Genomic DNA, 55,966 nt, shown 5'->3' on the forward strand with positions numbered 1-55,966 from the left:
GCCACGGGTGCGGCGATCGTGCGCAAGGCTCTGGAGGAGCCGCTGAAGCAGATCGCGGTCAACGCCGGCCTCGAGGGCGGCGTCGTGGTGGAGCGCGTTCGCAACCTCACCCCGGGTGAGGGCCTGAACGCCGCTTCCGGCGAGTACGTCAACATGTTCGAGGCGGGCATCCTCGACCCGGCCAAGGTGACGCGCTCGGCGCTGCAGAACGCCGCCTCCATCGCGGCGCTCTTCCTCACCACCGAGGCCGTCATCGCCGAGAAGCCCGAGAAGAACGCTGCTGCTCCGGCCATGCCGGGCGGCGGCGACATGGACTTCTAGGTCTTTTCTTCGCTGTTCATAACAAGGGCGGCCCGGTTTTCCGGGTCGCTCTTGTTTTCGTTTATCAGCCATTACGTTTCATAATTGATCCGCTACTCCGAGTGAGGAAAGGTGGTGATCACACACCTCAACGAAGGAGTAGAGGATGCTTTCCCGCAGCAAGCGTATTTTCGGCATCGCCATTCTGAGCGCGGCCGCCGCGGCCGCCTTCGCCGTCCCTGCCCATGCGTCCAGCACCCCGGTCATCACCGGTGCGCTCATGAAGGTGGTGCAGGCGCCGCTCTGCCTGACCACGGGGACGCTGGCCGGCGACTCCAAGCTGGGAGTCCCGCTCGTCGAGGAGCTGCTGCCGCAGCTCGGGGCCTCTTGCGCAGTGTTCGCCTGACGCCTGCCGCGCTCTCGGTCTCTCGGACGCCCTGCCCTTCGCGGTGGGGCGTCTCCCTTTTTCCGGCCCGCGGGCCGTCTCCCTCTTTCGCGCCTGCCGCACCGCCCTCCGGAGGGCGGTGCGGCCGTGGGCGCGGTCAGGTGCTGTAGGTCGGGACGACGTGGCCGCGGGCCAGGGTGTTGGCGGTGATGTTGAAGCCCACCACCGCCGGGCTGGCGTCGCCGTCCACGCCCAGCTTGTCGACCCCGAGGGCGTGCACCGTGAAGACGTAGCGGTGCGGGGTGCCGGGGGGCGGGGCCGCGCCGCCGAACTCCTTGGTGCCGTAGTCGTTGCGGGCGTGGACCGCCCCCGCGGGCAGGCCCTTGAACTCCGGGCCGGTGCCCGCGCCCGCCGGCAGCTCCGTCACCGAGGCCGGGAGGTCGAACAGCACCCAGTGCCAGAAGCCGCTGCCCGTGGGGGCGTCGGGGTCATAGCAGGTGACGGCGTAGCTGCGGGTCCCGGCGGGCGCGCCGGACCAGCGGAGGTGCGGCGACTGGTTACCGCCCTTCATGCCCCAGTCGTTGAAGACGTGGAGGTCGTTCAGCCGCTCGCCGTCCTGGATGTCGTCGCTCTCGACCACGAGCGCGGGAACCGACGGCAGGTGTTCATGTGGAAGCGGTGCTGGCACGGCATCCTCCTAGGTTGAGAGCTCCTTGCCCAGCCATCCTAGAAGCGGCCGTGCCCGCCGACGATCAGCCCGTCAGCTCGGCCGGCAGCGGCTTGTCGTGCAGGACCGTCAGGGACGTCACCGCACGGGTCAGCACCACGTACAGCCTGGCCAGGCCCCTGGGTTCGGCCGCGACGATGTCCGCGGGCTCCACGACGATGACGTGGTCGTACTCCAGACCCTTGGCCAGGGTCGCGGGCACGATCAGGAGGCGGTGCTCCTCGTCCGAGTCGGGGCCGAGCACGGCGTGGGAGAGGTCGGCCAGCGCGCGGGAGACGTCGGCGACCAGGGCGTCCGGGACGATGACGCCGATGGAGCCCTCCCTGGTGAGGACCTCCGCGGCGGCCTCCGCGAGCGAGCCGCCGGGGCGTACCGCGAGCGAGCCGAGGCCGGGGCGCAGCGACCGCGGCGCGGCCAGGTCGGGGGCGATGGAGGGGAGCAGCCGGGCGGCGTAGTCGAGGACCTCCCGCGGCACGCGGAAGCCGAGCGTCAGCTCCGTCACCTCGCCTTCGCGCTGGCCCAGGTGCTGGAGCACCGACTCCCACGAGCTGGTCGACCACGGGGTCGTGCCCTGGGCCAGGTCGCCGAGGACGGTGGCCGAGCCGTTGCGGCAGCGGCGGCCGAGCGCTCGCAGCTGCATCTCGGAGAGGTCCTGGGCCTCATCCACCACGAGGTGGCCCAGGGACGGGGTGCGCTCCATGAAGTCGCGCAGCTCGTCCAGGAGCGCGGCGTCCGCGGCGGACCATTTCGCGGACTTCCAGCTCCGGTACGGCTTCCGCCATATAAGCATTTCCAGCTCATCCGGCGACAAATCGGATTTAGCGGCCTTTGTCAGGAATTCTGGGTCGGAGAGGAGGCGATAAAGGACTTGCTCCGGCGTTAGTTTGGGCCAGACCGTATCAACGAGCTGTTTCACCGGTTTCGACCTGGCGACGGCGTCCTGCACCCGGTCGTCGGGCGATTCGCCGCGCTGCTCCATTCGTACGAGCACCATGTGGGCCAGTCGCTGCGCGAGTGCCGCCCGGCCGGGGTTGTAGCGCGTGGTGCCGCGCAAGGAGGCCACGATCTCGCGTACCTCGTAGTCCGCCACCCGGTAGCGGTAGGCGCCCTTGGAGAAGACCACGCCGTCCTCGGGCTTGACGATGTGCAGCCAGAGCGCGCGTTCGAGCACCGCCGCCATCCTGGCGTCGCCCTTCAGCGCCGCCACCATCGGGTCCTCTTCGGCGGCGTACTCGCCGAGCAGCCCGCCCACCGTGGTCTGGTCGACCTTGACCTCGCCGAGCGCGGGGAGCACCGAGGAGATGTACGACAGGAAGGCGCGGTTCGGGCCGACGATCATCACGCCCGCCCTGGCGAGCCGCTCGCGGTGCGTGTACAGGAGATACGCGGCCCGGTGCAGGCCCACGGCGGTCTTCCCGGTGCCGGGGGCACCCTGGACGCACACCGTCTGGGCCAGGGTGGATCGGACGATCTCGTCCTGGTCCGGCTGGATGGTGGCGACGATGTCACGCATCGGGCCGGTGCGCGGGCGCTCGATCTCGTCGGTGAGGATCTGCGACGGGCCGATCTCGCCGCCCTCGCCCAGCGGCTCGTCCTCGAACGCGGTCAGCGCGCCGCCGTGGTATCCGAAGCGGCGCCTCCGTACGACTCCCATGGGGTCGGCGGGGCTGGCCTGGTAGAACGCCTGGGACACCGGCGCGCGCCAGTCGATGACCAGGGGCTTGCTGCCGCCGTCGTGCACGTGGCGGCGGCCCACGTAGATCGTGCCGGGGAGGTCGTCACCCGCCTGCCGGTCGAGGCGGCCGAAGAACAACGGGGTGTCGGGGTGGTCGGCCAGCGCGGCCACGCGCTGGTCGAGGAGGGACTGGAGGATCTGCTGCGACACCCAGTCACCCGCCGCGTCCGCGGACAGCGACTGGGCGTGGGCGCGCATCGCCTTGAGCGCGGCCCTGGACTCGGCCAGGTGAGCCTGCTCGGAGGCCAGTACGTCGGAGGGTATGTCGGGGGCCAATTGGTGTCCGGGCATGCGAAAGCGCCTCCCTGGGTCGGAAACGAAGGTGGTAAGGCAGCGAATCGGCCAGTCTAATGGCGACGCGGGGCGGCCTCCAAAGCATTTACCCCGCCGACCACCTACGCGCCGCCCCCGCCCACCGGCTCCACCCAGCCACCCACCGTCCTCGTCGGTCGCCCGCCGTCCCCGCGCGGTCGGCTTGTCGTCCCCGTCGGTCGCCCGCCGCTGCTCTCAGCCTCGGCGTCCACCCGCCGTCGTCGGCGCGGCCCCTCGGGGGTCGGCGCGGCGGCGGGTCGGGCGGGCGGTCATGAGGGTGAGGGGCGGGGCCGATGAGCGTCGCGTCTGCTCACCCGGCCCGGGTCGGCAACCGGCGCGGCGGGGGAGGGATGCCCGGTGGGGCGGAACGGCGTCGCGCTGCGCCGGGCAAGCGCAGCGGTGGGGTGATGATCGGAGGGTGACGGCGGCAGTGGGGTGATGATCGGGGCGAGTAGCGGTCTGCGGGGAGGGGTAGGGACAGGTGATGGCGCGGATTCAGCTGCGTTTTTCGCCGATCATTCCCACGATCGCCAGTTTCCTGCTCGCCGCCCTCTGGGCGTTGTCCGTCTTCGCGGGCTGGGGGTCGGAGGCGTTCTGCCAAGGCGGCGAGTCCGCTTCGACCTGCTCCCAGCGTCTTGGTACGGTCTCCACGGTGTCTGGGCTGTTCGCCGCGCTCGCCGCCTGCTGCACGGCGGCCGCCTGGCTCATCCCGTGGTCCAGGCAGGACCCGCGCACGTTCGGGCGGGTCATGGGCGCGGGAGTGGGCGCCTGGGTCGTCGCGGAGGGTGTGTTGTTCCTCGGCGGCCTGATGGCGCGGTAGGACGCCCCCGCCGCCTCGAAGCTTCTTATCGGTAACAACCGGGAAATACCGAAAAATTCGGGCATATCAGGTGCGTTTGTCGGATCATGGGGGTATGTCGGAGGCGGCGTGATAGTACGCAGGTGAGGGGGGTGGTTCGATTGTCTTCGGCCCGCGGAGTTTCGTGGACGTGACAGCACGCTGAACATGCCTGGCCGCTCGAGACGAGCGGCCGGGCGTCACACCTCGCCGTGCACGTCGTCGGCGTCGATGATCTGGTACGCGTACCCCTGCTCGGCCAGGAACCGCTGCCGGTGCGCGGCGAACTCCTGGTCCACCGTGTCCCTGCTGACCACCGTGTAGAACCGGGCGCCCCCGCCGTCGGCCTTGGGCCGCAGCACCCGGCCGAGCCGCTGGGCCTCCTCCTGGCGTGAGCCGAACGTGCCCGACACCTGGATCGCGATCGCGGCCTCCGGCAGGTCGATGGAGAAGTTCGCCACCTTGGACACCACCAGCACCTGGATCTCCTTGTCGCGGAAGGCCTGGTAGAGCCGCTCCCGCTCCTTGACCCTGGTCTCGCCCTTGATGACCGGCGCGTTGAGGTGCTCGCCGAGCTCGTCGAGCTGGTCGATGTACTGGCCGATGACCAGCACCTGCTCGCCCAGATGGCGGCGGACCAGCGCCTCGGTGACGTGGGTCTTGGACGGCGTGGTGGCGCAGAAGCGGTAGCGCTCCTCGGACTCGGCCATCGCGTACGCCAGCCGCTCCTCGTCCGTCAGCGTGACGCGTACCTCCACGCAGTCGGCGGGGGCGATCCAGCCCTGGTTCTCCATCTCCTTCCAGGGCGCGTCGTACCGCTTGGGACCGATCAGCGAGAACACGTCGCCCTCGCGCCCGTCCTCGCGCACCAGCGTCGCGGTCAGCCCCACCCGCCGGCGGGCCTGGAGGTCGGCGGTCATCCGGAAGATCGGCGCGGGCAGCAGGTGCACCTCGTCGTAGACGATCAGGCCCCAGTCGCGGGCGTCGAACAGCTCCAGGTGCGAGTAGACGCCCTTCCGCCTGGTGGTCATCACCTGGTACGTGGCGATGGTGACCGGGCGGATCTCCTTCTTCGAGCCGGAGTATTCGCCGATCTCGTCCTCGGTCAGCGACGTGCGCTTGATCAGCTCGGTCTTCCACTGGTGGGCCGAGACCGTGTTCGTGACGAGGATGAGCGTGGTGGCCTGCGCGTGGGCCATGGCGGCCGCGCCGACGATGGTCTTGCCCGCGCCACACGGCAGCACGACCACACCGGAGCCGCCGTGCCAGAACGCGTCCGCCGCCTCCTGCTGGTACGGCCGCAGCGCCCAGCCCTCCTGCAGCAGCTCGATCGGGTGGTGCTCGCCGTCCACGTAGCCGGCCAGGTCCTCCGCCGGCCAGCCCAGCTTGAGCAGGGCCTGCTTGACGTTGCCGCGGTCGCTCGGGTGGACGATGACCGAGTCGGCGCCGAGCCGCTCGCCCAGCATCGGCTGGATCTTCTTGGAGCGCAGCACCTCCTCCAGCACCGCCCGGTCGGTGGAGGTCAGGACCAGGCCGTTGACCGGGTCCTTCTCCAGCCGCAGCCGGCCGTACCTGGCCATCGTCTCGGCGATGTCCACGAGCAGGGCGTGCGGCACGGGGTAGCGGCTGAAGCCGATCAGCGCGTCGATGACCTGCTCGGCGTCGTGTCCGGCGGCGCGGGCGTTCCACAGGGCCAGGGGGGTGACGCGGTAGGTGTGCACGTGTTCGGGAGCTCGTTCGAGCTCGGCGAACGGCGCGATCGCCTTACGGCAGTCGTTCGCTCGTTCGTGGTCGACCTCGAGCAGCAGTGTCTTGTCCGACTGGACGATCAGCGGTCCATCGCTCACTGGCTTTTCTCCGTGGGGTTCCGTACGGGGCCTCGCGCAACAGGACCATCGTCTCCCGATCCTGGCTCTCCCGCTCCGAGACTCCAACAACCCGCGCGCCCGGATTAGTCCTCGGGCGGGCCAAGAGCCGCGGCGGTCAGTCGTCGAGATAGCCGGACAGGCCCAGGAAAAGGATGATGCCGGCGCTGAGCACGAAGCCGAGCCCGAACATGATCCAGCTCCAGATCACCATCGTGCGGGCGGTCTGCGGCTCCGTGCGGCCCTTGCCGAGCGCCAGGCCGGCCAGGATCGCGCCGGGCAGGCCGAGGAGGTTGCAGCACCCGACGAGCGCGAGGAGGTTGAGCACGAGGGAGACGATCGCGTTGGCGCTGGGCCCGTCGTCGCGCCGCGGCGGGGGATAACCGTAGCCGTACGGCGGCGGCTGCTGCTCGCCGTAGGGGGCGCCATAAGGCTGGTACGGGTAGCCCGACGGATCTTCCTGGCTCATGTTCACCTCCAGACACGTCAACACTTATCACGGAAAGGAGGCGCGTCTGACCGCGCTGTGAGATCCCACCATGGATCGCCGGGCCGAAGGCGGTCAGTCGAGGCGGGCCCGCAGTGCCTTGCGATCGAGCTTGAGCACGCTCGTCACCGGCACCGAGTCCACGAACCTCACCTCGCGCGGGTACTTCACCCGCCCCACGCGCTCGCGGGCCCACTCGATCAGCTCCTCGGCCGTCACCGTCGCGTCCTGCCTGAGCTGGACGAACGCCACGACCTCCTCGCCGATCCGCGGCTCCGGGCGGCCCACGACGCCCGAGACCACCACGTCGGGGTGGCGGTTGAGGGCGTCCTCGACGTCGCGGGGGAACACGTTGAAGCCGCCCCGGATGATCAGGTCCTTCTTCCTGTCCACGACGTAGAGGTAGCCGTCGTCGTCCACGCAGCCGATGTCGCCGGTGCACAGTTCCCTTCCGATCAGCGCGGTGCCCTCGGGGTCGGGCTCGTGCTCGCCCCAGTAGCCGAGCATCAGCGCCTCGCCCGAGACGCAGATCTCGCCGACGTCCCCGGCCTCCAGCTCCTCGCCCTCGCCGTCGCGGATGGCGATCGTGTAGCCGGGCAGCGGGAGGCCGACGCTGCCGGCCTTGCGCCTGCCCGGCGGGTTGAACGTGGTGACCGCGCTGGTCTCGGTCAGTCCGTACCCCTCGAGGATCTGCACGCCCGGCACCCTGCGCTCGAACTCCTCCAGCACGTCCCTGCCGAGCGGCGCCGCGCCGCAGGTGAGGAAGGACAGGTCGGGCAGCGGGTGCGACTCCAGCGGTTCGGCGAGGAGCAGCTGGATCATGGAGGGTACGACGGTGCCGTACTGGACGTGCTGCTCGGCGGCCAGCGCGAGGAACGTCTTCGGCTCGAACCAGCGCATCAGCACCGCCTGCTGCGGCTCCGTCGCGTGCATCGAGGCGATCGAGATGATCAGCCCGTACGCGTGCGAGAGCGGCACCGGCACCAAAGCACGATTTTTCCCTTCTTGGTGGGACATGTCCCAGACGTCCTTGGCCACCCGCCAGAGGCCGCCGTGGCTCAGCATGACGCCCTTGGCCCGGCCCGTGGTGCCGCCGGTGTACATCAGAGCGGCCAGATCGCCGGGGTCCCTGGTCACCGGGCCGCGTTCGGGAGCCCGTTCCAGCTCGGCCGTGTCCACAAAAATAGGGATATCGACGGCGGTGCCCGTACGGTATCCACCAGTTCGGGCGAGGTGACGATCGCGGACGCGCCGCTGTCGAGCAGGATGTGCCGCAGCTCGTCGGCGCCCACCAGGAACACGGCCGGAGTGACCACCGCGCCCGCCGCCCACAGCGCCTGGTAGATCAGCGGCACCTCGGGGGAGTTCGCCATCATCACGACCACCCGGTCGCCGGGCCCGATCCCGCCCTCGGCGAACCCGCCGCACATCCGGCGCGCCCGTTCGGCGAGCGTGTGGCTGCGGTGCCAGACGCCCTCGTAGAACGTCGCGTCGTGATCGTCGAAGCGGCCCCAGGACTCCTCGGCCAACTGGCCCAGCGTTTGCTCGGTCACATGCCCAACCTGATGCGATCGTGGTCACGCCGTCAACCCTTGACTAGTCATGGTGGGCGGGGCCGAGTTGACCGGTAAATGACAACATATCTCCCTCTATAGTCGTTCGTGTTTTCTTGTGGGCCTAGATCGTGTAATGGTGGAAGATCTAGGGGCCATGGGGCCTGCCGAGGCAAGGGAAGTCATGATCGACATGTCCACGTCAAGCGGCCCCGAACGCGAACGTCACGCGAAAGGCCAGGTCAGGGTGGCTTTGGTGACGCTCTGCGAGCTCTTCGTAGTAAAAGAAGAAACTTGTTAGGCGTAGTTATTTTCTGTAGAAAACTTTCCAGTCAACCCTGAGGTGAATTCGTGACCGAAACGCCTGAATCGGGCGAGATCGACCTCGATGACATAACGCTCGGCCAGAGCTTCTTAACGGTGTACGAGCACCTGCGGCCGTTCGCCGCGCCGGTCACCAGGGACCTGAAGCGACGGGACGCCGACGCGCTCCTGCGCTCCTACCTGGAGCCCGGCTGCTTCCCCGAGGCCGTACGCCGGCTCAGCGTCCGCCACCTGCTCGTCCTCGTGGGCGAGGAGGAGACGGGCAAGCGACTGGGCGCCATCGCCCTGCTCTCCCGGATGTCCCTGGCCGAGAGCACGATCACCGTGCTGTCGCCCGCCGGCAGTGCCGCCGACCTGCTGTCCAGGACCGAGTACGAGCCGGGGCGGGCGTACCTGCTGCACGACTGGATCGCCGAGAGCACCGACAGGATCGAGCTGCTCAACCTGGCGCGCAAGCTGGCCGAGCTGGGCTCGTACCTGGTCATCACCCGGAACGGCGTCCCCTCCCAGGCGGCCGAGGTGGAGCAGCCGTGGGGCGTGCCGGAGCCGGGGGAGCTGTTCGACCTGTGCCTCAGGGCGTACGGACTGCGCGCGGGCCACAGCCCCGAGGAGCTCACCCGGGCCCGTGACCTGGCGCTGACCCTGCCGACGCCGGCCGAGGTCGTGCGCCTGGCCGGGCGGCTGGTGGGGGACGACGAGCCCTCGGGGGAGGACGTGGCGGCCTGGTTCGACACCAAGCCGCTGCTGCACGAGGTGCGGGAGGTGGCCGCGCTCGCGTTCCTGCATGGGGTGGGCGGGCCGGTGTTCGAGCGGCAGTTCGCCAGGCTTGAGAGGATCTGCCAGGCGCAGGAGCGGCGGGTGCCGCGCGTGTCCCATCCGCTGGTCGCCCATGAGGAGGGCCGCGTCGAGTTCCGGGTGCCGCACCACCGTGGGCAGGTGCTCGCGGAGCTGGTCGGGCGGTATGGGTTCTGGCTGTGGCAGCCGCTGCGCGAGTGGGTGCGGTCGCTGGCCTGGGAGGGGGCCGACGTCCGGACGCGGGCCGCGGAGGGGGTGGCGTTGCTGGCGGCGTACTCGCTGAAGGACGCGCAGCTGGAGTTCCTGGACGTGTGGGCGCGGGGCGGGAACGCGGAGCGGCTGGCGGCGGGGGACGCGCTGTCGTACATGTGCGCCGACGACACGCTCGCCACCGAGGCGCTCAGGATCGCGCTCGCCTGGACGGCCGATCCGCTGGACCCGCGGGCCACGGCGGCGGCCGTGGCGCTGGGCGGCGGGCTGTCCATGCGGTATCCGGCCGACGCGGTGCGGCGGTTGCGGCGGCTGGAATCCGGCGGCGGGCCCTCGGCGGGTGTGGCGGGACGGGCGTCGGCGCTGCTGGCCGAGCACGCGGGCCGGTGCCACGACGCCCGGGCCCGGACGGTCACCGCGCTGTCCGCGCCCCTCGCCACGGACGCCTGACCCCGCCCCGATGACGCTCGCCGGGGCCGCGGGACCCCGGCGAGCCCCCGCACACCGGAACCCCGCGCATCGAGACCTCAACGCTCCGGAGACCCCCGCGCGCCGGGACCTCGGCGCGCGGCGGAGGGTGGGGGTCAGAGGCCGGCGACGCCGGTGATGCGGTGGAGGGCGAAGCGGTGGACGGCGGCCCGGGTCTCGTCGTAGGCGGTCAGGTAGCCGCCCTCCATCCGAGCCGGCTCCAGGATGCGCGAGGTCGCGTTCCCCTGCGAGTCGAGGTACCCGATCCACACGCGTACCCCCTGCTTGATCGCCTCCTGCAGGGCCGAGATCGTGGCCGTCGCGGGCCCGCGCGGCACCTGCCCGCCCGGCGCGTCCACGGGCTCGCGCCGCGCCAGGTGCGCCGCGTCACCGGCCCGCAGCGCGCGCACGGCCGCCGTCGCCACCCCCGGGTCCAGGCCGTTGGGCGACGCCACGGCGCGGACGGGGGCCAGCCCCTCGGTACGGCGGCTGTCGAGCTGCGAGATGATCACGTCGCCGTCGAGCGACTCGGCGACGGGCGCGTACCCCATGGCACGCAGCGAGTCGACCAGCGCCGCCCTGGACGAGCGGGAGGCGATCACGGTGGGGGCCAGCCTGCGCAGCCGCAGCGCGGTGGAGCGCCGGTCGGCGGTGATCTGGTCGAGCAGCGCCGGGTCGTCGCACCGGATGTACGCGCTGGCCGTGCCCACCCGGATGCGCCCGTGGCGCCTGGCCACGTCGGTCACCAGGTACGACAGCGCCTGCGGCACCGGCGTGGCCGAGTGGCGGGTCAACATCGACACCAGCTCCTCGCCCCCGTGCCCCGCGTCGAGCGCCCGCCGGATCGAGCTCTCGCTGAACCGGTAGACGGTGGCCCCACCCTTCGACTCCACGTCGGCGGTGAGCGTCATCCAGCGGTTGAGCTCGCTCGTCAGCGGCCCCGGCGCGACGGCGGTGAGGTCGGCCTGGAGCAGCACGTGATCGACGGGCTCCGGCAGCAGCGGCGCGAGCACCTCCGCGGGCTCGCCGCCTTCGAGCAGCGCCCGCCCATGGGCCGACAGCGCGCCCAGTCCCGTCACGCCGACCTGCTCGGCCTCCCGCAGCGCGAACTCGGTGAGCTGCTCGCGCAGCGGCCCCCGGCGGCGCGGCTGCTCCCACGCCAGGCGTTCGAGGACCGAGTCGCGCGAAGGTGCGAGGCCGGGCGCGGCCGCGAGCACGCCCAGCGTGGCCGCCCTGACCCCGGGCGCGGAGGAGCGGCGCAGGTCGGTGTGCAGGGCGTTGAACGGCCTGTCCCGATCGTCCCGGTCACCGACCAGGCCGGGCACGCGGTCCATGTGCAGCCAGGTGAGCGCGAGGGTGACCCACCGGTCGGCGGTCGCCCTGACCCGCCAGAGGTCGTAGCCGGAGGTCGGCAGCCACTCGCCGTCCACGCCGCCGCCCGCCGCGATCAGCCCGGCCGCGTGCGCCACCTCGATGACCAGCGCCGCAGCCCACTCGGGCAGGTCCAGCTCGCTCGTGGCGCGCTTGAGGTCGCGCACGCCCAGGCCGCCGGTACGCAGCACGCCGGGCGGCTCGACGCTCCACCGCTCGCACAGCTCCTCGACCGACCTGACGAACGCGAACGCCTGCCCGGCCGCCGTACGATCGGCCAGCTTCCGGTCGCGCGCCGTCCCTTCGAGCGGCGGCGGGAGGGCCAGCAGGCCGCGGTGCACCCGTCCGCCACGCAGGTAGAGGCCGACCTCGCGGGGCAGGGTCACGCTCTCCTCGCCGGTGGCCGCCAGCAGCCCTCTGGCCAGCAGCTCCTCGATGGGCGAACGGGCGGAGGCCACGCTCACCTCACGCCTGGCGTTGGGCACGCGCCCGGTCGGCGGCCCCCAGGCGAGCTGGTCGAGCGCGCCCCTGGCCTCGGGTGAGACGGACCCGACCAGGGCGGCGGGCTCCGCCAGCGCGGCCGCCAGCCGTTCCTTGCCCGAGCCCTCGGTGCCCGGCGCGACCTCGTCGGCCATCTCGTCGAGCTGTTCGGGCGCGTGATGCCGGAACGCGTCGACCGCCTTCGGTCCGAGCCCGGCCGGGTCCTCGAGCACCTTGCGCACGCCGGGCCCCAGGTCGAGCGCGTCGTCGGGCCCGTAGACCAGCGCCAGCTCGAACAGCCGGTCCAGCGCGGCCGACAGCGCGGGCTCGGCGCCGCGCGCCCCGCTCCCCGTGCCGCGCGCCCCGCTCCCCGTGCCGCGCGCCCCGCTCTTGGCGTCGCGCGCCCCGCTCTCCGCCGCATCGCCCGCCAGGGCCGCGGCCACGAGCTCGCGCAGCCGCTCCCTGGGCATCGGCCCGTCCCGTACGGCCAGCGTCTCGACGACGGCCAGCGTGAAACGGTCGAGCCGGTCGAGCACCCTGGCGATCGCCGACGGGCTGCCCGCCCGCGACGCCAGGCCTTCCAGATGCGCGGGCACCGGAGTGATCAGCTCGGGCCGCGCGGAGACGAGCGCCCGCAGCTGTTCGTCGGTGCGCCCCCTGATCCACTCCGTGAACTCCATCGTTGCCATGGTATGTCCCACCTGATTGGGGCAGCATTGCTTGACGTGATAGAGCGCGCGGACCAGCTCGTCCTGAACTACGTCTCCAAGGCGGCCGATGCCGCCCACGGCGTGCTCAGGGCCGACCAGCGGCTCGACTTCGCCAAACGACTGCGCGCCAGGATCGAGGAGGAGCGGCGCGGCAGCCAGAACGCGCGCGAGGTGTCGAAGGTGCTGGCCAGGTTCGGCGACCCGGTGGCGCTGGTGGAGCGCGAGGCGCGCCGGCTCGCCGAGGCGGGCGTCCCCACCATGCGCGCCGAGGCGGGCGTTCCCGCCATGCGCGCCGCCGAGGAAGGTCCGCCGGCGCAGCCCTCCGGGGCCCAAAGCACCGGGGATCAGGGCTCCACGCGGCGCTTCCCCACGATCGTGGACGACGCCGACGCGCCCCCTGGCGTCCAGACGTACCGGAGGATCGCCAGGGAGAGCCTCGACAGGGGCCGGGGCCTGCCGTTCGCCGGGCTGCGCAGGATGGCCATGTCCAGCGCGAACCCCATGACGACCGGCGGCAGGGACGCCAGGACCCTGGTCAAGGAGCATCCGCGCGACGCCGGCGCGATGGTCGTCCTCGTGGTGGCCGCGCTGCTGCTGCCGTTCGACCTGCCGCCGCTGGCGATCTTCGAGATCCCCGTGCTGGTGTGGGCGGCCGGGGCGGTGCTCGTGCTGTTCAGCGAGAGCTGGAGCCTGCGCGACAAGCTGCTCGGGATCGGGGCGCCGCTGCTCGGCTACTCGGCGGGCGGCGTGCTCGTCGGTGGCCTGCGGGTGGGGAGCGAGCCGGGGTTGCAGGCGTTCTTCGCGCAGTTCTACAGCGTCAGCGGCACCATGTTCATGATCGGTACGGGGCTGGGCGTGGTGTGGCTGGCCTACCGGCTGCTCGACGTCAGCTGACCGGCGCGGGGCTGGGCAGCAGGCCGACCGCCAGGCGCACCCACCCGGCGACGAACTGGTCCTTGTCCGCGTAGCCCGGCAGCTCGCCCACCGTCTCCTGGAACAGCCGGTAGTGCACCACCGAGCCGCCCAGCACCACGGAGATGCCGGCCCAGTCGACCTCGACGTCCTTGTACTCGGGCTGCGCCCTGAACCAGGTGACGATCGCGTCGAACATGGGCTGCAGCAGCCCTTCCCTGACCACGGCGACCAGCTCGGGGAACTGGCTCAGGTCGCGGAAGAACACCCGCGTCAGCTCGGACTCCTCGCGGACCTTGGCCAGCCCGGCGCGGCACAGGTGGGACAGGCGATCCTCCAGCGCCGCCGACGCCTCCATGCTGCTCAGCTCGGCCAGGCTCTCCGCCACCTGGCTCCTGGTGCGGGTGGCGTGCTCGTTGATCGCCGCGGCGAGCACTTCGTACTTGGACTTGAAGTGCCGGTAGAGTCCGCCGGCTCCGGGCGAGAGCCCTGAGGCGGCCTCGATCTCCGCCACGGAGGTGGCGGAGTAGCCCCGCTCCGCGAACAGCCGCAGGGCCTCATCGATGATCCGCGCACGGGTCGATCTGGTCATATCTATCCTGTTACCTCCGCCTTGAGAGTAGTCGCAGTGTGTGGCGGGGACCGCACTTACGGAGCGGCGCGCCGGATCAGGCCCGCCAGCGCCGAGCCGATGATCAGCCAGACGATCGCGGCCAGGCCGTAGTTGACCAGCGCGGTCCAGCGCGGGTCGGCGAGCTGGAACAGGTTGGCCAGGCCCAGCGACAGCCAGGCGGCGAGCGACTCGACGAACTGGTACCAGACGTTGGCCGGGTTGGCCTTGAACACCGTGAAGACCGCGTACAGGATCACGACCAGCGCCGCCATCCGCGAGGCGACCTTGACCAGATAGGCCAGGGCCGACACGGTCCGGCTCCAGACCGTCACGGTCGGGCCGCCGGGCCGGGCGGGTCTGTGCGGGCGCGGCGGGTCGGAGGAGGCGACGAGCCGGTCTCCGGCGTGCGGCGGTTGGGGGGCGTTGGTCACGGCCGCTCCTCTCCGATAAGTAATTCCTTTCTTCCCATTCCCACGGTCCCACAACAAGAGGCCGTTACGGGTCGTTGGACGGCGTTTGGCATCCTGCACATGTGACGACTTCCGTTGGATTCGACCTTGACATGACATTGGCGGACACGCGAGAGGGCATCGCGGCCGTTTACGACGAGCTGTCCGTGCGTTTGGGCGTGCCCATTGACTCGGCCGCGGTGGTGACCCGGCTGGGGCCGCCGCTGGAGGTGGAGCTGGCCAACTGGCTGCCCGCCGAGGAGGTCGCCGCGGCCGCCGACCTTTATAGGGAGATATATCCGCAAATAGGGGTGCCGGTGCACACGGCCATGGCAGGCGCGTACGACGCCATCGAGGCCGTACGCGCAGGCGGCGGCCGGGTGATCGTGGTGACCGGCAAGAACCTGCGTGACGCCATCGGCACGGTCAAGGTGCTCGGTCTCGCCGTGGACGAAGTGGTCGGTTCCGTTTTCGGAGCCGCGAAGGGATCGGCACTCGCGCGGTTCGGCGCGGCGGCTTATGTTGGTGACCATGTCGCGGACATCGAGGCGGCGCGCGCGGGCGGCGCCGTGAGCGTGGCGGTCGCGACCGGTCCATACACGGCAGGAGAGCTGCGTGAACACGGAGCCGATGTGGCGCTGGCCAACCTGACCGAATTCGCCACCTGGTTCGCAGGTTGGCGCAAGCATGATGAACTCCGGTAATTGCCCGGGATTTACCCGGTCGCCCTGGCGCGCTCCGGGGCATAACCTACATCCATCCATCTTTTCGACTGTTTGAACGAGGTCCTCCTGTGCCGAGTGGCAAGGTCAAGTGGTACGACGCCGACAAGGGTTTCGGCTTCCTCACCCGCGACGACGGCGGTGAGGTCTTCGTGCATTCCTCCGCGCTTCCCACAGGTGCGGCCCCGCTCAAGCCCGGCCAGAAGGTCGAGTTCGGCGTGGCCGAAGGGCGCCGCGGCCAGCAGGCGCTTTCGGTGCGGATTCTCGAGCAGCCGCCGACGCTGGCTAAGCCCAAGCCCAAGGCCAAGCGGAAGAAGCCGGATGAGATGGTCGTCATCGTCGAGGACCTGATCAAGCTGCTCGACGACGTCTCGACGTCCTACCAGCGGGGCAAGCACCCGGAGGCGGCCCACGCCAAGAAGATCGCGCAGGTGCTCAGGGCCGTCGCCGACGACCTCGACGCCTGAGACCCCCGGCGTCAGGTGTTCGGATTGGTGAGGGGTTTGGTCGGGTCGAGCGTGTCGGTCAGCTGGAGCTCCTGACCGCCCGCCTCGGCCCGCTGCCTGCGCAGCTTGTCGTCGGTCGCCCGCACGCGCCGACGCCTGGCGATCAGCAGCCAGCCGAGCGTGGCCGTCAGCGCGACGGCCAGCGTGACCAGCCCGGCCACGCTGCTCTCCGACAGCGACAGCACCAGCCCGACCAGGCCGCCGAACACCCAGGCGAGCTGGAGCATCGCCTCGACCACGCCGAACGTGGACGAGCGCACCTCCTCGCCGATCTCCCGCTGCACGATCGCGTCGAGCGCGAGCTTGCCCAGCTCCTGCGCGAAGGCCGTGACCAGCGAGATGGCCAGCGCGGTCCACAGGCCGAAGAAGATCGCGGTCGCGATGCTGGTCACGACGGTCACGGCCAGCGTGACCAGCACGATCAGCTGCGGCGAGTGATTACGCGTCCAGTTGGCCACGGCGGCGCCGGCCAGGCCCCCCAGCCCGGCCGCGGCCGCCAGCAGCGCGATCGTCTTGGGGATGTCGAAGAACGGATCCTGCAACTGCCCGGCCGCGAGCCAGGGCACCGCCTTGTCCTGCACCAGGAACAGCAGGAAGAACAGCAGGAACCCGGAGAAGACGCGCAGCGCCACGTTGGCCCAGACGGCCTCGGCCACCGCGGGGCCCACCTTGAGCAGGGTGCGCCAGCGCGGCGCGGCTCCCTCCTCCTCCAGGTCGGGCGAGTCGATGTGGCGCGGCAGGCGTACGGCGGCGACTCCCAGCAGCAGGAAGGCCACCATCGCGACGCGCAGCACCAGCGCGCTGCCCAGCCAGGCGGTCAGCCCGGCGCCGAGCGGCACCGCGACCCCCGCGGAGACTAACGTGAACAGCGCCACCCGCGCATTAGCCGACACCAGCGTGATGTCCGCGGGCAGCACGCTCGGCATGATCGCGGCCCGCGACACGTTGTACGCCTTCGACAGCACCAGCACGCCCAGCGCCCCGATGAACAGCGTGGGCAGGTCGCCGGGGCCCACCGCGGCCGCCATCGCGAAGCAGAGCAGCCCCCGCCCGAACAGCGTGCCCGCCATCACGTAGCGCCGCCCCGACCTGAACCGGTCGAGGATCGGCCCCACGAACGGCGCCAGCAGCCCGAACGGCAGCATCGTGATGACCAGGTAGAGGGCCACCGAGCCGCGGGCCTCGCCCACGGGCACGCCGAAGAACACCGTGCTCGCCAGTGCCACCGTGACCAGCGCGTCACTTGCGCTGTTGCCCGCCGACAGCTCGATCAGGCGGCCGAGCCCGGTGCGGCCGGCGCCGTTGGCGTACGTGAGGCGCCGGGTGGCCTTTCCGACTTTTCGCGCGCCTTTTGCCGTGGCTTTGCCCGCCCTGGCCGTGCCGCCGGCCGTGGCCCTGCCCGCGCGCACGGTGGCGCGTCCCGCGTCGGCGGCCCCGCGTGCCACCCGCCGCGAGATGTCGCGTGCCCGGCCCCAGCCTCCCTCCACGCATACCAGTCTTACCTGATTCGTCCGCGATCTCGGTGCGGGATCCCCCGTTGTGGGACTCTCAGGTCCGCCCATGGGTGAGAATGAAGTGTGAGCGAACAGCACCTTTCGGCGGAGGGCCCCCGATGAGCCGCACCAGGGCCCGCGTCTCCGCTCCTGACCAGGCCTGTGTCGCCGCGGTCGATCTGGCGCGCAGCGCGGCCGAGGAGCTCGCGCGGCCGGGCGAGCCCGGCGAGCACCTCGGGTTCGAGGGCGAGGGCGACCGGATCGTCACCCACTACTTCGCCTGCCTCGACCGGGCATACCGCGGCTGGCGCTGGGCCGTCACCGTCACGCGTGCCTCGCGGGCCAAGAAGGTCACGGTCAGCGAGGCCGTCCTGCTGCCCGGCGCGGGCGCGCTGCTCGCGCCCGAGTGGCTGCCGTGGAGCGAGCGCCTGCGCCCCGGCGACCTCGGCGTGGGCGACCTGCTGCCGACCTCTGAAGACGACGACAGGCTCGCGCCGGGCTTCACCGAGACCGACGACGACAGCGGCGACCATCAGGCGGTTTTCGAGTACGGCCTGGGCCGGGCACGTGTGCTCTCGGCCATCGGCAAGGACCTGGCGGCCAGACGCTGGCACTCGGGCGAGCACGGGCCGCACACGCCGATCGCACACGCCGCTCCCGCGCAATGCTCCACCTGCGGCTTCTACTGGCCGCTGGCGGGTGGCTTGCGGCAGACGTTCGGGGTCTGCGCCAATGAGTACGCTCCTGACGACGGCAAGGTCGTCGCCGCCGACCACGGCTGCGGCGCCCACTCCGAGGCCGCCGTCCTGCCGCCGACCGTCGAGCAGGCCACGCCGATCCTCGACGACCTGGGCTATGACCTGATGGAGGAGGAGGCGGGCTCGGTCGACGAGTCGGCCTCCGAAGAACTCGGCCATTCCTGACAGAGCAGGCCGCTAACCTACGCGTGGCCGTTACCCCTCTACCAGGATCGTGATCGATGACCGACACCTATGGCACTGACCGGATGCGAGCCGCCGTCCTCTCCGCGTGGACGGCCTCGCCCGCGAGGTTCCGCGAAGACGCCAACGCCGAAGAGGACTTCGCGCTCGGCGGCTACCGGGACCGGCTGATCGTCGAGCTCGCCCAGAACGCCGCCGACGCGGCCTTGCGCGCGGGTGTGCCGGGGGTGCTGCGGCTGACGCTCAGGGGCGACGTGCTGACGGCCGCCAACACCGGCGCCCCGCTCGACGCGACCGGTGTCGAGGGTCTGTCGACGCTGCGCGTCTCCGGCAAACGCGACGAGGTGGGCGCGGCCGGGCGATTCGGCGTCGGGTTCGCCGCGGTGGTCTCGGTCTGCGACGAGCCCGCCATCTGCTCGCGCGGCAGCGGCGCGGTCCGCTGGTCGCGTTCGGAGACCACGGCCGCGGTGGCGGAGATCCCCGCGCTCGCGGGCGAGCTGGCTGGCCGTTCGGGGCACGTTCCGCTGCTCAGGCTGCCGTTCGACGCGCCGCCGCTCGACGTGCCCGAGGGTTTCGACACCGTCGTACGCCTGCCGCTGCGCGACCCGGTCTGCGTGGACGCGGTCCGGGTCATGCTCGCCGAGACCAGCCCGGCGCTGCTGCTCGGCATGCCGGCGCTGGAGGCCATCGAGATCGACCTCGACGGGTCGGTCCGCACCGTGGCCGCCGACGGCTGGCACGTGGTCTCGGAGTCGGGGGAGTTCACGGCCGAGGAGGTGAGCCGGCTCTTCGCCGACCGGCCCACCGAGGAGCGCGCCCGCCCCTACTGGTCGCTGCGCTGGGCGGTGCCAATCATTGGGCCACTCACCGGCACCGGCGAGCCCGGGCCGCTGCCCGCCGCGGTGCCGCCGGTGGTGCACGCGCCGACGCCCAGCGACGAGCCGCTCGACCTGCCCGCGCTGCTGATCGCGTCGTTCCCGATGGCCACCGACCGGCGCCACTTCGCCAAGGGGCCGCTGGCCGACTTCCTGGTCGAGCGGGTGGCCGACGCCTACGTCCGCCTGCTCCAGGAGCTGCCGCGCACGCCCAAGCTGCTCGACCTGGTGCCGTCGCTGATGGGCAAGGGTGAGCTGGACGCCAGGATCCGCCGGGCCGTGCTGGCCAGGCTGCCCTCGACGCCGCTGCTGCCGGCGCTGTCCGCGCCCGCGCCCGCCGTGCAGACCCCGTCCTTCGCCGACGCGGAGGTCTACGAGCCCGACGCGCAGTGGCAGGTCGAGCACCCCGCCCGTGAGCCCGGGGACGACGGATGGGTGGTCGCGGGCCAGGAGGCCGCCGTGGTGGCCGCCGGTTCCGCCGAGCTGCTCGCGACGGTCGCGGACTTCGTGCCGGGCCTGCTGCCCGCCGGATGGCCCGCCAGGCATCCGGCCATGGCCGCGCTGGGCGTGCGCAGGGTCGAGCTGGCCGACGTGATCGATCTGCTGTCGGGCGAGGCCGTGGAGGCGCGCGAGCCGTCGTGGTGGCGCTCGCTCTACGAGGTGCTGCCCGCCGACGATCCCGAGTCGCTGGGCGCCCTGCCGGTGCCGCTGACCGACGGCCGGCTGGTGCGCGGGCCGCGCGGCACGCTGATCCTCACCGACGGCGGGGCCGAGCTGGACCTCAGCCCGCTGGGGCTGCGCATCGTGCACCCCGAGGCGGCCCACCCCGCGCTGCTCAGGCTGGGCGCGGCCGAGGCCACGCCGCGCACGATCCTCGAAGACCCGCTGACCAAGGCCGCCGTCGCGCAGTCGCTCGACAACCCCGACCCGGAGCCGGTGGCGCGGGCCGTGCTGTCGCTGGTGGAGGCCTCGGCGCTGGCGCCCGGCGAGGCGCCGTGGCTGGCCGAGCTGGCCCTGCGCGGCACCGACGGCGAGCTCTACCCCGCAGGTGAGCTCATGCTGGCCGACGGGGCGCTGGCGGGGCTCCTGGAGCCCGGCACGCACCTCGGGGTGGCCGCCTCCGAGCTGGAGGAGGAGTACGGCGCGCGGGTGCTCGCCGCGGCCGGGGTGCTCGACGGGTTCGCGACCGTCCACGAGGCGGACGTGCTGCTCGACCAGGACGACTGCGACCACGACCTCGACGGCGAGGACGACTGGCTCGACCACGTGCTCGACCTGCTGCCCGAGCTGGGCGTGCCGCCGATGGTGCCGGAGTTCCTGGCGGTGCGCGACCTGGAGCTGGTGGCCGACTGGCCGGCCGCCCTCGCGCTGCTGAGCCGCCCGCCGCTGCGGGCCGCCCTCCACCCGCTGCGGGTGGCCGGCGTGGAGGTGCCGTCCTACACGGCGTGGTGGCTGGCCAACCACCCGGTGCTCGACGGGCGCAAGCCGCTGGAGCTGCGGCTGCCCGGGGCCGACCCGCTGCTCCAGGGCCTCTATGCGGACGCGCCCGCGGGGCTCGACGAGGCCGCGCTGTCGATGCTCGGGGTGCGCACGACGCTGTCCGAGCTGCTCGCCTCCCACGGAGGCCCCGAGGAGCTTCTTGACCTGATGGCCGACCCGGCCGTCGAGGTGGACCGGGCGCAGCTGCGGGCCCTGTGGGTCGCGCTGGCGGGCGTGGACCCGTCGCGGGTGGCTCCGCCGTCCCGGGTCCGCGCGGTCCTGGCGGGCTCCATCGTGGTGGCCGCCGCGGAGGACGTTGTGGTGGTGGAGGCGCCCGACCTGCTGCAGCTCGTGGTGGACCGGCCGCTGGTGCTGGCCCCGTACGACCTGGCGGAGTCCCTGTCCGAGCTGCTCGACCTGCCGCTGGCCGGGGAGCTGACCTCCGGGGAGGTCACCTCGCAGGGCCAGGTGCGCCCGGTGCCCCCGGAGGTGCGGGCGCTGCTGCCGACGGCGCCCACCAGCTACGTGGAGCACGAGAAGCTGCTGGTGGACGGGGTGGAGTGCACGTGGCGCTTCTTCGAGGGCATGGTCCACTGCACCGGTCTCGACGGGCTGGCCCGCGGCCTGGCCTGGGCGACGGGCCAGTGGAACGACCGGCTGGCGGTGGCCGCGCTGCTGCGTGACCCGAAGTCGGTGCCCCTCCTGCTCGCCGAGTCCGACCTGTCCTGACCGGCTCGGTGGGGAGGCGCCCCCGTGGTGCCTCCCCGGAGCGTCAGGCCGCGCAGGCGGTGGACCTGGCGGGCACCTTGCCCTCCAGCACGTACGCGTCCACCGTCCGCATGACGCACGCGTTGCCCGTCAGGTAGGCCCCGTGGCCCTCACCCTCGTACGTGACCAGGACGCCCGTCTTGAGCTGGTCCGTGAGCCGGGTGGCCCACTGGTAGGGCGTGGCCGGGTCGCCCTTGCCGCCGATGACCACGATGGGCCCGGAGCCGGTCGCGTCGATGCGCTTGGCCGCGTCGTCGCCCGGCACCGGCCAGTGGGCGCAGGGAGCGCCCGAGCCCTCCACCGACAGGACCGGGAAGATCTTCTCCACCCGGTCGTTGACCTTGGCGACGTCGGCGGCGGTGGGCCGCTCGGCGGTGTCGGCGCAGCTGATCGCCTGCAGGCTCGTCATCATCGTCGTGTACGTCCCGTCGGCCCTACGCCCCGTGTACGCGTCCGCCAGCATGAGCAGCGCCGTGCCGTTGCCCTTGATCGCCGCCGCGGCGGCCTGCTCCAGCACCTGCCAGGTCGCCTTGGAGTAGAGCGGGGTGATGACGCCGAGCTGGCCCAGCCCGTACGTGAGCTCCCGGTCCCCCACCTTGAGCGGTTTGTCCTTGAGCCCGTCGAGCAGGCCCACGACCGCCTTCTCGACGGCGGCGGGGTCGGCGCCCAGCTCGCAGCTCTGCGCCACGCAGTCCTCGGCGAACGCCTGGAACGCGTGGTCGAAGCCCTCCGCCTGCGTCACCGCCCGCTGCTCCCACGTGACCGTGGGGTCGAAGGCGCTGTCCAGGACGAAGCGGCCGACGTTCTTGGGGAACTGGGTGGCGTACACGGCGCCGAGGTGCGTGCCGTACGAGAGGCCGAAATAGTTGAGCTGCTTGTCGCCGAGCGCGGTCCTGAGCAGGTCGAGGTCCTTGGCGGCGTTCACGGTGCCGACGTACGGCAGGAGCTTGCCCGAGTCCTGCCGGCACGCCGCCGCGAACTCCCCGGCCAGCCGGTCCCCGTCGGCCTCGGTCGTCGACGCGAGCAGCTTGGCGATCTGGCCGCCGCACCTGACGCCGGAGCTGCGGTCGACGCCGCGCGGGTCGAAGCTGACCAGGTCGTAGCGGGTGCCCAGGCTCCCGAACGCCCTGGCGGCCTGCGCCATCGTGTCCACGCCGGAGGCGCCGGGGCCGCCGAAGTTGAAGACCAGCGAGCCGAGGCGGTCGCCGGTGGCCTTGACGCGGATGAGCGCGAGGCCGATCTTGTCACCGTCCGGTCTGGCGTGGTCGAGCGGGACCTGGAGCTTGCCGCACTCGACGCCGGGGGCGGGGGGCGCCGGATTGCCGTCCGGGCCCATGAGGTCGGTGCAGGTGCTCCACGCGACCGTACCCGGCTCCTGGGCGGGCCGGTCGGCCGTGCCGCAACCGGCGAGCACCACCGCGCTCAGGAGGACTGTCCCTATGGCCTTCTTCATGCTGACAAGCATGCTGAAGCCGGGATAAGCCGAGGTAGTGGGTGAAAACACCACATCCGGATGACTTCAGCGAAGCGCTGGAGATGACGAATGTCAGTTTCGCTGCCGCCGGCGTACGAACCACATGCCGAAGAGCCCGAAGCCGATCCCGGTCACGCAGGTCCAGATCCACCAGGTGTTCTCGGGGGCGGGACGGAAGATCAACAGGGCGACCAGCACGACGGCCCAGACCGCGGTGCCGACGGCGACGGCGGCCGTGTCGTTGGTCTTGATCGGCTCCGGATCGGGATGCCACTGCTTCACGTTGTCCAGCCTAGCTTGCAATAGGGTCTCGATCTCATTACCGACTCTTTCCGCAGCTCATCCTGCCTGTCACTGTTCGCGTCGTGAGCGACACTCGTAACGCTATCGACCGTTTCTTCCAAATCTCCCAACGAGGCTCGACCGTCTCCCGTGAGGTGCGGGGCGGCCTGGCCACGTTCTTCACCATGGCCTACATCGTGGTGCTGAACCCCATCATCATTGCCAACGGCACAGACGTGCAGAAGCAGGTCATCGGCGACGGCACGACGCCCAACGTGGCGCTCGTCGCCGCCGGGACGGCCTTCGTGGCGGGCGTGCTGACGATCCTCATGGGCGTCGTCGGCCGGGTGCCCTTCGCGATGGCGGCGGGCCTGGGCCTGAACGCCTTCGTCACCTTCAACATCGCCTCGGTGATGACCTGGGAAGAGGCCATGGGCCTGGTCTTCCTCGAAGGCGTCATCATCGCGATCCTGGTGCTGACCGGGCTTCGGACGGCGGTCTTCCACGCCATCCCGGCCCAGCTCAAGACCGCCATCAGCGTGGGCATCGGCCTGTTCATCGCGTTGATCGGCTTCGTGGACGCCGGCTTTGTGCGGCGCGTGCCCGCCGGACCGCCGCTGGAGATGGGCATCGGGGGCAACCTGACCTCGTGGCCGATCTTCGTGTTCGTGATCGGCCTGCTCGTCACGGCCGTGATGGTGGCGCGCAAGGTCAAGGGCGCCATCCTGATCGGCATCGTCGGCACCACCGTGCTGGCCATCGTCGTGGAGCTGATCACCAAGTCCGGCCAGTTCTCGGCCAAGAACCCCGGCGGCTGGCAGCTGAACGTCCCGACGGTCCCCGACCAGATCTTCGGCTTCCACAACCCGCTCACGCTGTTCACGGAGTTCGACCCGTTCGGCGCGTTCAGCAGGATCTCCGTGCTGCTGGCCGTGCTGTTCGTCTTCACCCTGCTCATCACGGACTTCTTCGACACCATGGGCACCATCGTGGGCGTCGGCCGCCAGGCGGGCCTGGTACAGGAGGACGGGACGCTGCCGCGTACCAGGGAGATCCTGCTCGTCGACTCGATCGGCGCGGCGGCCGGCGGCGCCGGGTCCGTCTCCTCCAACACCACCTACATCGAGTCGGCCGCCGGAGTCGGCGAGGGCGCCCGCACCGGTCTGGCCAGCGTGGTCACCGGGTTGCTGTTCCTCGTGGCGATCTTCTTCGCGCCGCTCGTCACGGTCGTCCCGTACGAGGCCGCCGCGCCCGCGCTGATCGTGGTCGGCTTCCTGATGATGACCTCGATCCGCGACATCGACTGGAACGACTACGAGGTCGCGATCCCGGCGTTCCTCACCGTCGTGATCATGCCGTTCACGTACTCGATCTCCAACGGCATCGGCGCCGGCTTCATCAGCTACGTGCTGATCAAGGCCGTACGGGGCAAGGCGCGCGAGATCCACCCGCTGCTGTGGGGGGTCACGGCGCTGTTCGTCCTGTACTTCGCGATCGGGCCGATCCGGGTGCTCTTCGGAGTCTGAGCACGCCCCCCGAAGCCGCCTCGCGCATGCGGGGCGGCTTCGAGGTACCAAGGAGGTACCAGATATTTGCTTTCGGAAATTTCTCGACATGCCGTATAGTTAGCAAAGGTAATGACACATGCTAACCAAACCCCAGCCCAAGACGGACCTGCGCAGCGACGCAGGCCTGGCTTCAGCCCTGCGCGTCTCAATGGCAAGGCTGACCAGGCGCCTACGACGACAGGCGGCAGCCCACTCGCTGACTCCCACACAGTTCGCGACGCTCGCCGCGGTGGAACGGCATTCCGGGATAACCCCCGGCGAATTGGCCGAGCTCGAGAAGGTTCAGCCACCCTCGATGACGCGCGTGATCGCCGCCCTAGAGGAGCGCGGCCTGGTCTCGCGCAGCCCGCATCCGACCGACCGGCGACAGGTGACCGTGACGATCACCGAGGCCGCCGAGAAGCTGCTGAAGGAGGAGCGGCGCCGCAAGGAGGCGTGGCTGACGCAGCGGCTGAAGGAGCTCTCGCCGGAGGAGCGGGCGGTGCTGCGGCAGGCGGCGCCGATTCTGGAGAAGCTCAGCAGGATATAGAGCCTGAAGAACCCAAGACCGGGATGTTCCGGTCGCTCAGGATTCCCAACTACCGCATGTTCGCGGCAGGTGGCATCGTCTCCAACGTCGGCACCTGGCTGCAGCGCACCGCCCAGGACTGGCTGGTGCTCGACCTCACCCACGGCAGCGCGGCGGCGCTCGGAACGGCGACCGCGCTGCAGTTCCTGCCGATGCTGATCTTCGGGATGTTCGGCGGCGTGCTCGCCGACCGCTACCCCAAGCGGCCCATCCTCATCGCCGCCCAGTCGCTCATGGCCACCCTGGCACTGACCATCGGCGTGCTCACCATGACGGGCTCGGCCCAGGTCTGGCACGTGTACGTGATGGCGTTCCTGCTCGGCCTGATCTCCTGCGTCGAGGTGCCCACGCGGCAGGCGTTCGTGGTCGAGATGGTCGGCCGGCAGGACCTGTCCAACGCCATCGCGCTGAACAGCTCCATCTTCAACCTCGCCCGCGTGGTCGGCCCGGCGCTCGCCGGTGTGCTGATCTACGTGCTCGGCGGCACGGGGCCCATCTTCCTGATCAACGCGACGACCTTCGGCGCGGTGATCTCCAGCCTGGTCTTCATGCGCAGGTCCGAGCTGAACCCCGCCGCGCCCGTGCCCAGGGCCAAGGGCCAGCTCCGCGAGGGGCTCCGGTACGTGATCGAGCGCGAAGAGCTGCTCATGCCGGTGCTGCTGATCGGGTTCGTGTCGATGTTCTCGCAGTCGTTCTCGATGTCGATCGCGCTCATGGCGCGTGAGGTGTTCAAGGCCGGGGCGTCCTCGTTCGGGCTGGCCTCCAGCATGTTCGCGGTGGGGGCGCTCGGGGGCGCGCTGCTCGCGGCGCGCCGGGCGCGACTGTCACGCAAGGTGCTGATGGCCGGGGCGCTCGGGTTCGGGCTCTTCCAGATCGCCACCGGGCTGGCCCCGTTCTACCCCGTCTACCTGCTGCTGCTGATCCCGACCGGGATCGCGCTGATCACCATCAACACGGCCGCCAACGCCAGCGTCCAGATCGCCACGTCCCCGGACATGCGGGGCCGGGTCATGGGGATCTACATGCTGGTGTTCACCGGCGGGGCTCCCGTGGGCGCGCCGCTGATCGGCTGGCTGTCGGAGCTGGGCGGGCCGCGGGCGGGCGTGATCCTGTCCGGCGTGCTGGTGCTGGTCGGCACCGGGCTGGCGATGCTGGTGACGCGCCTGATCACCGCCCGCGTCGCGAAGCCGGCGCTCGCCGTCGCCTGAGCCCCCACCCCTGGGGCCCAGGCGGCAGGTGGGCAAGAGACAATCAGGTGGTATGAGGCTGTTCGCGGCGCTGGTGCCGCCCGACGAGATCCTGGACGAGATCTCGCGCGCCATCGCGCCGCACGTCGGGCAGGTGCCGGGGCTGCGCTGGCCCGACCGTGCCACCTGGCACATCACGCTGGGCTTCTTCGGCGAGGTGCCCGAGCAGGTGCTGCCCGAGCTGGAGGAGCGCCTGGCCCGCGCCGTACACCGCTACAGCGTCCTCGACCTGGCCTTCACCGGCTTCGGCGCCTTCTCCTCCGCCCGCCGGGCCAGGGTCTTCTGGGTGGGCGTCACGGGTGACTCCATGACGAGGCTGGCGGACTCGGTCAAGGCGGGCGCCCGGCGGGCCGGGGCCGTACAGACCGATGAGAAACGGTTCCACCCGCACCTCACGCTGGCCCGCGCCAAGACGGAGACGGACCTGCGCCCGCTGGTCGAGTCGCTGTCCGGGTTCAGCGGCTCGCCGTGGCGGGCCCAGCAGGTCCGTCTCGTCCGCAGTCACGCGGGCAGTCTCACTGGGCCCCAGGTGAGGTACGAGTCACTCGCCGAATGGGCGCTCGCACCCTCCGGGCAGAGCTAGGCTCCAGACCGTGGATCGTCCTCGCATGTGGCTGCTGCCGATTGTGCTCGGCCTGCTCCTGCTCATCGTCGTCGTCGGCGCCCTGGTGAGCTGATCTACCAGGCGTAGTCCTCGGGAGCCGTGCGGTGCCCGGGGAAGATCTCGTCGAGACGGGCCAGCGTGGCCTCGTCAAGGTCGATCTCCAGGGTGCGCAGGCTGCCCTCGAGCTGCTCCAGGGTGCGCGGGCCGATGATCGGCGCGACCACCGCCCGCTGCTTGAGCAGCCAGGCCAGGGCCACGTACGCCGGGTCCTCGCCCAGCTCGTCGCAGAGCTTCTCGTACTGCTCGATCTTGTCGCGGTGCTTCTCGAGCTGCTTGACCATGTGCTCGGAGGCCGAGCGGCCCTTGTCGATCTTGCGCAGCACGCCGCCGAGCAGGCCGCCGGCCAGCGGGCTCCACGGGATCACACCGAGCCCGTAGTCCTCGCACGCGGGCAGGACCTCCAGCTCGACCGCGCGGGTGAGCAGGTTGTAGTGGGACTGCTCGCTGATGAGGCCGTTGACGTTACGCCGGGCGGCCGCCTCCTGGGCCTTGGCGATGTGCCAGCCGGCGAAGTTGGACGACCCCACGTAGATGATCTTGCCCTGCTGGCGCAGGACGTCCATCGCCTCCCAGAACTCCTCGTACGGGGTGTCCCGGTCGACGTGGTGTGCCTGGTAGATGTCGATGTAGTCGGTCTGCAGCCGCTTCAGCGAGGCGTCGCAGGCCCTGCGGATGTTGAGGGCGGACAGCTTCTGGTCGTTGGGCCAGTCGCTCATCTTGCCGTTGAGCTTGGTCGCGATGACGGTCTTCTCCCGGCGCCCGCCGCCCTGGGCGAACCACCGGCCGACGATCTGCTCGGTGATGCCCTCGCCCAGCTTCCAGCCGTAGACATTGGCTGTGTCGAAGAAGTTGATCCCCAGCTCCAACGCCCGGTCCATGATCGCGAAGGAGTCTTCCTCCGTGGTCAGGGGGCCGAAGTTCATGGTGCCGAGGCAGAGCGGGCTCACCTGCAGGCCACTGCGTCCGAGGTTGACGTAATCCATGACTTCAACCCTAAAGACCTGGAGCGCACTCCAGGCCATACACTAGGTCCATGATCTCCCATGGAGCGCTGACGGACCTCCGCGCTTCATGATCGCTTTACTCCGCGCCGCCGTGCCGTTGTTCCTGGCGATGGTCGCGGGCATGGTCGGCTCCCTGGTGGTCACCTCGGTGCTCGGCAAGCATGACACAGTGACGCTGGCCGCGTTCGCGGTCGTGACCGCCGTCCTCAACCCCGCCGGCGCCGCGGTGCAGGGCGCGCTGCGCGGGCTCGGGCCGTTCGTGGCCCCGTACCGGGACGATCCGGCGGCGGCCGTGCCGATCGTGCGGGACGCGCGCTGGCTCAGCCTGGCCACCGGCCTGGTCGGCGCGCTCGCCGTGATCTGCGTGCCGCTGATCGCGAGCGCCACCGGGGTGCCCGGCGAGGTGGTGCGCGAGATGGGCCTGCTGCCGTACTTCCTCGCGGTGTCCCTGCTGGTCTTCGCCTCCACCGGAGGTTCGAGCACCATCCTGATCGCGCTCGGGCACACCCGCAGCGTGCTCTGGCCGACCCTGGTCTCCGGCGTGGTGCTGGGCGGGCTCACCGTCGTGCTGGTGCCGCCGCTCGGGCTCACCGGCGTGGGCCTGGCCTGGCTGATCTCGGGCACGGCGGCGGCGCTCGTGGCGACCTACGGCGTGCGGCGCGCGCTCGGGCGGCCCGTCGGGCAGGCCCGGCCCAGGACCGGCGAGATCGTCGCCCTGGCGAAGGTCAGCATTCCGCTGGCCGGGACCGTGCTCATCAAGTTCGGCGTGCTCGGGGTCGTCACCTTCGCGGCCGGCACCACCAGCACGCGCGACACCGCCGCCCACGCGGTGCTGACCACCCTCACCGGCTTCATCATGATGGCCTCGCTCTCCGTCGCCCAGGCCGCGATGCCGGACGTGGCCCGCGCCCCCGACCCGGCGGGTGCGCGCCGGGCCAACCGCACCGCGGCCCTGCTCGCCGTCATGGGGACGCTCACCGGGGCGGGCCTGCTGCTCGGGCTCGGGGAGCACCTGCTGACGCTGTTCAGCGACGACGCGGCGGTGCGGGAGCGCGTGCTGGGGCTGCTGCCGCTGATGCTGCTGGCGTCGCTGCTGGACGCGGCCCAGGCGGTGCAGGGCTTCGGCCTCACCGCGCTCAAACGCTCCGCCGCCAGCCTGTCCTACTTCGCGATCGGGTACGGGCTGCTGGTCGTGGCCGCCGTACCCGTGGCCAGGGCCTGGGGGATCACCGGCCTCTGGGTGGCCATGGCGGTGGCCAACGGGCTCCTGGTGGTGCTCCAGGGCACCGGTTTCCACCGCCACAGCGCCAGGGTGGGTCGGGTCCTCGTCGGTTAGAAACCCGGCAGGATGAGGTCGCCGGCCCAGGCCTTGTACGTGTACTCGTCGAGCTTGCGGATCCGGCCGGTGCCGACGTCGATCGCGTACGTGGCGTCGCCGAGCGTGGGCATGCCGTCCTTCTTGCCTCCCCAGGACATGTCGCGCAGCACGTCGCTGAGCACCACTTCCGTGGGGCTGCGCCAGCCGCCGATCCGCGGGAAACGGAAGCCCTCCGGGATGTCGGTGAACTCGGCCCTGGACAGAACCTTGCCGGTGGTGACGTCGAGGGTGACGATCGCGTCGAAGTCGCGGGTCACGGTGTGGTCCTTGACCTCCTGGCCGTCGAGGTAGGCCAGCGTGCGCCCGTCCGCGGACAGCTCGCTGACCTGCGACGAAGTCTGGTTCAACGGCGTCACCTTCCCGTCGTCGAACAGCCCCAGCCGGTCCTTGCCGTCAGTGACCACGACCGGGCTCCCGCCGTTGCCGATCCGGCGCACGCGCCACCCCTCGGGGATCTCGGTCACCTGGCCCGTCTCCATGTCCACCATGGAGCTCTTCCGGGCCAGCAGGCCGAGGAAACGCCCGTCGGGGGAGAGCACCAGCACCATCCCGTCCTTCACCATCGTCTCCCGCGTGACGGTCTGCGGAGAGAGCCGGATCCGGCCGTCGGTCAGGTCCCGGACCGCGAACTTCTGGTCCTTCTCGCTGTAGTACGCGACCCGCCTGCCGTCCGAGGAGATCGTCAGGGGGGCGGCGGTGTTCATGTAGTTGTCGGGGACCTGCTCGGTGTACACGCTGAGCGCCTCGGGCATCCGGAAGCTCCCGCCGGTGCTGGTCACCAGCCGCCACTGGGCGCATTCCGTGCCGAAGTCCGGGGTGTTCTTCGGGGTCCACTCCTTGCCGCAGAAGTCGTAGTACGCGTACGCGGCCGGTTCCACGCCGGAGGCGGGCAGCGCGTCCGCGATCTCGCCGCTGAACGTGGCCCCGCCCGGGGCGGTGACCAGGACGCTGGCCGTGACCGCGGCCGCGACCAGCGACGCCAGCCCCGAGCCGAACGTCGCCACCTTCCACCTGCGCGCCCCCCGCACCGCCCGCTCGGCCAGGTCGACCTCGGGCGCCTGGGCGGCGATCAGCTCGAGCTCGTCACGGAACCGGGTCATCGGTAGACCTCCTCGGGATCGACGTCGTGAAGCAGTTCGGCCAGCTCGGGGGCGAGGTCGCGTAAGCGGCCGAGCGCGTGGCTGGTCTGGCTCTTGACCGTGCCGGGCGAGCAGCCGAGCAGGTCGGCGGTCTCGTCGACGCTGCGGTCCTCGTAGTACCGCAGCACCAGCACGGCCCGCTGCCGTGGCGTCAGGCGCAGGAGAGCCCGCTGCAGCGCCATGCGGTGCAGGCTCGCGTCCTCGGGGCCGGCCCCGTGCACGATCTCCGGCGGGTACGCGGTGAGCGTCTCCTTGGCACGCCTGCGCCGCCGCCAGGAGATGTGCTCGTTGACGAGCCCCCTGCGGACGTACGCCTCCGGATTGCCGTCTTTCATCAGCTTCCGCCAGTGCCTGGCCGTCCGCATCAGAACGGTCTGCAGCAGGTCCTCGGCCTGCTGGGCGTCGCCGGTGAGCAGGTACGCGGTACGCATCAGCGCGTGCTGGCGTCCGCGGACGAACTCCCTGAAGCCCTCATATGGGTCCATGCGTCTCCTTTCACCCGCTATCAACGCGGACACGAGCGGCGGCGTTGGAGGTCGGTCTTGGGCGGCGACTCGTGGGGCATGATGTCGGAGTGGGGGATGGAGTGATGCGGGCGCTGGCCGCCGCGGGGGCTGTGGCGATGGCCACGTGTGTGCTGTTCACCGTTCCCGCCCGTGCGGCGGTGGCGGACGAGGGGATGGAGAAGCTTTTCACCTTCAAGGACCCCAAGATCACGGAGTCCAGCGGCCTGGCCGTCTCGCCGACGCACCCGGACACCTACTACACGCACAACGACAGCTCTGCCAGCCCCACCTTCTACGCCGTGGACGGCAAGGGCCGGACGCGGGCCACCTTCCAGGTGAAGGGCGCCCAGGCGAGAGACTGGGAGGCCATGGCCGCGACCAAGGACCCGGCCACGGGGCAGGCCACGCTGTGGTTCGCGGACATCGGCGACAACCTCAACGGGGCCTGGCCGGACGTCTCCATCTACCGCGTGGTGGAGCCCCAGACCATCAAGGACGCCACCCTGCCCGCGACCCGCTACCGCTTCCGCTACGCCGACGGCGGCCGCAACGCGGAAGGCATCATGATCAACCCCAAGACGGGGCGCCTCTACGTGGTGTCCAAGGAGTTCTCGGGGTCCGTCTACGCCGCGCCGAAGAAGCTCCGTACCGACAGGACGAACGTCCTGCGCAAGGTGGCCACCGCGCCCCTCATGGCCACGGACGCCGCCTATGCCCCCGACGGCTCCTCGTACGTCATCCGCACGTACTTCTCCGCCACCCTCTACCGCCCGTCGGGCGAGATGATCACCAGGGTGTCAATGCCGGAGCTGAAGCAGGCGGAGTCGATCACGTACACGGCGGACGGCAAGTCCCTGCTCACGGGCACGGAGGGGCCCCGAAGCCCCGTCTACCGCGTCACGATCCCCGACGCCGCCCGCCCCGCCACCGCCGCCGCCACCCCCAGCCCGACCGCGGCCGCGCGGCAGGCCCCCGCGAAGGACGCGGGCACGACCTCCCAGGCGGCCGTCGACGCGGGCGCGACCGGCTTAACGGCCAAGGACATCCTGATCTGGATCGCCGCCGCCGCGACCGCCCTGGGCACCATCACCTTCATCGCCCGCCGCACCCGCTGACCTCACCCCATCCGGCCCTCGTACGCCGTTCGGAATGATCGATCGTGAAACGCGATCGTTCCGATGAAAAACATGCGTTGGACTCATAGATGCTCCATCGCCCAGGCTGTCCGCATGACGGCGATAAGACCTCGAACGGACGGCCGCCTGTCGCGCGGGCTGCTCCTGCTCATGTCAGTGGCGACCGGGTTGGCGGTCGCCGGAAACTACTTCGCGCAGCCGCTGCTCGACCTGATCGGCCGGGAGCTCGGCGTCGGGCCGTCGCAGGCGGCGCTGGTGGTGACGGCCGCGCAGGGCGGGTACGCGCTGGGGCTGATCCTGCTGGTGCCGCTCGGCGATCTGGTGGAGCGGCGGCGGCTGGCGGTGGCGCTCTACGCGGCGACCGCGGTGTTCCTGCTGGTGTCGGCCACCGCCCCCAACGGCACGGTGCTCCTGGCCGGTACCGCCCTGACCGCGCTGACCTCGGTGGGAGCGCAGGTCGTGGTGCCGTTCGCGGCGACGCTGGCGGACCCGGCCGAGCGCGGCCGGGTGGTCGGCACCGTGATGACCGGGCTGATGCTCGGGCTGCTGCTGGCGCGCACCGCGTCCGGCGCCCTGTCGGAGCTGGGCGGGTGGCGGACGGTCTACTGGGTGAACGCGGCCCTGATGGTGCTGATGGCCGTGCTGCTGCGTACGTTCCTGCCCCGGATCGGCGGGGACGGCGGCCGCCTGACCTACCTCGGCCTGCTGCGCTCGACGGTGGCGATGTTCCGGTATGAACCGCTGCTGCGGTGGCGGGCGGGGATCGGCGCGTTGAGCCTCGCCTCATTCAGCGTGCTGTGGACGGCGCTGACCTTCCTGCTGTCGGGGTCGCCGTACGACTGGCCGGAGTCGGCCATCGGCCTGTTCGGGCTGGTCGGCGTCGTGGGCGCGCTGACCGCCACGGTGGCGGGCCGGCTGGCCGACCGCGGATACGTGCAGGTCGTGACCGGCGCGGGGACGGTGCTGCTGGTGGCGTCCTGGCTGGCGCTCGCGGCGGGGGCGCGGTCCCTGCTTTGGTTGCTCGCCGGCGTGGTCGTGCTGGACCTGGCGCATCAGGCGGTGCTCAACAGCAGCCAGAACGTCCTGTTCGCGCTGCGGCCCGAGGCCCGTAACCGGATCAACTCGGCCTTCCTCACCGTCTTCTTCGCCGGGGGAGCGGTGGGGTCCGCGCTGGCGTCCGTGGTCTGGGTGCACGGGGGCTGGACCGGCGTGTTCGTCCTGGGCGCCGTCCTTTCGGCCGGGACCGTCGTGCTCTGGGCCCTGGAACGCATCACCGTCAAGCGGTCGGCGGGCGAATCCCCGAAGACCGTGCTCCGTACCCCCGCCACCGCCAAAGGAGAATGAACGTGTCACGCACCGTACTGATCACCGGGGCCACCGGAACCGTGTCCACCGCGCTGATCGACGCGCTGAAAGGAACCGAGGTCGGCCTCCGCGCTCTCGTCCGCGACAAATCCAGCGTGGACGGCCTGTCCGAGCGGGGAGCCGAGGTCTTCGTCGGTGACCTCGACGACGCCCGGTCGCTGCCACCCGCCTTCGAGGGCGTGCAGGACGTGTGGCTGCTCACCCCGAACGGCCCGCGCGCCCCGGAGCACAGCATGAACGCCGGGTGGGCCGCCCGCCGGGCGGGGGTGGAGCGCGTCGTCCGCCTGTCCGTCGTCGGCGCGGCGCACGACGCGCCGAACCGCAGCGGCAGGCTGCACGCGCTGTCCGACCAGGAGCTCGAACGGCAGGGCATGCGCTGGACGATCCTGCGCCCGCACTGGTTCATGCAGAACCTGCTGAACGAGGCGGGCGACATCGCCGCCACCGGCACGTTCTCGCTGAACCTGGCCTCGGCACGGATCGGCATGATCGACGTACGCGACATCGCCGGGTGCGCCGCCCGCGTGCTCCTCGACGACCCGGACCGTCACCACGGCGAGACGTACACGCTCACCGGCCCGCGCTCGCTGACGTTCGACGAGGTCGCCGATCAGTTGAGGCTCGCTCTCGGCAGGTCCGTCACGTACCTGCCGGTCGGCGACGACGCCAAGCGCGAGACGCTGCTCGGCTACGGCGTCCCGACCTGGATCGTCGACATGCTGGAGGAGTACGCGCAGGCGTACGCCTCCGGCTGGGGCGACTTCACCACCGACACGGTCGCCGCCCTCCTCGGCCGCCCTCCGCGCGACATCGCCGACTTCGCCCGCGACCACGCCGCAGCGTTCACCCCGACCGGAGGCGCCAAGTGACGCGATCTGCGCGGCCGGACGTTGTACGCGGTGCGGAACCGGCTCAACGCCGTCGCCGTCCCCCGGCCCTGACCTGCGTCAGGACGGCGAGGGGCCCGTCCGCCGCCCCTGCCCGCGCATGGTCGCGGTGAAGAACTCCCCGCGCAGGGCCTGCCCGACCACCTCGATCGAGCGGGCCAGCCGGACCAGGCGCGGGCCCTCGTGCCGGTAGACGTCGAGCACGGCCTCGATCGCGTGCGGCGGCAGGTGCCCCTTCAGGTCGACGGCGGCCTTCCGGTAGCCGGTCCTGGCCGCCTCGACGGCGGCGTTGACGTGATAGCGCGCCATGCTGACCAGCGCGATCGGATGGCGCCGGAGAACCTCGTGCTGCCGGTAGTCCGGCGGGAGCGCGTCCAGGAGCCAGGTCGTGGCGGACAACTCCCAGTCGGGGACGCTGGGTGGCCGGACCTCGGGTGGCCACTCCGGCGGAAGATACATGCCGCCATCGTACTCATGTTCGACTGAATGTCCTGGAAAGGCCCGCTGTGCTCACCGGCTCAAGTGCTGGATCGCCCGGATATAGCGGGGACGGCCGGTTAGCCGGAAAATCGTCGTGTGACGGAGAAGATCGGAGTCGTGGGGGCGGGCATAGTCGGCCTGGCCGTGGCGCGCGAGCTGGCCAAGGCCAGGGGCGCCGAGGTGACCGTGCTGGACAAGGAGCCGCACGTCGGCGCCCACCAGACCGGCCACAACAGCGGCGTCGTCCACGCGGGCATCTACTACCCGCCGGGCTCGCTCAAAGCCCGGCTGTGCCGCGAGGGCGTGGCGCTGCTCAAGGAGTACTGCGCCGCCAACGCGCTGCCGTACGACGAGGTCGGCAAGCTGGTCGTCGCGAGCACCCGTGCCGAGCGGCCGCTGCTGAGCGCGCTGGCCGAGCGGGCGCGCGCCAACGGCGTGCCGGGCATCGCCGAGCTCGACGGGCTGGCGCTGCGCGAGATCGAGCCGCACGCGGTCGGCGTCGGCGCGATCCACTCGCCGCACACCGCGATCTGCGACTTCCCCGCGGTCGCGCGGCGGCTCGCGCTCGACGTTGAGGAGATGGGCGGGTCCGTACGGCTCTCGCATCCGGTCAGGGCGATCAGGGAGCGGTCCGGGGGCGTGGACGTGCTCGCGGCCAAGCGGAAGTTCACCTTCGACCGGCTGGTGGTCTGCGGCGGCCTGGGCACCGACACGGTGGCCGGGATGGCGGGGCATCCAGGGGATGTGCGGATCGTCCCGTTCCGAGGGGAGTTCTACGCGCTCCAGGGTGCGGCCAAGGATCTCGTCCGCGGGCTGATCTATCCGGTGCCGGATCCGCGCTACCCGTTCCTGGGGGTGCATCTGACGCGCCAGATCGACGGCGGGGTGCTGGTGGGGCCGAACGCGGTGCTCGCCCTGGCCTACGAAGGCTACACCTGGCGAAATATCCGAAATTTCGGTCAAATTCTTGGCTGGCCGGGGACGCTGCGCATGGCCAGGAGCCACTGGCGCACGGGGATCAAGGAGGTCTACGGGTCCCTCGTCAAAGGCGCGTTCGTCCGGGGCGCCCGCCGCTACGTCCCCGAGCTCACCGCCGCCGACCTCGTACGGGCCCCCGGCGGCGTACGAGCCCAGGCCGTCGCCAGGGACGGCCGCCTGGTCGACGACTTCGTGGTGGACGTGCACGGCAACATCGTCCTGGTGCGCAACGCGCCCTCGCCCGCCGCCACCTCCAGCCTGGCGATTGCCCGGCACATTGCCGGAATTGTCCCAGCACTCGTCCGATGAGGGCATCCTTGGATGTGATGGAATCACGCCTGCTGATCGTCGAGGACGATCCCAACATCCTCGAGCTCCTGGCCGCGAGTCTGAGGTTCGCGGGTTTCGACGTGACCACCGCGAAGAGCGGCCACGACGCCGTCGCCGCCGTGCAACGGCACCGGCCCGACCTCGTCGTGCTCGACGTCATGCTGCCCGACCTGGACGGATTCGAGATCGTCCGGCGGCTGCGCGGCGGCGGGCTGCACACGCCCGTGGTGTTCCTGACCGCCCGTGACGAGACCGAGGACAAGATCCGCGGGCTCACGATCGGCGGCGACGACTACGTGACCAAGCCGTTCAGCCTGGAGGAGGTGGTCGCCAGGATCCACGCGGTCCTGCGCCGTACGAACGGCGACCTCCCGGCCGCCCCGCCGCGGCTGACGTTCGCCGACATCGAGCTGGACGAGGAGAGCCACGAGGTGTGGCGCGGGGGCAACGCGGTGGCGCTGTCGCCGACCGAGTTCAAGCTGCTGCGCTACTTCATGACGAACGCCGGCCGCGTCCTGTCCAAGCCGCAGATCCTCGACCACGTGTGGGACTACGACTTCCGGGGCGAGGTGGGCATCGTCGAGTCGTACGTGTCCGTGCTCCGCCGGAAGATCGACAACCGCAGCCCCCGGCTCATCCACACCCTGCGCGGTGTCGGATACGTCCTACGCCTGCCACCGAGTCCCTGATGCGCGGCCTGCCGCTCCGGATCAAGCTCATCGCGTCGATGCTGGCCCTGCTGGGGTTCGGCATGACCTTCATCGGCCTGGTGAGCGTCTCGGTGCTGCACGGCTACCTCATCGACCGGGTGGACAGCCAGCTCGGCCTGCTCAACGCCCGCATGCACAAGAAGGTCGTGAGCGACTGGCGCAAGGACAGGGAGACCTCCGAGCGGCCGATCATCATCGAGTCCGACGCGATCGTCCTGGTCAAGGAGCCGGGCGGCGATTTCCTGCCGATGCTCACCGACCGCGACGTGGACCTGAAGCCCAAGCCGGTGCTGTCGCCCTCGCCGGGCACGGAGGCGTACACGGCGCCGGCGATCAAGGGGGACGGCGAGTGGCGGGTGCTGGAGCGCGTGGTCCAGCGGCAGACGCTCGTGGTCGCGGTGGACCTGGAGGAGGTCGACGCGATCACCAGGCGGCTCGTGCTCATCGAGCTGCTGGGCGGCGGTGGCATACTGCTCCTCCTGACCGTCGCGGGCATCACGATCGTGCGGCGGAGCATGCGTCCGCTCGGCCAGATCGAGCGCACGGCCGAGGCCATCGCCGGCGGTGAGCTGGGCCGCCGGGTGCCGGACGCCGACCCGCGTACCGAGGTCGGGAGCCTGGCCAACTCGCTGAACGGGATGCTCGCCCAGATCGAGGCCGCCTTCGCGGCGCGGTCGGCGTCGGAGGCGGCGGCCCGCCGCTCCGAGGACCGCATGCGCCAGTTCGTCGGCGACGCCTCCCACGAGCTGCGCACCCCGCTGACCTCCATCCGCGGCTTCGCCGAGTACGCCAGGCAGAACCCCGGCGCCGACCCCGCCGAGCTGATGCAGCGCGTGGAGAAGGCCGCGGGCCGGATGAGCCTGCTGGTGGACGACCTGCTTTTACTGGCCAGGGTGGACCAGCAGCGGCCGCTGAAGATGCGCCCGGTGGACATGCTGGCGCTGGCCGCGGACGCCGTGCAGGACGCCAGGATCCTCGCGCCCGACCGGATCATCAAGCTGGACGTGGTCGGCGGCGCGGCCCTGATCGTCTCGGGCGACGAGGTACGCCTGCGCCAGGTCATCAGCAACCTCGTCACCAACGCGATCATCCACACCGAGCCCGGCTCGCCGATCATCGTGCGCATCGGGGCGGGCTCGGAGACGCTGTTCCTCGAGGTCGTCGACAACGGCCCCGGACTCACGCCCGAGCAGGTCGAGCACGTCTTCGAACGCTTCTACCGCGCCGACTCCGCAAGATCGCGCCGCCGTTCCGGCGAGGACCGGGGCAGCGGGCTCGGCCTGGCCATCGTGCGGGCGCTCGTCCAGGCCCACGGCGGCACGGTCACGCTGGACAGCTCGCCGGAGGCCGGCTCCACCTTCCGGGTCGAACTCCCACTCGCCTTGGAGTGAGCCTTCAGCTAACCCTCAGGTCGCTGGGTCACTCTAAGTAGGTGACGAAACCCGAGGCGCTGATCATGGTGGTGGACGACGAGCCCAGCATCAGGGACCTCCTGTCCGCCAGCCTGCGCTTCTCCGGGTTCGAGGTGCTGACCGCCGCCGACGGGCAGGAAGCCGTGGAGGTGGCCGACCGGGCCTCGCCCGACCTCGTGGTGCTCGACGTGATGCTGCCGGACCTCGACGGGTTCGAGGTGGCCAAGCGGATCGACGCCCCCGTGCTGTTCCTGACCGCGCGCGGCGACACCGAGGACAAGATCGCGGGCCTGCGGGTGGGCGACGACTACGTGACCAAGCCGTTCAGCCTGGAAGAGGTGCAGGCCAGGATCCGGGCGGTGCTGCGGCGCACGCGCGGGGAGGGCGCGCCGGCGAGCAAGCTCAAGGTGGCCGACCTGGAGCTGGACGAGGACGCCCGCGAGGTGTGGCGGGCCGGCCGGCAGGTGCGGCTGTCGCCGACGGAGTTCAAGCTGCTGCACTACTTCATGGTCAACGCGGGGCGGGTCCTGTCGAAGGCCCAGATCCTCGACCACGTCTGGAACTACGACTTCGGCGGTGACGCGGGCGTCGTCGAGTCGTACGTGTCCTACCTCAGGCGCAAGGTGGACGACGTCGAGCCGCGCCTCATCCACACCCTCCGCAGCGTCGGCTACGTGCTGCGGGAGCCGCCCGGCTAGGCGCGACACCTCGCCACCTGCGGTGGACCGCCGGACGCGGCTCACCGTAGCGTGGGTCGTATGGAGCCGCTGGCCGCGCCGGAGACTAGCGTGGGCCGTATGGATCTGCTGGCCGCGTTGGAGGCGCTGCGCCGGCCGCTGGATCGCGAGCTGTTCCCGCTGGCGGTCGGTGAGGCGGCGCGAGATCGGCGCGCGCTGCGCGAGCTGGCCGGGCAGCTCGACGACTACCTGCTGCCCCGGCTGCGCGCGCTCGACGCGCCGCTGCTGGCCGTCGTCGGCGGGTCCACGGGGGCGGGCAAGTCCACGCTGGTCAACTCGCTGGTCGGGGCCGACGTGAGCGAGCCGGGCGTGCTGCGGCCCACCACGCTCGTTCCCACGCTCGTGGTCAGCCCGGCCGACCAGACCTGGTTCATGGGCCAGAACGTGCTGCCCGGCCTGTCCCGCGCCACCGGCACCGGTCCGGGGGCCCTGCGGGTGGTCACCTCCGACGCGCTGGGCGCCGGCCTCGCGCTGCTCGACGCGCCCGACATCGACTCCGTGGTGGTCGCGAACCGGGAGCTCGCCGCCCAGCTGCTGGCCGCCGCCGACCTGTGGCTGTTCGTCACGACCGCCGCCCGTTACGCGGACGAGGTGCCGTGGAGCTTCCTGCGCTCCGCCCGCGAACGCAGCACCGCCCTGGCCCTCGTACTCGACCGGGTGCCCCCGGACGCGGTCGAGCCCATCTCGCGCGACCTGACCCGCCTCCTCGCCGAGAACGGCCTCGACGGCACGCTGCTGTTCACCGTCCCCGAGGCGGCGCTGCCCTCCGAGAAGGCCAGGCTGCCGGAGGAGACCGTGCGGCCCATCTCCTCCTGGCTCACGGGGCTGGCCACCGACGCGGCGGAGCGGTCCCGCGTCGTACGCCAGACGCTGTCCGGGGCGCTCGACAGCCTGGCCACCCGGGTGCCCGCGCTGGCCGTGGCCGTCGAACGCCAGCAGGCCGCCTTCGACACCCTGCGCTCCGTCGTGGCGGGCGCCTACGCGGGCGGCATCGCCGACTTCGACGCGGGCATGCGTGACGGGTCGCTGCTGCGGGGCGAGGTGCTGGCCCGCTGGCAGGACTTCATCGGCACCGGCGACCTCATGCGCTCCCTGGAGAGCCGGGTCGGGTGGCTGCGCGACAGGATCGTCGGCTTCTTCACCGGACAGATGCCGGAGGGCCAGCTCCGGGACGCCCTGGAGAGCGGGGTGGGGGCGCTCATCAGGGGCGCCGCCGACGGGTCCGCCGAACGCGCCCTGGAAGGCTGGTCGGCCGCTCCCGGCGGGCCCGGCGTGCTGGAGCGGCTCGGCCCGATGGAGTCCGCCCGCCTCGGCCGCGCCGCTCCCGACGTGGGCAAGCGCGCGGAGGCGACGGTCCGGGGGTGGCAGGAGTTCGTCCTGGACCTCGTACGCGAGGAAGGGCGCGAACGGCGGACGGCCGCCCGCGTGGCCTCGTTCGGGGTGAACGGGGCGGGGCTGCTGCTCATGCTGGGCGTGTTCGCCTCCACGGGCGGGCTGACCGGGATCGAGGTGGGGATCGCGGGCGGCACGAGCCTGCTGTCGCAGAAGCTGCTGGAGGCCGTCTTCGGCGACCAGGCCGTGCGGACGCTGACCGTGCGGGCGCGGGACGACCTGCGGGATCGGGTGCGGCTGCTGCTGGAGGAGGAGTCGTACCGGTTCACGGCCCAGCTGGAGGCGATGGAGCCGCCCCGGGGGACGGCGAACGCGCTGCGCGGCGCGGCCGAGCGCATCCACGCCCACCGCGCGGAGCTCCCGGCGACGGCGGCGGGCGGAGAGGACGCGACCGTGGGCGGAGAAGGCGCGACCGGGGATGGACAGGACGCGGGGGACACGCCGTGAAGCTGCTGCGCCGCAAGGAGGGCCCGTCCCTCGACTCACGCCTGGCCGCCCTGCTGGAGGCCGCCGAGCTGGCCGAAGAGCGGCTGCCGGAGGAGGCGGTGTCCGGCGCGCGGACGGTCGCCGAACGGGCCGGCGTGCGCCGTACCCTCTCGATCGACCACACCGTGGCCGCGCTGGCGGGCGCGACGGGCAGCGGCAAGTCGTCGCTCTACAACGCACTCGCCGGCACGGACCTGGCGGCGGTGGGCGTCGTACGGCCCACCACCTCGGCCGCCCAGGCGGCGCTGTGGGACGGGGAGGGCTCCGGCCCGCTGCTGGACTGGCTGGACATCCCGCGGCGCCACCCCGCGGCCTCCGCCTCCGACCTGTCCGGACTCGTCCTCCTCGACCTGCCCGACCACGACTCCATCCAGGTGTCCCACCGCCTGGAGGTGGACCGGCTGGTGGAGCTGGTGGACCTCCTGGTCTGGGTGGTGGATCCGCAGAAGTACGCCGACGCCGCCCTCCACGACCGCTACCTGCGCCGGCTGGCCGCCCACCGGGACGTCATGCTGGTGGTGCTCAACCAGGTCGACCGCCTGCCGGAGAGCGCCGTCGACCGCTGTCTCCGGGACCTGCGCCGCCTCCTGGACGAGGACGGCCTGGCGGGCGTGCCGGTCCTGGCCGTCTCCGCCCGAACCGGCGCCGGCCTCGCGGAGCTCCGCGCGCTCCTGAACGACCGCGTCGCGGAGCGCAAGTCCTGGTCCACCCGCCTGGCGGCCGACATCACCGCCGCCGCCGCCCGCCTCGGCGCGCCGGAGGAGGCCCCGGCGGGTCGGGCGATGGACCGGGCGCTCACGGCCGCGCTCTGCGAGGCGGCCGGGGTGCCGCTGGTCGTGGAGGCGGTGGCCAAGGGGCACCGGCACCGTGCCGTCGTCGCCACCGGCTGGCCCGTCACCCGCTGGATCCGCAAGCTCAGGCCCGACCCGCTCCGCAGGCTCCGCATCGGCGCCATGACCCCGGCGGGCGAGCTGCCCGCGGGTGGGTCTTCGGGGAGGTCGGCCGGGTCTTCGGGGCAGGGGCCTGGGGCCGAGGTCGTCGGCCGTACGTCCGTCCCGGCGGCTTCGGCCGTACAGAGGGCCAGGGTCGAGACGGCGATCAGGGACGTCGGCGAGGCGGCCGCGGCGGACCTGCCCGGCCCGTGGGCGGCGGCGGTGCGGCAGGCGGCGCGGTCCCGCTCCCAGGAGCTGACCGACGCGGTGGACCGGGTGGTGGCCACGACGTCCGCCGGCGCGACGCGGCGGCCCAGGTGGTGGCGGGCCGTGAACGTCCTGCAGTGGCTGGTGTTCGCGGCCATGCTGGCCGGTGCCCTGTGGCTGGGCGGGCTGTTCGGGATGGACTATCTGCGCCTGCCCCAGCCGCCGCTCCCGACCGTGGGCGTGGTGCCGTGGCCGACGGTGCTGCTGGTGGGCGGGGCGCTGGCGGGTGTGCTGATCGCGCTGCTGTCCCGGCTGGCCGCCTGGGCGGGCGGCAGGCGACGGGCCCGGCGTACGGCCAGAGCTCTTCGCACGGCCGTGGGCCGGGTCGGCGACGATCTCGTGCTGGCCCCCGTGCGGGCGGAGCTTGACCGGTACGCCCGCTTCACCGAGGCACTCACCCGAGCCCGCGCCTGAACCCGCCCGGCTCACCCGGAACGCGCGATGCCGTCGCGCCGGGAGCAGTACCGCTCAGCCGATGCCATCGCGCCGGGAGAGGTACGGCTCAGCGGGTGCCACCGCGCCGGGAGCAGCGCGGCTCAGCGCGTGCCGTCGCGCCGGAGGAGGACGGGTGCCAGGGTCGCGCCCGCCAGCGCGAGGCCGGAGGCCGCCAGGAAGGGCGCCGAGGCCCCTAATCGTTCCCCCGCCACTCCGGCCACCCCCGACCCCAGCGCACCCCCCACGCCGAGCACGGCCTGCGCGGGCACACCGGGCAGGCCGAGCAGGGTTCGATGACGCGGGCCTCCCATGGGCCGCACGCTATCCCGAAGATCAGGACACCGCGCAGCCCTCTGCCTTGTTGCGGGTGTCGATGACCCGCTGCGACAGCGGGGTCGGCTGCGCCATCACCATGGCCACTCCGGGCTCGGTGAGGAACCCGCCGCTCACCAGCCAGGAGTCCGGCACGGAGGCCTGCTCGCGGACACCACCGGCCTTCTTGTCGGCGGTGGGGTCGCGAACGGCGAACCCGCTGATGCGCACGCCACGTTCCGTCAGCATGGCCCGCACCTCGGCGACCGTCTTGTTGGCGAAGGGGACGCAGTGCATGGGCTCGCCCTTGATGCTCCACGGGGTCGTGATGTCGTACTTCTCGCCGGGCCTGGCCTTCCTGCTGACCTCGACCAGGGCCGTGCCCTTGAAGCCGACGGGGATCTTCATCCCGATCGCGCAGGCGTCCCCCACCATGTCGCACGGGCCCGGCGGGTTGATGCCCTGGATCTCGTTCACGAAGCTGTTGTCCGGGGCGGTGGGGAACACCTGGCGCTCGAACGCCGCCGTGGCGGGACGCACCTTGAGAGAGACGTCGAGCCCGTAGCGACGCAGTTGCTCCTCGTACATCTTCGGGTTGGCGTAAAGGTCCTTGATCTCGATGACGTAGTAGCCGCCCTCCTGCCTGATGTTCAGGGCCGAGGCGGAGGTGCCCGGCTGCAGCCAGGTCAGCGCCACGACGCCGGCGGTCAGCAGCCCGCCCACGGGGATCGCCACGCGCGGGCTCAGCCGCCTGCCGCGCCGGGCGGGCGCGGGGGCGGGCGATCCGGCCGTGATCTCGTGGATCAGCTCCCGGGCGCCCTCGCTGACCTCCGTCACCGGCGGGGCCGCGAACCGGGCGACGATCTGGTCGATGTCCTGGGTCATGATCGGCCTTTCGCGGGGACGGCGGCACGCTGTCCGGATCGGGTGAGGTCGGGGTCGAGGCGGGTCAGCTCTTTGGCGAGGCGCTTGCGGGCGCGGTGCAGCCGGAGCCTGGCGGCTCCGCGCGAGCAGCCGAGCACTTTCGCGATCTCGGCCCCGCCGAGTCCCTCCCACGCGACCAGCGCGAGCAGTTCCCGGTCGTCGTCCGAGAGCCGTTTGAACGCCTCGTACGCGGATTCGGCACCGGTGACGGGGTTCACCCAAGTCGTGATCTCCTCGCGCAGCCGTACGGCCAGGGCGGCTCGGCGTTCCTCGCCGCGGAAGTGGTTCGCGAGCGTGCGCCTGGCGACGCCGTACAGCCAGAGCCTGGCCCCGTCGCCCTCGGGGACGTCGTTGAGGCGGCGCCAGGCGGTCGTGAACGTCTCGGCGATCACGTCCGCGATGTCGTCGGGCGAGCCGGAGCGCCGCCTGACATATGTGGCGATGGCGGGATAGTGCGCCAGATAGAGCTCCTCAAAGCGTTGTTCGGGCTCGGGTGGCCCCATGCGGCGGTCCTTCCAATCGGCGAACACACCTGAGGAGATGTCCGGATAAACCGGGGTTGTTTCACCCCGCGTCGAGAGAGCGGCCGATCGTGCGCAGCGCCGACAGGAGCGGGCGCAGGAGGGGATGGGCGTCGGAGCCGCGGCGTACGGCGGCGAAGACGCGGCGTTCGGGCCCCGGCGTCCGCCGGACCGCCACCCCCGTCAGCGCCATGTCGCGCAGGGCCAGCCGCGGCACCAGGGCCACCCCCGCCCCCGCTCCGACCAGGGCGACGACGGCGCGGAAGTCGTCGGAGCAGTGGGCGAGGTTCGGCGTGAAACCCGCCTGCTGGCAGGCGAACGTGATCACGTCGTGCACCGGGTTGCCCGGGTAAGGGCCGATCCAGGTCTCGGAGGCGAGCGAGGTCAAGGTCGCCTCCGACGCCAAGGGGTGGTCGTGGGGGAGCACCAGGTCGAACGGCTCGGCGTAGAGGGGCAGCCGGGACAGGCGCCGGTCGGCCGCGTCGGGGGCGCCCCGGTACTCGACCGTGACGGCCAGGTCGGCCTCGCCGTCCAGCAGCATGGCCAGGCTGTGGTCGCCCTCGGCGTCCAGCACGCGTACGTGCAGCCCGGGGGAGGTGGCGCGCAGGGCGGCGATGGCGGGGGAGAGCACGGCGCCGATCGCGGTGGCGAAGCAGGCCACGGTGACCTCGCCGGCCTCGCCCGTGGCGTACGCGGCCACCTCGGCCTTGGCGCGTTCGAGCTGGGAGAGCACCTCGTTCGCGTGGCCCAGCATGATCTTGCCGACGGCGGTGAGGTGGACGCCGCGGCCGTCGCGGGTGAACAGCCGGTGGCCCACCTCGTGCTCCAGCGCGACGAGCTGCTGGGACACCGCGGAGGGGGTGAGGTGCAGCGCGGCCGCCGCGGCGGTCACCGTGCCGTGGTCGGCCACCGCCCGCAGCGTGCGCAACCGCCGCGTGTCTATCAACCGTGCTCCTTGGCCTCACTCCGTGAGGCGCGCCCGATCGCTGGGATCCGTCGCAGCGAGAATACTCACCCGCCGGTCATGACCACGCACGACCGGGTCAGGACGGCCGGGCGCGGGCGGTCGGTCAGGGCGGCGGGCCGGGACGGCAGGGGCGGGACGGCCGGGGCTCTGCGGCGCTCAGGGCCCCGGCGGTCGGCCGCCCTTCCGGGCGGGGTGTCAGCCGCGGGCCTGGATGAACGCCTGGACGGCGCGGTCGACGTCCTCCGCGGAGTGGGCGGCGGAGAGCTGGACGCGGATCCTGGCCTGGCCGTGCGGCACGACCGGGTACGAGAAGCCGATGACGTAGATGCCGAGGTCGAGCAGGCGTTCGGCCATCGCCGCGGCCTCGGAGGCATCGCCGATCATCACGGGCACGATCGGGTGGTCGCCGGGCAGGATGTCGAACCCGGCCTCGGCCATCTCCCCCCGGAAGCGCGCCGTGTTGGAGCGGAGCTGCTCGCGGGCCTCGTTCGAGGTCTCCAGCAGGTCGAGGATGCGCAGCGACGCGGAGGCGATGACGGGGGCGAGCGAGTTGGAGAACAGGTACGGGCGTGAGCGCTGGCGCAGCAGCTCGCAGATCTCCTTGCGGGCCGAGACGTAGCCGCCGCTGGCGCCGCCGAGCGCCTTGCCCAGGGTGCCGGTGATGATGTCGATCCGGTCGGTGACGCCGTGCAGCTCCGGCGTGCCGCGGCCGGTCGGCCCGACGAAGCCGACGGCGTGGGAGTCGTCGACCATCACCATGGCGTCGTACCGATCGGCCAGGTCGCAGATCTCCCGCAACGGCGCGAGATATCCGTCCATGGAGAACACGCCGTCGGTCACGATCAGCCGCCGCCGCGCCTCCGACGCCTCCTTGAGGCGGGCCTCCAGCTCGGCCATGTCGCGGTTGGCGTAGCGGAAGCGCTGGGCCTTGGAGAGCCTGATGCCGTCGATGATGCTGGCGTGGTTGAGCGCGTCGGAGATCACCGCGTCCTGGGCGTCGAGCAGGGTCTCGAACACGCCGCCGTTCGCGTCGAAGCACGAGCTGTAGAGGACGGTGTCCTCCATGCCGAGGAAGTCCGACAGGCGGGCCTCGAGCTCCTTGTGCACCTCCTGGGTGCCGCAGATGAATCGTACGGACGCCATGCCGAACCCCCACCGGTCCAGCGCCTCCTTGGCGGCCTTGATCACGGTGGGGTTGTCGGCCAGGCCGAGGTAGTTGTTGGCGCAGAAGTTCAGGACCTCGCGCCCGGCGACGCTCACCGACGAGCTCTGCGGGGAGCCGATCACGCGCTCGGGCTTGAGCAGCCCGGCCTCGGTGATCTCGTTGAGCGTCGTACGCAGCTGCTCCCGCACGTTCGTGAACATCAAGCGCTCCTGTTCATGGTCGCGGCCGCTTCGGCCTCCGTTGGCTCGTCCCTCGCGCTCTCCGGCCGAGCTCCTCCGCTCCAATCGAGAATGACCTTGCCCGTGCGGCCGCTCGCGGCCGTGTCGAAGGCGGCGTCGAAGTCCTGGTACGGGAACCGGTCGGTGATGACGGGGGTGAGGTCGAGGCCCTTCTCCAACAGGACCGACATGTTGTACCAGGTCTCGAACATCTCCCGCCCGTACACCCCCTTGATCGTGATCATGGAGGTCACGACGGTCGCCCAGTCGACGGCGAACTCCTCGGCGGGCAGCCCGAGCATGGCGATCTTCCCGCCGTGGGTCATGTTCGCGATCATGTCGCGCATGGCCTGCGGGTTGCCGGACATCTCCAGCCCCACGTCGAAGCCCTCGCGCATGTGGAGCTGGCGCATGCCATCGGTGATCGAGGTCCTGGAGACGTTCAGGGCGAGGGAGACGCCGAGCTTGCCGGCCAGGGCGAGCCGCTCGTCGCTGACGTCGGTGATCATCACGTTGCGCGCGCCGACGTGCGTGGCCACGGCCGCGGCCATCAGCCCGATGGGGCCCGCCCCGGTGATCAGCACGTCCTCGCCGACCAGGGGGAAGGACAGTGCGGTGTGTACGGCGTTCCCGAACGGGTCGAAGATGGCCGCCACATCGGGGTGGACGGGGGCCCGGTGCACCCAGACGTTGGAGGCGGGCAGTGTGACGTATTCGGCGAAGGCGCCGTCCCTGTTGACGCCGAGGCCCACCGTGTTGCGGCACAGGTGCCTGCGGCCCGCCATGCAGTTGCGGCACTTGCCGCACACGAGGTGGCCCTCGCCGCTGACGAGGTCGCCGACGGCGACGTCCTCGACGCCCGGCGCCACCTCGACCACGTGGCCGGAGAACTCGTGCCCGACGATCAGCGGGAGCTTCAGGGTATGCCGCGCCCAGTCATCAAATTTCCGGATATGCAGGTCGGTGCCGCAGATGCCGGTCCGCAGAACCCGGATCTTCACCTCGCCGGGACCCACCTCGGGCTCGGGCACGTCCACAAGCCAGAGGCCGGCCTCGGCCTTCTGTTTGACCAGCGCTTTCATGGCTCCATTCCCCCCAGTCCGAACCTAACGCACTGTGCCCTCTCCCCTCCCGGGATGTCCATCGAGGCTTTCTTAAGTGCCCCCACAGCTCCGCTTCACGCCCCAGCAAAGGCGTGGCGCGCGGACTCGCCGATCCTCCAAATTGCTCAGAGCTGCATGATTCAAGCTGTTTATCTGCACAAATGAGTACTAGCCTGGCGTCTGCTGCGGCTGATTCGGGAAGGGACATCAGTGGAAGACCTGCGTATCGGAGTCATCGGCCTCGGGCTGCGGACGAGCCTCTCCCTGCACGCGCACCGGCCGGGCAGGGGCGCGGTCGTGACGGCGCTGTGCGACTCCGACCCGGCGGTGCTCAAGAGCCAGGCGGGGCGGTTCGAGGCGGAGTTCCTGACCGGGGACTACCGCGAGCTGCTCGACCGGCCCGACCTAGACGCGATCATCGTCAACACCCCCGACGACACCCACGAGCGCATCGCCATCGACTGCCTCCAGGCCGGCAAGGCCGTCTACCTGGAGAAGCCGATGGCGATCACCGTCGAGGGCTGCGACAACGTCCTGCGCGCCGCCCGCGATACCGGCACCCGCCTGTACGTGGGCCACAACATGCGGCACATGGGCGTGGTCCGGCTCATGCGCGACATCATCCGCAAGGGCGACATCGGCGAGCCGAAGACCGTCTGGGTGCGCCACTTCGTCTCCTACGGCGGCGACTACTACTTCAAGGACTGGCACGCCGACCGCACCCGCACCACGGGCCTGCTGCTGCAGAAGGCGGCCCACGACCTCGACGTCATCCACTGGCTCGCCGGCGGCTACACGACCAGGGTGAACGCGTTCGGCGACCTCATGGTCTACGGCGACCTGCCGCGCCGCGAGCCCGGCACGCCGCGGCCCGACGGGTGGCTCGAGGAGTACGAGTGGCCGCCGACGTCGCGCACCGGCCTGCACCACGTCGTGGACGTCGAGGACGTGTCGGTGATGAACATGCGGCTCGACAACGGCGTCATCGCCGCCTACCAGCAGTGCCACTTCACGCCCGACTACGTGCGCAACTACACGGTCATCGGCACGGAGGGCCGCCTGGAGAACTTCGGCGACGAGCCCGGGGACACGGTCAAGGTCTGGAACCGGGGTCCCACGGCCTACCGGGACGACTGCGACATCGCGTACAAGGTGCCTCCGGCGGAGGGCTCGCACGGGGGAGCGGACGCGCAGATCGTGGCGGAGTTCTGCCGGTTCGTCCGGGACGGCGGCGCGACGGACACCTCGCCGGTGGCGGCCAGGATGAGCGTGGCGGCGGGCTACATGGCCACGATGTCGCTGCGCGACGGGGGCATGCCGTACGACGTGCCGCCCCTTGACGCGGAGCTGGCCGCGTACTTCGACAACGGCCAGAGCTGATCCCGCGGGAACCCGGCGCGTCGCGCGGACAGTAGACAGATGTGGATATGTCGATGCGTGCCCGCATACGCGACGGGGACCAGGCGGCGTTCGGCGAGCTCTTCGACGACTGCGCGAAATCCGTCTACAACCACGCCTTCCGCCTGACCGCCAACTGGTCCACGGCCGAGGACGTGATGGCGCTGACGTTCCTCGAAGCCTGGCGGTTACGGGGCCGGATCGACCCCGAGGGCGGCTCGCTGCGCCCCTGGCTGCTCGGCATCGCCACCAACGTGGCCCGCAACGTGCGCCGGGCCGCCCGCAGGCACGACGACGCGCTGGCCAGGCTGCCCAGGGGCGAGCAGGTGCCCGACTTCGCCGACGAGGTCGTGGGCCGCATCGACGACGCCGGGCGGCTGGCGGCGGTGCGGCAGGCGTACGGGCGGCTGCGCCGCCACGAGCAGGACGTGTTCGCGCTGTGCGTCTGGGCCGGACTCGACTACGCCCAGGCGGCCGAGGCGCTCGGCATCCCCGTCGGCACCGTGCGCTCCCGGCTGTCGCGGGCCAGGAAGAAACTCGCGGCCGCCGGGGAACCGCCGCCGGCGACCCGACAGGTAGTAGGTGAACCCGGCCCCGAGAAGGAGGAGATCCGATGAATTGGCCGACCGAACGCGATCTTCCCGAGGGCCGTCACCGACTGCTCAAGGAGTTCGTGATGACCGAGATCGACCGCAGGCCCGCCCGCAGGCGGTTCCCGGCCCTTCTGGCCCCCGTCGCCGGGCTGGCGGCCGCCGCCGCGGTGGCGGTCCCGCTGCTGCTCGGCGGGGCTCCGGCGTACGCCGTGACCAAGGGGCCCGACGGCTTCATCCGCATCACCATCAACGAGGCCAAGGACCCGAAGAGGCTCCAGGAGGACCTGCGGGCCATGGGGGCGAACGTGGTGGTGGACTACATCCCCCATGGCAAGAAGTGCAGCCCGCAGCCGCGCAGCAGCCACTTCCTCAGCAAGGAGGAGGCGCCGCTGTCGGTGTTCCCGGCCCCGAAGGGCTGGGAGCCGACCGAGGACATGGAGCCGGGTTTCGTCATCGACCCGAAGGTCATCGGGCCCGGCCAGACGGGGGTGCTGGAGTTCAGCGTCGCGGAGGTCGGGGGCGGCGTCGTGGCGGGCATCTGGGCAGCCGTCGGCGAGGGCCCCATCGCGGACTGCGAGCTGGTGGACACCACGGACGCCCTCCTCTCCCACTGACCCGTCCCCGGGTCAGCGGGCCTTGACCGAGGCGTCCTCCGGGAGCCGCCGGATTCCCGGGAGGTTCAGGTACGGGTGCTCTCCTGGACGGCCTGCCTGGCCCGCAGCGCGATCTCCAGCTCGAAGCGGATGTCCGGATCGGCGAGCTGGTCGCCGAACAGCTCCTCCAGCTGCCGCAGCCGGTAGCGCACGGTCTGCGGGTGCACGTGCAGCGTGGCGGCCACCTCGCCCGCGCCCCGGCCGTGCCGCAGCCAGGCCAGCAGCGTCTCCGCGAGCCGGTCCTGCTGGGCGGGCCGCAGGTCGGCCAGGGGCGCCAGCCGCGCCTCCGCCAGCGTGCCGACCAGCTCCTCGTCCTTGAACACCACCAGCGTCGCCATGTGGTCCGCGCACCGCAGCGGCCCCCGGGGCAGGATGCCGCGCCGCGACAGCTCCAGGGCCTCTCCGGCCCAGCGCAGCGAGGTCGCGGCGGCCGAGAGGGGCACGGCGGGGCCGATCGCGGCCTGGCGTCCGCGCAACGCCTGGTCGAGCAGCTGGGCCTGGCCGGGACCGGTGGGGTCGGGCGCGAGCAGGCAGGGCACGGGCCTGTCCAGCCCGGTGAGCACGTCGGGCGGCAGCGCGGGGGCGCGGTAGGCGCCGTGCCGGTCGTCGAACGCCACGCAGGCGACGGTCCTGGGCTGCCGCCACCCGGCGGCCTTGGCCAGCTCGGCGATGGCCTCGGCGCTGGCGGGCGGGCGGCTGAGCAGCAGGTCGAGCAGGCGGCCGCGGCGGCGTTCGGTCTCGCCCGCGGCGTGCGCCCTGGCCTCCTCGAAGCCCTCGGCCGCCGCGTCGGCGAGCTGGTCGAGGTAGACGAAGATGGCCTCGCCCAGGTCGTACAGGGTCTGCGGAGACAGCCGCAGCGGCTCGGCGAGCTCGGTGAGCCGCCGCCAGCAGACCCGGGCGCCGAGCCGCATCGCGGTCTGCAGCGGCTCGAGGTTGCGGCCCTCGGCCGCCTCGCCCCTGCCGATCATGCGGAACGGCTCGGGGTCCCAGGGGGCGCCCGGGTTCTCGACGCGGTCGAGGAAGCCCTCGATGGCCTGCTCGGCCGCCATCCTGACGACCTTGATGTAGAGCTCGTCCGATGGCCTGGCGTACTCGGGGATCCGGGTCTGGATCTCCTCGATCACCTCTGCCGAGACCCTGCCGATGCCCGCCCTGAGCGCCTGCACGGGGATTTCACTCGTGATGACCATCGTCCCTCCCGTCGCCATTGTGACCCAGGCAACAGGAGAATGTGTAGCAAGAGCTTGTTTTTGTCACTTCTGGAGGAAAGCTGCGAACTCCTCCAGGTCGATCAGGCCGTCGCCGTCCTTGTCGAGCTTCAGCACGCCTTCCTGGGCGGCCTCCAGGGTCACCGGCTGGCCGAGCACCTCCATCAGCTTCACGAGCTCGACGGCGGAGATGCGGCCGTCGTTGTCGGCGTCGATGAGGTCGAAGGTGATGGCGTAATCGCTCATGGGGGTCACCCTTCCACGTGAATGGATGTCGCGTCAGACCTTAGTGGCGACCCGTCGTAGCGCGTCGACGAATGCCATGACTTGTGGGCTCACATCCCCTTCTCGCCAGGCGATGGCGAGCTGCCCGGGAGCCAGCCCGGTCACCGGGCGGTAGGCCATCCCGGGCCGGTTGTAGAGCGCGGCGTTCCCCTCGGCGACCAGCACCACCCCGAGCCCGCTGGTCACGGCCTCGAACACCTCCTCCGGCGTGTTCGCGGTGAACCCGACGACCGGCTCGTCGTCGCGGGCGTCCCGCGCGAGCCAGAAGTCCCGCAGCGGCCCCGCCTCCGGCGGCAGGGCGATGAACGGCTCCTCGCGCAGCGCCTCGAACGGGATCTCCGCCAGCTCCGCGAGCGGATGGCCGTCCGGCATGGCCACCCCTCTGCCCTCCGTGGCCAGCACGTACGTCCGCAGCCCCGGCGGCACCGGCAGCCAGATGAACGCCACGTCAGAGGACCCGTCGGCCAGCCCGCCGCTGGGGTCGTCCCAGCCCACCAGCCTGAGCGACACCTCCCACCCCGGCATCGCCGTGCGGAACCCCCGCAGCGCCTCCTGCTGCAGCCCCCTGCCCACGGCCGTCTGCATCCCGATCACCAGCGTCCCGGCGGGCGCCGCGGCCCGCGCGGACTCGACCCCGCTCGTCCACCGTTCGAGCAGGTCGCGGACGATCGGCAGGAGCGCCTCGCCCTGCCTGGTGAGCACCACGCCGCTGTGCACCCGCTCGAACAGCCGGAACCCGAGCTGCCGCTCCAGCACCCTGAGCTGCTTGGACAGCGCCGGTTGGGACACGAAGAGCCGCTCCGAGGCCCGCGTCACGTTCAGCTCCTCGGCCACCGCCATGAAGTAGCGCAGCTCACGCAGGTGCACGTCCATAACCAATGGTTATACCAAGGGGTCTTGGACGCGGCAGAGGCGCGCGCAGCAGGATCGAGGCCATGAAGACACGTACTCTTGGCAGCTTGCGGGTTCCCGCCATCGGCTTCGGCGCCATGGTCCTGTCGCCGGGCGTCTACGGCGACGTCGACGACGCCCGCGCCGAGGTGGCGCTCAAGGCCGCGCTCGACGGGGGCGCGACCCACGTGGACACCAGCGACGCGTACGGCGTGGACGGCCACAACGAGCGCCTCGTGGGCCGGGCGATCAAGGGCCGCAGGGACGAGGTGGTGGTCGCGACCAAGTTCGGGCTCGCGATCCCCGAGGGTGAGCAGGGCAGGTCGCACCCGGTCGGTTACGCGTTCAACGAGCTACGGGTGAACGCCGACCCCCGCCTGATCCGGCGCTACGCGGAGCGCAGCCTGCGCAACCTCGACACCGACGTGATCGACCTTTACTACTCGCACTATCCCGACCCCGGCGTGCCGATCGAGGACATGACCGGCGCGCTGGCCGGGCTGGTGCGGGACGGGCTGGTCAAGCACATCGGCCTGTCCAACGTGACGGCCGCCCAGCTCAGGGCCGCGCACGCGGTCCACCCCGTGACGGCCGTGCAGAACGAGTGGTCGATGTGGCGCCCCCTCGACCCCGGCCTGCTGGCCGCCGCGCGGGAGCTCGCCGTGGGGATCGTGGCGTGGAGCCCGCTCGGCACCGGCTTCCTGACGGGCACCGTGGAGTCGCTCGCCGAGGGCGACTTCCGGCACAACGCGCCCCGCTTCTCGGCGGAGAACCTGGCGGGCAACAACGACCGCTACGCCCCGATCAGGGCCCTGGCGGCGCAGCTCGGCATCACGCCCGCCCAGCTCGCCCTGGCCTGGCTGCTGCACCAGGACGAGCACGTGGTGACCATCCCCGGCAGCCGCACTCCCGCCCACATCGAGGAGAACCTGGCGGCGGCCGACCTCACCCTCCACGCCGACACGCTGGCCAGGGTCGACGAGGCCCTCGCCAAGTTCGAGGTGACGGGCGGGACACTCCTGTGAACGCGGCCGGCCAGGGCGCGGATCGCGCTCCTGGCCGGTCTCGTACGTCTTCGGTATGTCTCAGGCGGCGTGCAGGTAGACCTGGCCGAAGACCTCCGACAGGTTCTTCAGGTCGGTGGCCACGTCGACCTCGGGGTTGGCCGGGTCGTAGATGGTCGCCAGGCGGGGGCGGACCGCGTCGAGCTTCTTGAGCTGGTCCCAGGTGGCGTTGGCGGCCCACTTCTCGCCGTACACCCGGCTGACCTGGCCCTGGTCGTTCTGCCAGCGGGTCCACAGGGTGACCGTCTCGGCGGCGTCGTCCTGGAGCGGGGAGGCGATGCGCTCGGTGATCGCCTTGGTGGCCTGCTCCTCGTTGAGGTGGGAGGTGCCGGCGGCGGCGAAGGAGGCGTCCTCGCTGGCGATCTGCGCGTAGGCGTCCCAGGCGCGGGCGCGGACCTGGATCCACTGGTTGCGCTGGGCCTCGGTGGCGTCGATCTTCCAGGTGGCGTACTCGGTGCCCAGGTGGCCGTCGTCCAGGGAGAGCTGGTCGATCAGGCCCTTGGAAAGCCAGGCGCCGATGCGGTCGGGGTCGAGCAGCGGGTACTTCTTGGTCATCTCGGTCTTGCAGGCGTCGTTCGCGCCGCAGCCGAACAGCGGCACCACCGTGTGCGCCGACAGCTTCTTGCCCGGCACCGCGGTACGCAGCGCGACCGTGGCCTCATTCACGAACTTGTCCAGCTCGTCCGCCGTCGCGAACGTCTTGTTGTAGCCGAGCTGCGAGGTGAACCGGATGCCGATCACCCCGGGCTGCGCGGCGACCAGCGCCGCGATCTTCTTGACGCCCTCGGCCAGCTTGCCGGCCTTGTAGTCGTCGGCCAGCTCGGTCTCGATCCACAGGCGCATGGTCGTCTGGACGGCGGCCTGCGCGGCCTTGCCGGCCGGGGTCTCCTGCGCGGACTCCTTCTCGGCGGCGCTGATGCCGGTGGGGTCGACGTAGCCGCACTGGTCGCCGTTCTGGCAGTCAGGCGTGCCGCCGTCCTCGGCGCCGGGGACGTCCGGGGAGTCGACGTCGTGCATCTCGCCGTCGCCCTCGGAGTCGGTCGGGCAGAAGTTGCCCTCTTCGGTGCAGTCCACCGTGATCGGGTTCGCGGGACCGGCTTCCTGCATGTGCTCGCCGTCGTTGTCCAGCCAGAACTTCGCGATGTCCGCGGCCTCCTCAGGGGTGGCCAGCCATCGGCAGACGACGTACGCCGGGGTGTCGGCCGACATCAGGTCGTTGCAGCCTCGGGGGTCGTTCTCCGACCACGCCGGGACGCCGACGCCCAGGAGCGAGAGGGCTAATCCGATGACGAAGATCTGCCGCAGCCGCTTTCGCATGGCACCTTTACTTCCAGGGGATGATCGTGGGCATACCGCACACTATCCGGACGATCAATAACGTTCAATGAGATCTATGGCTTCTTCACGCACTATTCGACGAGAAGTGGCCGCGCTTGTTACGAGTACTCAGTCGTCCACCTCGACCCATGTCCAGCCGCCGCCGGGGTCGGCGCGCACCGCCCGGGTGCGCCCCGCCGCCACCTTCACCCATCCCGGCTGCGGGGGCTCGGCGGGCACCGGCACCGGATCGGTGTCCGCGCCGAAGACGGCCGGCCGTCCCTTGACGGTGATCGCGGGCCGCCCGCCCGTCAACGGGCGCCGATCGCTCTGGGGAGCGGGCGGGAGGGAAGGCCTCTCGCGGGGCGGCTCGACTTCGTGAACGCTCGGGGTCCCGGCGGGGGACCGGGAGCCCAGCGGCCACCAGTTCGCCGGGCCCAGCAGCCGCATGGCGGCGGGCACCAGCAGCAGCCGCACCAGCACGGTGTCCACCGCGACCGCCACGCACAGACCCACCCCGAGCAGCCTCACCACCGCGATCCCGGCCGTCGCGAACGCCCCGCCGGCCGCCACCATCAGCAGCGCCGCACCGGTGATCACCTCCCGCGGCTCCGCCACCGCGGAGTCCCCCGTACGCGCCTCCGAGACCAGG

54 protein-coding genes (1 of these 54 cut by a window edge) are annotated in these 55,966 nt (G+C 71.4%); 27 read left to right on the plus strand and 27 right to left on the minus strand.

Annotation, left to right across the window (positions count from 1 at the left end; all coding sequences use genetic code 11):
- Together AB0L65_RS53550 and AB0L65_RS53555 are read left to right on the plus strand one after the other, a co-directional pair.
- The coding region (locus AB0L65_RS53550; RefSeq protein WP_364263618.1) for a TCP-1/cpn60 chaperonin family protein at window positions 1–321 on the plus strand (321 nt) is incomplete at its 5' end.
- A gap of 145 nt (window positions 322–466) precedes the next feature.
- Window positions 467–706 (plus strand): hypothetical protein, encoded by a 240-nt coding sequence (locus AB0L65_RS53555; protein WP_364263621.1) that lies wholly within the window; start codon window positions 467–469, stop codon window positions 704–706.
- A 136-nt stretch (window positions 707–842) separates the two neighbouring features.
- Here AB0L65_RS53555 and AB0L65_RS53560 read toward each other — a convergent pair whose 3' ends face one another.
- Window positions 843–1,373, minus strand: a complete 531-nt coding sequence (locus tag AB0L65_RS53560) for a YbhB/YbcL family Raf kinase inhibitor-like protein (RefSeq protein WP_364263624.1) — start codon at window positions 1,371–1,373, stop codon at window positions 843–845.
- A 64-nt stretch (window positions 1,374–1,437) separates the two neighbouring features.
- Window positions 1,438–3,438 (minus strand): AAA family ATPase, encoded by a 2,001-nt coding sequence (locus tag AB0L65_RS53565; protein WP_364263627.1) that lies wholly within the window; start codon window positions 3,436–3,438, stop codon window positions 1,438–1,440.
- Window positions 3,439–3,943: 505 nt separating this feature from the next.
- Between AB0L65_RS53565 and AB0L65_RS53570 the strand changes: the two genes are divergently transcribed.
- The gene (locus tag AB0L65_RS53570) at window positions 3,944–4,279 is read left to right on the plus strand and encodes a hypothetical protein (protein WP_350738530.1); all 336 of its coding nucleotides are present in this window, start codon (window positions 3,944–3,946) and stop codon (window positions 4,277–4,279) included.
- A 218-nt stretch (window positions 4,280–4,497) separates the two neighbouring features.
- Here AB0L65_RS53570 and AB0L65_RS53575 read toward each other — a convergent pair whose 3' ends face one another.
- From AB0L65_RS53575 to AB0L65_RS53590, 4 genes are all read right to left on the minus strand, one after another.
- Window positions 4,498–6,144, minus strand: a complete 1,647-nt coding sequence (locus tag AB0L65_RS53575) for a DNA repair helicase XPB (RefSeq protein ID WP_364263630.1) — start codon at window positions 6,142–6,144, stop codon at window positions 4,498–4,500.
- A 136-nt stretch (window positions 6,145–6,280) separates the two neighbouring features.
- Entirely contained in the window at window positions 6,281–6,631 is a 351-nt protein-coding gene (locus AB0L65_RS53580; protein ID WP_364263633.1) for a hypothetical protein, read from the minus strand.
- Between the two features lie 93 nt (window positions 6,632–6,724).
- The gene (locus tag AB0L65_RS53585; protein WP_364263636.1) at window positions 6,725–7,828 is read right to left on the minus strand and encodes an AMP-binding protein; all 1,104 of its coding nucleotides are present in this window, start codon (window positions 7,826–7,828) and stop codon (window positions 6,725–6,727) included.
- On the minus strand, window positions 7,783–8,202 hold the full coding sequence (locus AB0L65_RS53590; RefSeq protein WP_364263639.1) for an AMP-binding protein: 420 nt from the start codon (window positions 8,200–8,202) through the stop codon (window positions 7,783–7,785). Before AB0L65_RS53590 ends, AB0L65_RS53585 begins: the two co-directional genes overlap by 46 nt.
- A 351-nt stretch (window positions 8,203–8,553) precedes the next feature.
- Here AB0L65_RS53590 and AB0L65_RS53595 point away from each other — a divergent pair, with 351 nt between their 5' ends.
- Entirely contained in the window at window positions 8,554–9,981 is a 1,428-nt protein-coding gene (locus tag AB0L65_RS53595) for a hypothetical protein (protein WP_364263642.1), read from the plus strand.
- A gap of 134 nt (window positions 9,982–10,115) precedes the next feature.
- Here AB0L65_RS53595 and AB0L65_RS53600 read toward each other — a convergent pair whose 3' ends face one another.
- Window positions 10,116–12,530 carry a helicase-associated domain-containing protein gene (locus AB0L65_RS53600; RefSeq protein ID WP_364263645.1) on the minus strand — a complete coding sequence of 805 codons (2,415 nt, stop codon included), beginning with the start codon at window positions 12,528–12,530 and terminating at the stop codon, window positions 10,116–10,118.
- Between the two features lie 45 nt (window positions 12,531–12,575).
- Between AB0L65_RS53600 and AB0L65_RS53605 the strand changes: the two genes are divergently transcribed.
- The gene (locus tag AB0L65_RS53605) at window positions 12,576–13,454 is read left to right on the plus strand and encodes a hypothetical protein (protein WP_364263648.1); all 879 of its coding nucleotides are present in this window, start codon (window positions 12,576–12,578) and stop codon (window positions 13,452–13,454) included.
- Here the strand turns inward: AB0L65_RS53605 and AB0L65_RS53610 are convergent.
- Window positions 13,447–14,064: a helix-turn-helix domain-containing protein gene (locus AB0L65_RS53610; protein ID WP_350738510.1), complete on the minus strand. Its 618-nt coding sequence runs from the start codon at window positions 14,062–14,064 to the stop codon at window positions 13,447–13,449. The two genes, AB0L65_RS53605 and AB0L65_RS53610, sit on opposite strands and share 8 nt — an antisense overlap.
- A gap of 56 nt (window positions 14,065–14,120) precedes the next feature.
- Complete coding sequence (locus AB0L65_RS53615; protein WP_364263651.1) at window positions 14,121–14,516, minus strand: hypothetical protein; 396 nt, start codon at window positions 14,514–14,516, stop codon at window positions 14,121–14,123.
- 101 nt (window positions 14,517–14,617) lie between these two features.
- On the opposite strand from AB0L65_RS53615, the gene AB0L65_RS53620 reads away from it, so the two are divergent.
- Entirely contained in the window at window positions 14,618–15,238 is a 621-nt protein-coding gene (locus tag AB0L65_RS53620) for an HAD family hydrolase (protein WP_364263654.1), read from the plus strand.
- Between the two features lie 89 nt (window positions 15,239–15,327).
- Complete coding sequence (locus AB0L65_RS53625; protein WP_185068960.1) at window positions 15,328–15,723, plus strand: cold-shock protein; 396 nt, start codon at window positions 15,328–15,330, stop codon at window positions 15,721–15,723.
- A gap of 11 nt (window positions 15,724–15,734) precedes the next feature.
- Here the strand turns inward: AB0L65_RS53625 and AB0L65_RS53630 are convergent, their stop codons facing one another.
- Entirely contained in the window at window positions 15,735–17,249 is a 1,515-nt protein-coding gene (locus AB0L65_RS53630) for an MFS transporter (protein WP_350738503.1), read from the minus strand.
- Between the two features lie 125 nt (window positions 17,250–17,374).
- On the opposite strand from AB0L65_RS53630, the gene AB0L65_RS53635 reads away from it, so the two are divergent.
- Window positions 17,375–18,178, plus strand: coding sequence for a DUF3027 domain-containing protein (locus tag AB0L65_RS53635; RefSeq protein WP_364263657.1), 804 nt, complete (start codon window positions 17,375–17,377; stop codon window positions 18,176–18,178).
- Window positions 18,179–18,234: 56 nt separating this feature from the next.
- Window positions 18,235–21,279 carry a hypothetical protein gene (locus tag AB0L65_RS53640; RefSeq protein ID WP_364263660.1) on the plus strand — a complete coding sequence of 1,015 codons (3,045 nt, stop codon included), beginning with the start codon at window positions 18,235–18,237 and terminating at the stop codon, window positions 21,277–21,279.
- A 43-nt stretch (window positions 21,280–21,322) separates the two neighbouring features.
- Here the strand turns inward: AB0L65_RS53640 and AB0L65_RS53645 are convergent, their stop codons facing one another.
- A complete protein-coding gene (locus AB0L65_RS53645; RefSeq protein WP_364263663.1) occupies window positions 21,323–22,771 on the minus strand; it encodes an alpha/beta hydrolase in 1,449 nt (482 codons plus the stop codon).
- 93 nt (window positions 22,772–22,864) lie between these two features.
- The gene (locus AB0L65_RS53650; protein WP_364263666.1) at window positions 22,865–23,074 is read right to left on the minus strand and encodes a DUF2530 domain-containing protein; all 210 of its coding nucleotides are present in this window, start codon (window positions 23,072–23,074) and stop codon (window positions 22,865–22,867) included.
- 83 nt (window positions 23,075–23,157) lie between these two features.
- On the opposite strand from AB0L65_RS53650, the gene AB0L65_RS53655 reads away from it, so the two are divergent.
- The 4 genes from AB0L65_RS53655 to thpR all read left to right on the plus strand — a co-directional run bounded on the left by AB0L65_RS53655 (window position 23,158) and on the right by thpR (window position 27,040).
- The gene (locus tag AB0L65_RS53655) at window positions 23,158–24,600 is read left to right on the plus strand and encodes an NCS2 family permease (protein ID WP_364263669.1); all 1,443 of its coding nucleotides are present in this window, start codon (window positions 23,158–23,160) and stop codon (window positions 24,598–24,600) included.
- 118 nt (window positions 24,601–24,718) lie between these two features.
- Window positions 24,719–25,171: a MarR family transcriptional regulator gene (locus AB0L65_RS53660; RefSeq protein ID WP_355376980.1), complete on the plus strand. Its 453-nt coding sequence runs from the start codon at window positions 24,719–24,721 to the stop codon at window positions 25,169–25,171.
- Window positions 25,172–25,194: 23 nt separating this feature from the next.
- Window positions 25,195–26,418 carry an MFS transporter gene (locus AB0L65_RS53665; RefSeq protein WP_364263672.1) on the plus strand — a complete coding sequence of 408 codons (1,224 nt, stop codon included), beginning with the start codon at window positions 25,195–25,197 and terminating at the stop codon, window positions 26,416–26,418.
- Window positions 26,419–26,470: 52 nt separating this feature from the next.
- Complete coding sequence (thpR, locus tag AB0L65_RS53670; protein WP_364263675.1) at window positions 26,471–27,040, plus strand: RNA 2',3'-cyclic phosphodiesterase; 570 nt, start codon at window positions 26,471–26,473, stop codon at window positions 27,038–27,040.
- Window positions 27,041–27,135: 95 nt separating this feature from the next.
- On the opposite strand, the gene AB0L65_RS53675 is transcribed toward thpR, so the two are convergent.
- Window positions 27,136–28,104 (minus strand): aldo/keto reductase, encoded by a 969-nt coding sequence (locus AB0L65_RS53675; RefSeq protein WP_364263678.1) that lies wholly within the window; start codon window positions 28,102–28,104, stop codon window positions 27,136–27,138.
- 88 nt (window positions 28,105–28,192) lie between these two features.
- Between AB0L65_RS53675 and AB0L65_RS53680 the strand changes: the two genes are divergently transcribed.
- Window positions 28,193–29,461, plus strand: a complete 1,269-nt coding sequence (locus AB0L65_RS53680) for an MATE family efflux transporter (protein ID WP_364263681.1) — start codon at window positions 28,193–28,195, stop codon at window positions 29,459–29,461.
- On the opposite strand, the gene AB0L65_RS53685 is transcribed toward AB0L65_RS53680, so the two are convergent.
- Window positions 29,458–30,603 (minus strand): hypothetical protein, encoded by a 1,146-nt coding sequence (locus AB0L65_RS53685; protein WP_364263684.1) that lies wholly within the window; start codon window positions 30,601–30,603, stop codon window positions 29,458–29,460. The two genes, AB0L65_RS53680 and AB0L65_RS53685, sit on opposite strands and share 4 nt — an antisense overlap.
- The gene (locus AB0L65_RS53690; protein ID WP_364263687.1) at window positions 30,600–31,127 is read right to left on the minus strand and encodes a SigE family RNA polymerase sigma factor; all 528 of its coding nucleotides are present in this window, start codon (window positions 31,125–31,127) and stop codon (window positions 30,600–30,602) included. The genes AB0L65_RS53685 and AB0L65_RS53690 overlap by 4 nt, the downstream gene beginning before the upstream one ends.
- An 89-nt stretch (window positions 31,128–31,216) precedes the next feature.
- Here AB0L65_RS53690 and AB0L65_RS53695 point away from each other — a divergent pair, with 89 nt between their 5' ends.
- The 3 genes from AB0L65_RS53695 to AB0L65_RS53705 all read left to right on the plus strand — a co-directional run bounded on the left by AB0L65_RS53695 (window position 31,217) and on the right by AB0L65_RS53705 (window position 34,518).
- Complete coding sequence (locus AB0L65_RS53695; RefSeq protein WP_364263690.1) at window positions 31,217–32,263, plus strand: hypothetical protein; 1,047 nt, start codon at window positions 31,217–31,219, stop codon at window positions 32,261–32,263.
- A gap of 114 nt (window positions 32,264–32,377) precedes the next feature.
- Window positions 32,378–33,628 carry an MFS transporter gene (locus AB0L65_RS53700; protein ID WP_364263693.1) on the plus strand — a complete coding sequence of 417 codons (1,251 nt, stop codon included), beginning with the start codon at window positions 32,378–32,380 and terminating at the stop codon, window positions 33,626–33,628.
- 2 nt (window positions 33,629–33,630) lie between these two features.
- Window positions 33,631–34,518, plus strand: a complete 888-nt coding sequence (locus tag AB0L65_RS53705; RefSeq protein ID WP_364263696.1) for an NAD(P)H-binding protein — start codon at window positions 33,631–33,633, stop codon at window positions 34,516–34,518.
- 78 nt (window positions 34,519–34,596) lie between these two features.
- Here the strand turns inward: AB0L65_RS53705 and AB0L65_RS53710 are convergent, their stop codons facing one another.
- Entirely contained in the window at window positions 34,597–34,995 is a 399-nt protein-coding gene (locus AB0L65_RS53710; RefSeq protein WP_364263699.1) for a hypothetical protein, read from the minus strand.
- 117 nt (window positions 34,996–35,112) lie between these two features.
- Between AB0L65_RS53710 and lhgO the strand changes: the two genes are divergently transcribed.
- The 6 genes from lhgO to AB0L65_RS53740 all read left to right on the plus strand — a co-directional run bounded on the left by lhgO (window position 35,113) and on the right by AB0L65_RS53740 (window position 42,674).
- Window positions 35,113–36,303, plus strand: coding sequence for an L-2-hydroxyglutarate oxidase (gene lhgO, locus AB0L65_RS53715; RefSeq protein ID WP_364263702.1), 1,191 nt, complete (start codon window positions 35,113–35,115; stop codon window positions 36,301–36,303).
- A 17-nt stretch (window positions 36,304–36,320) separates the two neighbouring features.
- Window positions 36,321–37,013, plus strand: coding sequence for a response regulator transcription factor (locus tag AB0L65_RS53720; RefSeq protein WP_225963761.1), 693 nt, complete (start codon window positions 36,321–36,323; stop codon window positions 37,011–37,013).
- The gene (locus AB0L65_RS53725) at window positions 37,013–38,425 is read left to right on the plus strand and encodes a HAMP domain-containing sensor histidine kinase (RefSeq protein WP_364263705.1); all 1,413 of its coding nucleotides are present in this window, start codon (window positions 37,013–37,015) and stop codon (window positions 38,423–38,425) included. The genes AB0L65_RS53720 and AB0L65_RS53725 overlap by 1 nt, the downstream gene beginning before the upstream one ends.
- A 65-nt stretch (window positions 38,426–38,490) precedes the next feature.
- The gene (locus tag AB0L65_RS53730) at window positions 38,491–39,144 is read left to right on the plus strand and encodes a response regulator transcription factor (protein WP_350738546.1); all 654 of its coding nucleotides are present in this window, start codon (window positions 38,491–38,493) and stop codon (window positions 39,142–39,144) included.
- A gap of 99 nt (window positions 39,145–39,243) precedes the next feature.
- On the plus strand, window positions 39,244–41,022 hold the full coding sequence (locus AB0L65_RS53735) for an ABC transporter (RefSeq protein ID WP_364263708.1): 1,779 nt from the start codon (window positions 39,244–39,246) through the stop codon (window positions 41,020–41,022).
- Entirely contained in the window at window positions 41,019–42,674 is a 1,656-nt protein-coding gene (locus AB0L65_RS53740) for a YfjP family GTPase (RefSeq protein WP_364263711.1), read from the plus strand. Before AB0L65_RS53735 ends, AB0L65_RS53740 begins: the two co-directional genes overlap by 4 nt.
- Before the next feature lie 122 nt (window positions 42,675–42,796).
- On the opposite strand, the gene AB0L65_RS53745 is transcribed toward AB0L65_RS53740, so the two are convergent.
- The 6 genes from AB0L65_RS53745 to tdh all read right to left on the minus strand — a co-directional run bounded on the left by AB0L65_RS53745 (window position 42,797) and on the right by tdh (window position 47,884).
- Window positions 42,797–43,006 (minus strand): hypothetical protein, encoded by a 210-nt coding sequence (locus AB0L65_RS53745; RefSeq protein WP_364263714.1) that lies wholly within the window; start codon window positions 43,004–43,006, stop codon window positions 42,797–42,799.
- 22 nt (window positions 43,007–43,028) lie between these two features.
- Window positions 43,029–43,892, minus strand: a complete 864-nt coding sequence (locus AB0L65_RS53750) for a hypothetical protein (RefSeq protein WP_364263717.1) — start codon at window positions 43,890–43,892, stop codon at window positions 43,029–43,031.
- The gene (locus tag AB0L65_RS53755) at window positions 43,889–44,434 is read right to left on the minus strand and encodes an RNA polymerase sigma factor (protein ID WP_364263720.1); all 546 of its coding nucleotides are present in this window, start codon (window positions 44,432–44,434) and stop codon (window positions 43,889–43,891) included. The genes AB0L65_RS53750 and AB0L65_RS53755 overlap by 4 nt, the downstream gene beginning before the upstream one ends.
- A gap of 61 nt (window positions 44,435–44,495) precedes the next feature.
- Entirely contained in the window at window positions 44,496–45,398 is a 903-nt protein-coding gene (locus AB0L65_RS53760) for a LysR family transcriptional regulator (RefSeq protein ID WP_364263723.1), read from the minus strand.
- A gap of 216 nt (window positions 45,399–45,614) precedes the next feature.
- Entirely contained in the window at window positions 45,615–46,784 is a 1,170-nt protein-coding gene (locus tag AB0L65_RS53765) for a glycine C-acetyltransferase (protein ID WP_364263726.1), read from the minus strand.
- Entirely contained in the window at window positions 46,784–47,884 is a 1,101-nt protein-coding gene (tdh, locus tag AB0L65_RS53770) for an L-threonine 3-dehydrogenase (protein WP_364263729.1), read from the minus strand. Before tdh ends, AB0L65_RS53765 begins: the two co-directional genes overlap by 1 nt.
- 231 nt (window positions 47,885–48,115) lie before the next feature.
- Here tdh and AB0L65_RS53775 point away from each other — a divergent pair, with 231 nt between their 5' ends.
- Genes AB0L65_RS53775 through AB0L65_RS53785 form a run of 3 tightly spaced genes read left to right on the plus strand, consistent with a single transcriptional unit; the run spans window position 48,116 to window position 50,510 of the window.
- Window positions 48,116–49,285 (plus strand): Gfo/Idh/MocA family oxidoreductase, encoded by a 1,170-nt coding sequence (locus AB0L65_RS53775; protein WP_364263732.1) that lies wholly within the window; start codon window positions 48,116–48,118, stop codon window positions 49,283–49,285.
- A 53-nt stretch (window positions 49,286–49,338) separates the two neighbouring features.
- The gene (locus AB0L65_RS53780) at window positions 49,339–49,920 is read left to right on the plus strand and encodes an RNA polymerase sigma factor (protein WP_364263735.1); all 582 of its coding nucleotides are present in this window, start codon (window positions 49,339–49,341) and stop codon (window positions 49,918–49,920) included.
- Window positions 49,917–50,510: a hypothetical protein gene (locus tag AB0L65_RS53785; protein ID WP_364263738.1), complete on the plus strand. Its 594-nt coding sequence runs from the start codon at window positions 49,917–49,919 to the stop codon at window positions 50,508–50,510. The genes AB0L65_RS53780 and AB0L65_RS53785 overlap by 4 nt, the downstream gene beginning before the upstream one ends.
- Before the next feature lie 65 nt (window positions 50,511–50,575).
- On the opposite strand, the gene AB0L65_RS53790 is transcribed toward AB0L65_RS53785, so the two are convergent.
- From AB0L65_RS53790 to AB0L65_RS53800, 3 genes are all read right to left on the minus strand, one after another.
- On the minus strand, window positions 50,576–51,739 hold the full coding sequence (locus tag AB0L65_RS53790; protein WP_364263741.1) for a helix-turn-helix domain-containing protein: 1,164 nt from the start codon (window positions 51,737–51,739) through the stop codon (window positions 50,576–50,578).
- Window positions 51,740–51,802: 63 nt separating this feature from the next.
- Window positions 51,803–52,003: an EF-hand domain-containing protein gene (locus AB0L65_RS53795; protein ID WP_364263743.1), complete on the minus strand. Its 201-nt coding sequence runs from the start codon at window positions 52,001–52,003 to the stop codon at window positions 51,803–51,805.
- A gap of 33 nt (window positions 52,004–52,036) precedes the next feature.
- Window positions 52,037–52,915, minus strand: a complete 879-nt coding sequence (locus AB0L65_RS53800) for a LysR substrate-binding domain-containing protein (protein ID WP_364263746.1) — start codon at window positions 52,913–52,915, stop codon at window positions 52,037–52,039.
- 62 nt (window positions 52,916–52,977) lie between these two features.
- Between AB0L65_RS53800 and AB0L65_RS53805 the strand changes: the two genes are divergently transcribed.
- A complete protein-coding gene (locus tag AB0L65_RS53805; protein ID WP_364263749.1) occupies window positions 52,978–53,958 on the plus strand; it encodes an aldo/keto reductase in 981 nt (326 codons plus the stop codon).
- Between the two features lie 60 nt (window positions 53,959–54,018).
- On the opposite strand, the gene AB0L65_RS53810 is transcribed toward AB0L65_RS53805, so the two are convergent.
- A complete protein-coding gene (locus AB0L65_RS53810) occupies window positions 54,019–55,314 on the minus strand; it encodes a hypothetical protein (protein ID WP_364263752.1) in 1,296 nt (431 codons plus the stop codon).
- Between the two features lie 129 nt (window positions 55,315–55,443).
- Window positions 55,444–55,966 carry the 3' end of an MMPL family transporter gene (locus tag AB0L65_RS53815; RefSeq protein WP_364263755.1) on the minus strand. The gene runs 1,736 nt beyond the window's last position, so only the last 523 of its 2,259 coding nucleotides appear in the window; its start codon lies off the right edge, out of view — the gene reads right to left on this strand; it ends in the stop codon at window positions 55,444–55,446.

The sequence above is a fragment of the Nonomuraea sp. NPDC052116 genome (assembly GCF_040680035.1).
GTDB classification, from domain to species: domain Bacteria; phylum Actinomycetota; class Actinomycetes; order Streptosporangiales; family Streptosporangiaceae; genus Nonomuraea; species Nonomuraea angiospora_A.

Excerpts from the sequence above, each read along its gene's own strand:
- AB0L65_RS53555 (WP_364263621.1), top strand. The coding sequence starts at position 467 with ATGCTTTCCCGCAGCAAGCGTATTTTCGGCATCGCCATTCTGAGCGCG.
- AB0L65_RS53565 (WP_364263627.1), bottom strand. The coding sequence starts at position 3,438 with ATGCCCGGACACCAATTGGCCCCCGACATACCCTCCGACGTACTGGCC.
- AB0L65_RS53570 (WP_350738530.1), top strand. The coding sequence starts at position 3,944 with ATGGCGCGGATTCAGCTGCGTTTTTCGCCGATCATTCCCACGATCGCC.
- AB0L65_RS53580 (WP_364263633.1), bottom strand. The coding sequence starts at position 6,631 with ATGAGCCAGGAAGATCCGTCGGGCTACCCGTACCAGCCTTATGGCGCC.
- AB0L65_RS53600 (WP_364263645.1), bottom strand. The coding sequence starts at position 12,530 with ATGGAGTTCACGGAGTGGATCAGGGGGCGCACCGACGAACAGCTGCGG.
- AB0L65_RS53610 (WP_350738510.1), bottom strand. The coding sequence starts at position 14,064 with ATGACCAGATCGACCCGTGCGCGGATCATCGATGAGGCCCTGCGGCTG.
- AB0L65_RS53635 (WP_364263657.1), top strand. The coding sequence starts at position 17,375 with ATGAGCCGCACCAGGGCCCGCGTCTCCGCTCCTGACCAGGCCTGTGTC.
- AB0L65_RS53640 (WP_364263660.1), top strand. The coding sequence starts at position 18,235 with ATGACCGACACCTATGGCACTGACCGGATGCGAGCCGCCGTCCTCTCC.
- AB0L65_RS53645 (WP_364263663.1), bottom strand. The coding sequence starts at position 22,771 with ATGAAGAAGGCCATAGGGACAGTCCTCCTGAGCGCGGTGGTGCTCGCC.
- AB0L65_RS53660 (WP_355376980.1), top strand. The coding sequence starts at position 24,719 with ATGCTAACCAAACCCCAGCCCAAGACGGACCTGCGCAGCGACGCAGGC.
- AB0L65_RS53665 (WP_364263672.1), top strand. The coding sequence starts at position 25,195 with ATGTTCCGGTCGCTCAGGATTCCCAACTACCGCATGTTCGCGGCAGGT.
- thpR (WP_364263675.1), top strand. The coding sequence starts at position 26,471 with ATGAGGCTGTTCGCGGCGCTGGTGCCGCCCGACGAGATCCTGGACGAG.
- AB0L65_RS53675 (WP_364263678.1), bottom strand. The coding sequence starts at position 28,104 with ATGGATTACGTCAACCTCGGACGCAGTGGCCTGCAGGTGAGCCCGCTC.
- AB0L65_RS53680 (WP_364263681.1), top strand. The coding sequence starts at position 28,193 with ATGATCGCTTTACTCCGCGCCGCCGTGCCGTTGTTCCTGGCGATGGTC.
- AB0L65_RS53685 (WP_364263684.1), bottom strand. The coding sequence starts at position 30,603 with ATGACCCGGTTCCGTGACGAGCTCGAGCTGATCGCCGCCCAGGCGCCC.
- AB0L65_RS53690 (WP_364263687.1), bottom strand. The coding sequence starts at position 31,127 with ATGGACCCATATGAGGGCTTCAGGGAGTTCGTCCGCGGACGCCAGCAC.
- AB0L65_RS53700 (WP_364263693.1), top strand. The coding sequence starts at position 32,378 with ATGACGGCGATAAGACCTCGAACGGACGGCCGCCTGTCGCGCGGGCTG.
- AB0L65_RS53710 (WP_364263699.1), bottom strand. The coding sequence starts at position 34,995 with ATGTATCTTCCGCCGGAGTGGCCACCCGAGGTCCGGCCACCCAGCGTC.
- AB0L65_RS53720 (WP_225963761.1), top strand. The coding sequence starts at position 36,321 with ATGGAATCACGCCTGCTGATCGTCGAGGACGATCCCAACATCCTCGAG.
- AB0L65_RS53725 (WP_364263705.1), top strand. The coding sequence starts at position 37,013 with ATGCGCGGCCTGCCGCTCCGGATCAAGCTCATCGCGTCGATGCTGGCC.
- AB0L65_RS53730 (WP_350738546.1), top strand. The coding sequence starts at position 38,491 with ATGGTGGTGGACGACGAGCCCAGCATCAGGGACCTCCTGTCCGCCAGC.
- AB0L65_RS53735 (WP_364263708.1), top strand. The coding sequence starts at position 39,244 with ATGGATCTGCTGGCCGCGTTGGAGGCGCTGCGCCGGCCGCTGGATCGC.
- AB0L65_RS53745 (WP_364263714.1), bottom strand. The coding sequence starts at position 43,006 with ATGGGAGGCCCGCGTCATCGAACCCTGCTCGGCCTGCCCGGTGTGCCC.
- AB0L65_RS53750 (WP_364263717.1), bottom strand. The coding sequence starts at position 43,892 with ATGACCCAGGACATCGACCAGATCGTCGCCCGGTTCGCGGCCCCGCCG.
- AB0L65_RS53755 (WP_364263720.1), bottom strand. The coding sequence starts at position 44,434 with ATGGGGCCACCCGAGCCCGAACAACGCTTTGAGGAGCTCTATCTGGCG.
- AB0L65_RS53765 (WP_364263726.1), bottom strand. The coding sequence starts at position 46,784 with ATGTTCACGAACGTGCGGGAGCAGCTGCGTACGACGCTCAACGAGATC.
- tdh (WP_364263729.1), bottom strand. The coding sequence starts at position 47,884 with ATGAAAGCGCTGGTCAAACAGAAGGCCGAGGCCGGCCTCTGGCTTGTG.
- AB0L65_RS53780 (WP_364263735.1), top strand. The coding sequence starts at position 49,339 with ATGCGTGCCCGCATACGCGACGGGGACCAGGCGGCGTTCGGCGAGCTC.
- AB0L65_RS53785 (WP_364263738.1), top strand. The coding sequence starts at position 49,917 with ATGAATTGGCCGACCGAACGCGATCTTCCCGAGGGCCGTCACCGACTG.
- AB0L65_RS53790 (WP_364263741.1), bottom strand. The coding sequence starts at position 51,739 with ATGGTCATCACGAGTGAAATCCCCGTGCAGGCGCTCAGGGCGGGCATC.
- AB0L65_RS53795 (WP_364263743.1), bottom strand. The coding sequence starts at position 52,003 with ATGAGCGATTACGCCATCACCTTCGACCTCATCGACGCCGACAACGAC.
- AB0L65_RS53800 (WP_364263746.1), bottom strand. The coding sequence starts at position 52,915 with ATGGACGTGCACCTGCGTGAGCTGCGCTACTTCATGGCGGTGGCCGAG.
- AB0L65_RS53805 (WP_364263749.1), top strand. The coding sequence starts at position 52,978 with ATGAAGACACGTACTCTTGGCAGCTTGCGGGTTCCCGCCATCGGCTTC.
- AB0L65_RS53810 (WP_364263752.1), bottom strand. The coding sequence starts at position 55,314 with ATGCGAAAGCGGCTGCGGCAGATCTTCGTCATCGGATTAGCCCTCTCG.